Source organism: Sulfurovum xiamenensis (assembly GCF_030347995.1).
Lineage (GTDB): Bacteria > Campylobacterota > Campylobacteria > Campylobacterales > Sulfurovaceae > Sulfurovum > Sulfurovum xiamenensis.
In genome coordinates this window covers 1-57671 of the sequence record NZ_JAQIBC010000007.1, presented here as the reverse complement: position 1 = coordinate 57671, position 57671 = coordinate 1, and the positions used below count along the sequence as shown (strand labels likewise).

60 protein-coding genes (1 of these 60 running past the window's edge) are annotated in these 57671 nt (G+C 38.4%); 43 read left to right on the top strand and 17 right to left on the bottom strand.

The window, feature by feature from the left end; all coding sequences use genetic code 11:
- From PF327_RS09250 to PF327_RS09235, 4 genes are all read right to left on the bottom strand, one after another.
- On the bottom strand, positions 1 to 371 hold the 5' end (the start) of the coding sequence (locus PF327_RS09250) for a WecB/TagA/CpsF family glycosyltransferase (RefSeq protein WP_289402284.1). The gene continues 385 nt to the left of window position 1, outside the view; only the first 371 of its 756 coding nucleotides appear in the window; it begins with the start codon at positions 369 to 371; its stop codon lies off the left edge, out of view.
- 100 nt (positions 372 to 471) lie between these two features.
- Positions 472 to 2883 (bottom strand): GumC family protein, encoded by a 2412-nt coding sequence (locus PF327_RS09245; protein WP_289402282.1) that lies wholly within the window; start codon positions 2881 to 2883, stop codon positions 472 to 474.
- Between the two features lie 26 nt (positions 2884 to 2909).
- A complete protein-coding gene (locus PF327_RS09240; RefSeq protein ID WP_289402281.1) occupies positions 2910 to 3665 on the bottom strand; it encodes a polysaccharide biosynthesis/export family protein in 756 nt (251 codons plus the stop codon).
- Positions 3666 to 3753: 88 nt separating this feature from the next.
- Positions 3754 to 4539 (bottom strand): TrmH family RNA methyltransferase, encoded by a 786-nt coding sequence (locus tag PF327_RS09235; RefSeq protein WP_289402280.1) that lies wholly within the window; start codon positions 4537 to 4539, stop codon positions 3754 to 3756.
- Positions 4540 to 4641: 102 nt separating this feature from the next.
- Between PF327_RS09235 and PF327_RS09230 the strand changes: the two genes are divergently transcribed.
- The 4 genes from PF327_RS09230 to PF327_RS09215 all read left to right on the top strand — a co-directional run bounded on the left by PF327_RS09230 (position 4642) and on the right by PF327_RS09215 (position 8239).
- On the top strand, positions 4642 to 5037 hold the full coding sequence (locus tag PF327_RS09230; protein WP_289402278.1) for a rhodanese-like domain-containing protein: 396 nt from the start codon (positions 4642 to 4644) through the stop codon (positions 5035 to 5037).
- Between the two features lie 82 nt (positions 5038 to 5119).
- Positions 5120 to 5977, top strand: coding sequence for a DnaJ C-terminal domain-containing protein (locus PF327_RS09225; protein WP_289402277.1), 858 nt, complete (start codon positions 5120 to 5122; stop codon positions 5975 to 5977).
- 10 nt (positions 5978 to 5987) lie between these two features.
- Complete coding sequence (locus PF327_RS09220; RefSeq protein WP_008243496.1) at positions 5988 to 6359, top strand: heat shock protein transcriptional repressor HspR; 372 nt, start codon at positions 5988 to 5990, stop codon at positions 6357 to 6359.
- Positions 6360 to 6433: 74 nt separating this feature from the next.
- Positions 6434 to 8239 (top strand): putative bifunctional diguanylate cyclase/phosphodiesterase, encoded by a 1806-nt coding sequence (locus tag PF327_RS09215; protein WP_289402275.1) that lies wholly within the window; start codon positions 6434 to 6436, stop codon positions 8237 to 8239.
- Here the strand turns inward: PF327_RS09215 and PF327_RS09210 are convergent.
- The gene (locus PF327_RS09210; protein WP_289402274.1) at positions 8232 to 9218 is read right to left on the bottom strand and encodes a lytic murein transglycosylase; all 987 of its coding nucleotides are present in this window, start codon (positions 9216 to 9218) and stop codon (positions 8232 to 8234) included. The genes PF327_RS09215 and PF327_RS09210 overlap by 8 nt on opposite strands.
- A 9-nt stretch (positions 9219 to 9227) precedes the next feature.
- Positions 9228 to 10124 (bottom strand): HpcH/HpaI aldolase/citrate lyase family protein, encoded by an 897-nt coding sequence (locus PF327_RS09205; RefSeq protein ID WP_289402273.1) that lies wholly within the window; start codon positions 10122 to 10124, stop codon positions 9228 to 9230.
- Between the two features lie 45 nt (positions 10125 to 10169).
- Here PF327_RS09205 and PF327_RS09200 point away from each other — a divergent pair, with 45 nt between their 5' ends.
- From PF327_RS09200 to PF327_RS09190, 3 genes are all read left to right on the top strand, one after another.
- Positions 10170 to 10670 (top strand): YgjP-like metallopeptidase domain-containing protein, encoded by a 501-nt coding sequence (locus PF327_RS09200; protein WP_289402271.1) that lies wholly within the window; start codon positions 10170 to 10172, stop codon positions 10668 to 10670.
- Between the two features lie 74 nt (positions 10671 to 10744).
- Entirely contained in the window at positions 10745 to 11734 is a 990-nt protein-coding gene (locus tag PF327_RS09195) for a ribonuclease T2 family protein (RefSeq protein WP_289402270.1), read from the top strand.
- Positions 11731 to 13017, top strand: coding sequence for an ATP-dependent DNA helicase (locus PF327_RS09190; RefSeq protein WP_289402269.1), 1287 nt, complete (start codon positions 11731 to 11733; stop codon positions 13015 to 13017). The genes PF327_RS09195 and PF327_RS09190 overlap by 4 nt, the downstream gene beginning before the upstream one ends.
- On the opposite strand, the gene PF327_RS09185 is transcribed toward PF327_RS09190, so the two are convergent.
- On the bottom strand, positions 13007 to 13687 hold the full coding sequence (locus tag PF327_RS09185) for a diacylglycerol kinase family protein (RefSeq protein WP_289402267.1): 681 nt from the start codon (positions 13685 to 13687) through the stop codon (positions 13007 to 13009). The genes PF327_RS09190 and PF327_RS09185 overlap by 11 nt on opposite strands.
- Positions 13688 to 13722: 35 nt before the next feature.
- Here PF327_RS09185 and PF327_RS09180 point away from each other — a divergent pair, with 35 nt between their 5' ends.
- The 12 genes from PF327_RS09180 to PF327_RS09125 all read left to right on the top strand — a co-directional run bounded on the left by PF327_RS09180 (position 13723) and on the right by PF327_RS09125 (position 26769).
- Positions 13723 to 14367, top strand: a complete 645-nt coding sequence (locus PF327_RS09180) for a paraquat-inducible protein A (RefSeq protein WP_289402266.1) — start codon at positions 13723 to 13725, stop codon at positions 14365 to 14367.
- Complete coding sequence (locus tag PF327_RS09175) at positions 14364 to 14963, top strand: paraquat-inducible protein A (RefSeq protein ID WP_289402264.1); 600 nt, start codon at positions 14364 to 14366, stop codon at positions 14961 to 14963. The genes PF327_RS09180 and PF327_RS09175 overlap by 4 nt, the downstream gene beginning before the upstream one ends.
- Positions 14964 to 16556, top strand: coding sequence for a PqiB family protein (locus tag PF327_RS09170; protein WP_289402262.1), 1593 nt, complete (start codon positions 14964 to 14966; stop codon positions 16554 to 16556).
- Entirely contained in the window at positions 16556 to 17119 is a 564-nt protein-coding gene (locus PF327_RS09165) for a PqiC family protein (protein WP_008243473.1), read from the top strand. Before PF327_RS09170 ends, PF327_RS09165 begins: the two co-directional genes overlap by 1 nt.
- Positions 17120 to 17219: 100 nt before the next feature.
- A complete protein-coding gene (locus PF327_RS09160; protein ID WP_289402261.1) occupies positions 17220 to 18377 on the top strand; it encodes an MFS transporter in 1158 nt (385 codons plus the stop codon).
- Positions 18367 to 19014: a phosphatase PAP2 family protein gene (locus PF327_RS09155; RefSeq protein WP_289402260.1), complete on the top strand. Its 648-nt coding sequence runs from the start codon at positions 18367 to 18369 to the stop codon at positions 19012 to 19014. Before PF327_RS09160 ends, PF327_RS09155 begins: the two co-directional genes overlap by 11 nt.
- A 136-nt stretch (positions 19015 to 19150) precedes the next feature.
- Entirely contained in the window at positions 19151 to 19732 is a 582-nt protein-coding gene (locus tag PF327_RS09150; protein ID WP_289402259.1) for a TetR/AcrR family transcriptional regulator, read from the top strand.
- 12 nt (positions 19733 to 19744) lie between these two features.
- Positions 19745 to 20992: a TolC family protein gene (locus PF327_RS09145; protein WP_289402258.1), complete on the top strand. Its 1248-nt coding sequence runs from the start codon at positions 19745 to 19747 to the stop codon at positions 20990 to 20992.
- On the top strand, positions 20989 to 21687 hold the full coding sequence (locus PF327_RS09140) for an efflux RND transporter periplasmic adaptor subunit (protein ID WP_289402257.1): 699 nt from the start codon (positions 20989 to 20991) through the stop codon (positions 21685 to 21687). The genes PF327_RS09145 and PF327_RS09140 overlap by 4 nt, the downstream gene beginning before the upstream one ends.
- Before the next feature lie 6 nt (positions 21688 to 21693).
- Positions 21694 to 24720, top strand: a complete 3027-nt coding sequence (locus PF327_RS09135; protein ID WP_289402256.1) for an efflux RND transporter permease subunit — start codon at positions 21694 to 21696, stop codon at positions 24718 to 24720.
- 135 nt (positions 24721 to 24855) lie between these two features.
- Positions 24856 to 25893: a hypothetical protein gene (locus PF327_RS09130; RefSeq protein WP_289402255.1), complete on the top strand. Its 1038-nt coding sequence runs from the start codon at positions 24856 to 24858 to the stop codon at positions 25891 to 25893.
- Between the two features lie 6 nt (positions 25894 to 25899).
- On the top strand, positions 25900 to 26769 hold the full coding sequence (locus PF327_RS09125; protein WP_289402254.1) for a radical SAM/SPASM domain-containing protein: 870 nt from the start codon (positions 25900 to 25902) through the stop codon (positions 26767 to 26769).
- On the opposite strand, the gene PF327_RS09120 is transcribed toward PF327_RS09125, so the two are convergent.
- Positions 26766 to 27317 carry a lipid-binding SYLF domain-containing protein gene (locus PF327_RS09120; protein ID WP_289402253.1) on the bottom strand — a complete coding sequence of 184 codons (552 nt, stop codon included), beginning with the start codon at positions 27315 to 27317 and terminating at the stop codon, positions 26766 to 26768. The genes PF327_RS09125 and PF327_RS09120 overlap by 4 nt on opposite strands.
- 66 nt (positions 27318 to 27383) lie before the next feature.
- On the opposite strand from PF327_RS09120, the gene PF327_RS09115 reads away from it, so the two are divergent.
- Together PF327_RS09115 and PF327_RS09110 are read left to right on the top strand one after the other, a co-directional pair.
- A complete protein-coding gene (locus PF327_RS09115; protein WP_289402252.1) occupies positions 27384 to 27668 on the top strand; it encodes a hypothetical protein in 285 nt (94 codons plus the stop codon).
- Positions 27669 to 27675: 7 nt separating this feature from the next.
- Positions 27676 to 28599 (top strand): histone deacetylase family protein, encoded by a 924-nt coding sequence (locus PF327_RS09110; protein WP_289402250.1) that lies wholly within the window; start codon positions 27676 to 27678, stop codon positions 28597 to 28599.
- A gap of 15 nt (positions 28600 to 28614) precedes the next feature.
- Here the strand turns inward: PF327_RS09110 and PF327_RS09105 are convergent, their stop codons facing one another.
- The 3 genes from PF327_RS09105 to aspS all read right to left on the bottom strand — a co-directional run bounded on the left by PF327_RS09105 (position 28615) and on the right by aspS (position 32387).
- Complete coding sequence (locus tag PF327_RS09105; RefSeq protein ID WP_289402249.1) at positions 28615 to 29805, bottom strand: OmpP1/FadL family transporter; 1191 nt, start codon at positions 29803 to 29805, stop codon at positions 28615 to 28617.
- Between the two features lie 216 nt (positions 29806 to 30021).
- Positions 30022 to 30615, bottom strand: a complete 594-nt coding sequence (locus PF327_RS09100; protein ID WP_008243447.1) for an adenylate kinase — start codon at positions 30613 to 30615, stop codon at positions 30022 to 30024.
- A gap of 20 nt (positions 30616 to 30635) precedes the next feature.
- Positions 30636 to 32387, bottom strand: coding sequence for an aspartate--tRNA ligase (gene aspS / locus PF327_RS09095; protein WP_289402248.1), 1752 nt, complete (start codon positions 32385 to 32387; stop codon positions 30636 to 30638).
- A gap of 152 nt (positions 32388 to 32539) precedes the next feature.
- Between aspS and PF327_RS09090 the strand changes: the two genes are divergently transcribed.
- A complete protein-coding gene (locus PF327_RS09090) occupies positions 32540 to 33412 on the top strand; it encodes an NAD(+)/NADH kinase (RefSeq protein WP_008243445.1) in 873 nt (290 codons plus the stop codon).
- Positions 33409 to 34938 (top strand): DNA repair protein RecN, encoded by a 1530-nt coding sequence (locus PF327_RS09085; RefSeq protein ID WP_289402247.1) that lies wholly within the window; start codon positions 33409 to 33411, stop codon positions 34936 to 34938. Before PF327_RS09090 ends, PF327_RS09085 begins: the two co-directional genes overlap by 4 nt.
- Here the strand turns inward: PF327_RS09085 and PF327_RS09080 are convergent.
- Complete coding sequence (locus PF327_RS09080; RefSeq protein ID WP_289402246.1) at positions 34935 to 35585, bottom strand: Hpt domain-containing protein; 651 nt, start codon at positions 35583 to 35585, stop codon at positions 34935 to 34937. The two genes, PF327_RS09085 and PF327_RS09080, sit on opposite strands and share 4 nt — an antisense overlap.
- 121 nt (positions 35586 to 35706) lie before the next feature.
- Between PF327_RS09080 and PF327_RS09075 the strand changes: the two genes are divergently transcribed.
- The 12 genes from PF327_RS09075 to mrdA all read left to right on the top strand — a co-directional run bounded on the left by PF327_RS09075 (position 35707) and on the right by mrdA (position 45849).
- Complete coding sequence (locus PF327_RS09075; RefSeq protein ID WP_289402245.1) at positions 35707 to 36477, top strand: TatD family hydrolase; 771 nt, start codon at positions 35707 to 35709, stop codon at positions 36475 to 36477.
- Positions 36478 to 36590: 113 nt separating this feature from the next.
- A complete protein-coding gene (locus tag PF327_RS09070) occupies positions 36591 to 37586 on the top strand; it encodes a lytic transglycosylase domain-containing protein (protein WP_289402244.1) in 996 nt (331 codons plus the stop codon).
- A gap of 40 nt (positions 37587 to 37626) precedes the next feature.
- A complete protein-coding gene (locus PF327_RS09065) occupies positions 37627 to 39498 on the top strand; it encodes an ATP-binding protein (RefSeq protein ID WP_289402242.1) in 1872 nt (623 codons plus the stop codon).
- 71 nt (positions 39499 to 39569) lie between these two features.
- Entirely contained in the window at positions 39570 to 40352 is a 783-nt protein-coding gene (locus tag PF327_RS09060; protein WP_289402241.1) for a septal ring lytic transglycosylase RlpA family protein, read from the top strand.
- Between the two features lie 17 nt (positions 40353 to 40369).
- Positions 40370 to 40942 carry an imidazoleglycerol-phosphate dehydratase HisB gene (gene hisB / locus PF327_RS09055; RefSeq protein WP_289402240.1) on the top strand — a complete coding sequence of 191 codons (573 nt, stop codon included), beginning with the start codon at positions 40370 to 40372 and terminating at the stop codon, positions 40940 to 40942.
- Positions 40939 to 41436: a KdsC family phosphatase gene (locus PF327_RS09050; protein ID WP_289402239.1), complete on the top strand. Its 498-nt coding sequence runs from the start codon at positions 40939 to 40941 to the stop codon at positions 41434 to 41436. Before hisB ends, PF327_RS09050 begins: the two co-directional genes overlap by 4 nt.
- Positions 41427 to 41939: an LPS export ABC transporter periplasmic protein LptC gene (lptC, locus tag PF327_RS09045; protein ID WP_289402238.1), complete on the top strand. Its 513-nt coding sequence runs from the start codon at positions 41427 to 41429 to the stop codon at positions 41937 to 41939. Before PF327_RS09050 ends, lptC begins: the two co-directional genes overlap by 10 nt.
- A 40-nt stretch (positions 41940 to 41979) precedes the next feature.
- Positions 41980 to 42441, top strand: a complete 462-nt coding sequence (gene lptA / locus PF327_RS09040) for a lipopolysaccharide transport periplasmic protein LptA (RefSeq protein ID WP_289402237.1) — start codon at positions 41980 to 41982, stop codon at positions 42439 to 42441.
- Positions 42441 to 43097 (top strand): ribosome biogenesis GTP-binding protein YihA/YsxC, encoded by a 657-nt coding sequence (yihA, locus tag PF327_RS09035; RefSeq protein WP_289402236.1) that lies wholly within the window; start codon positions 42441 to 42443, stop codon positions 43095 to 43097. Before lptA ends, yihA begins: the two co-directional genes overlap by 1 nt.
- Positions 43094 to 43558 carry an N-acetyltransferase gene (locus PF327_RS09030; RefSeq protein WP_008243422.1) on the top strand — a complete coding sequence of 155 codons (465 nt, stop codon included), beginning with the start codon at positions 43094 to 43096 and terminating at the stop codon, positions 43556 to 43558. Before yihA ends, PF327_RS09030 begins: the two co-directional genes overlap by 4 nt.
- Positions 43559 to 43570: 12 nt before the next feature.
- The gene (locus PF327_RS09025) at positions 43571 to 44026 is read left to right on the top strand and encodes a hypothetical protein (protein WP_289402235.1); all 456 of its coding nucleotides are present in this window, start codon (positions 43571 to 43573) and stop codon (positions 44024 to 44026) included.
- Entirely contained in the window at positions 44023 to 45849 is a 1827-nt protein-coding gene (mrdA, locus tag PF327_RS09020; RefSeq protein WP_008243418.1) for a penicillin-binding protein 2, read from the top strand. The genes PF327_RS09025 and mrdA overlap by 4 nt, the downstream gene beginning before the upstream one ends.
- Positions 45850 to 45853: 4 nt before the next feature.
- On the opposite strand, the gene PF327_RS09015 is transcribed toward mrdA, so the two are convergent.
- Entirely contained in the window at positions 45854 to 46786 is a 933-nt protein-coding gene (locus tag PF327_RS09015) for a calcium/sodium antiporter (RefSeq protein WP_008243415.1), read from the bottom strand.
- A 1-nt stretch (position 46787) separates the two neighbouring features.
- The gene (gene ybeY / locus PF327_RS09010; protein WP_289402232.1) at positions 46788 to 47228 is read right to left on the bottom strand and encodes an rRNA maturation RNase YbeY; all 441 of its coding nucleotides are present in this window, start codon (positions 47226 to 47228) and stop codon (positions 46788 to 46790) included.
- A 158-nt stretch (positions 47229 to 47386) separates the two neighbouring features.
- Here ybeY and queC point away from each other — a divergent pair, with 158 nt between their 5' ends.
- Positions 47387 to 48049 (top strand): 7-cyano-7-deazaguanine synthase QueC, encoded by a 663-nt coding sequence (gene queC, locus PF327_RS09005; protein ID WP_289402231.1) that lies wholly within the window; start codon positions 47387 to 47389, stop codon positions 48047 to 48049.
- A gap of 7 nt (positions 48050 to 48056) precedes the next feature.
- On the opposite strand, the gene PF327_RS09000 is transcribed toward queC, so the two are convergent.
- Complete coding sequence (locus tag PF327_RS09000; protein ID WP_008243411.1) at positions 48057 to 48461, bottom strand: hypothetical protein; 405 nt, start codon at positions 48459 to 48461, stop codon at positions 48057 to 48059.
- Between the two features lie 88 nt (positions 48462 to 48549).
- On the opposite strand from PF327_RS09000, the gene PF327_RS08995 reads away from it, so the two are divergent.
- A complete protein-coding gene (locus PF327_RS08995; RefSeq protein ID WP_289402230.1) occupies positions 48550 to 49596 on the top strand; it encodes a coproporphyrinogen III oxidase in 1047 nt (348 codons plus the stop codon).
- Positions 49597 to 49605: 9 nt separating this feature from the next.
- Here PF327_RS08995 and PF327_RS08990 read toward each other — a convergent pair whose 3' ends face one another.
- Together PF327_RS08990 and PF327_RS08985 are read right to left on the bottom strand one after the other, a co-directional pair.
- Positions 49606 to 50730, bottom strand: a complete 1125-nt coding sequence (locus PF327_RS08990) for a S1C family serine protease (protein ID WP_289402229.1) — start codon at positions 50728 to 50730, stop codon at positions 49606 to 49608.
- A 72-nt stretch (positions 50731 to 50802) separates the two neighbouring features.
- Entirely contained in the window at positions 50803 to 51294 is a 492-nt protein-coding gene (locus tag PF327_RS08985) for an asparaginase domain-containing protein (protein WP_289402228.1), read from the bottom strand.
- 86 nt (positions 51295 to 51380) lie between these two features.
- Between PF327_RS08985 and fabI the strand changes: the two genes are divergently transcribed.
- From fabI to PF327_RS08955, 6 genes are all read left to right on the top strand, one after another.
- On the top strand, positions 51381 to 52205 hold the full coding sequence (gene fabI / locus PF327_RS08980) for an enoyl-ACP reductase FabI (RefSeq protein ID WP_008243407.1): 825 nt from the start codon (positions 51381 to 51383) through the stop codon (positions 52203 to 52205).
- Positions 52206 to 52961: a 23S rRNA (guanosine(2251)-2'-O)-methyltransferase RlmB gene (rlmB, locus tag PF327_RS08975; protein ID WP_289402227.1), complete on the top strand. Its 756-nt coding sequence runs from the start codon at positions 52206 to 52208 to the stop codon at positions 52959 to 52961. It begins immediately after the preceding gene.
- Between the two features lie 100 nt (positions 52962 to 53061).
- Positions 53062 to 54375 carry a DUF2130 domain-containing protein gene (locus tag PF327_RS08970; protein ID WP_289402226.1) on the top strand — a complete coding sequence of 438 codons (1314 nt, stop codon included), beginning with the start codon at positions 53062 to 53064 and terminating at the stop codon, positions 54373 to 54375.
- Between the two features lie 608 nt (positions 54376 to 54983).
- Positions 54984 to 56114 (top strand): hypothetical protein, encoded by a 1131-nt coding sequence (locus PF327_RS08965; protein ID WP_289402225.1) that lies wholly within the window; start codon positions 54984 to 54986, stop codon positions 56112 to 56114.
- A gap of 3 nt (positions 56115 to 56117) precedes the next feature.
- Positions 56118 to 56573: a hypothetical protein gene (locus tag PF327_RS08960; RefSeq protein WP_289402224.1), complete on the top strand. Its 456-nt coding sequence runs from the start codon at positions 56118 to 56120 to the stop codon at positions 56571 to 56573.
- A gap of 201 nt (positions 56574 to 56774) precedes the next feature.
- Positions 56775 to 57566: a hypothetical protein gene (locus tag PF327_RS08955; RefSeq protein WP_289402223.1), complete on the top strand. Its 792-nt coding sequence runs from the start codon at positions 56775 to 56777 to the stop codon at positions 57564 to 57566.
- Positions 57567 to 57671: the final 105 nt, after the last annotated feature.

The window sequence follows — 57671 nt, the reverse complement described above, 5'->3', positions numbered from 1 at the left end:
TCATTCTTGGCCTTTGATACAATAGCCTTTAATACTTCATCGGTTGAACCGTATAAGAAAATTGATAAACCTTTTTCTTCAGAAATATGCATAAGATCAGGCATTAAGTCCATACCTGCAACTCTATCCTGATCTACACTGTAAAGCATCTTCATGGCTTTAGCTAGGGGCATACCATCGGGTGTTGCGATATCAGAACTATTCACAATGTTACAAAAAGTTTTATCCAAATATGCTTCGATCGCCATATGTACATTTGAAATGCAAACATAACTAGAACGACTGTTTTTAGAAAGATCTAAAATATTACCAATGAGTTCTTCGTAGCTACCGGTATTAATCAAAGTGTTAATAACTTTTCTTTTTTTCATTCATAATTTCCTTATAAATAGAGGGATACACTCTGTATTTTTCATAACCTGCATAAGTAAGACATAGCGTAATTTAAATTCAGAATTTAAAATTTTAGGGCTACAATTTCAATTTTCTTCTAACAAACTCCATAATTTTATTTTTTTTCTGGTTTTTATCACTTGTACCATAGCCGTAACCATAGCCGTAACCATATCCATATGAACTTGAGGATGCATCTACAGAATTGATCACTAAACCTATATGTTTAAGATCATGTTTCTCGACTAAACTGTTTAAGTCTGTAACAAATGATTTCTTGGCATAATTCTCACGAAAAACAATGAGATTTAGATCAGCATATTGCATAAGATGCATCGTATCTGTTACCAGACCCAGTGGAGCACTGTCTATAAAGATATAGTCATAAACTTCTTTTAATGTATCTATCAATTCATCCAATTTATCTGATAGAATAAGTTCTGAGGGGTTTGGTGGAATAGGCCCAGAAGCAATAATATCCAGGTCTTGATATTCTGTTGACTGAATAATATCTCCAACCTTATGTTTTCCACTTAAATAAGTACTTATTCCAACACTATTAGATGCATTAAAATAATGATGAAGCGTAGGTTTTCTCAAATCTAGATTGATGACTATGGATTTATAATTTGCCATTTGAAAAACAGCACCTAAATTCGCTACAGTAGTACTTTTCCCTTCACCTGCAACAGTTGAAGTGACTAATATAACATTTGCTTGGTTTACTTTTTGTGTAAATTGTAAGTTTGTTCGTAAACTTCTATAACTCTCTGAAAAAGGTGATTTGGGATCTTTAAAGACTTCAAGTTTAATTACATTTTGCTTTAATGCAGGAAGGATACCATAGATTGGCAATGTAGTTAGATCTTCGATATCTTGTTTGTTTTGTATTTTATCATTCATGAAGTGACGTACCAGAGCTTGTACAATACCTAAAATAAGACCAAGCATAAGAGAAATAATAAGTATCATAGAAGGTTTCAAACCAATAGGTATAGGGCTGTGATATGCATTGTCAATGACTCTATAATCTGAAAGGATTGCTACTTTGATCATTTCATTTTCAGATTTTTTTCTAAGAAGAAATTTATAGGTTTCTGCATTTACTTCGTAGTTTCTTTGTAGATTAATGAGAATTCTCTCTTGTGTGGGGAGTGATTCAATGTTTTTATCATAGGATTTTTTTAATTTTACAAGATTTGCATTCCTATGTATCAAACTTGACTTTAAATTTTGAACATTTAATATAAGTTTCTTTATAATATATCGGATTTGCTTTCGTACGGCAATCAAACCGGGATGTTTAGAGGAGTACTCTGCCTGTAATCCTTCTTCTTGAATCTGAGCTTCTTGCAGCTTGGTGATAAGGGCCAGTGTAGAAGGATCATTCAATTCTATTAACAATGGTGCCATTGCATCAAGATTTTCCCCCTTGTCTATAAAGGCAAGAAGGTTTTTCATTAACATCTCTTTGAGTTCATTCTGTGAGAGTTCAATATCAATTTTACTTAATTCCTCAATATATGTTGCCCCCTGTAATTTTGGATCAATAGCTTTATTCTCTATTCTGTAGTTTTCTAATTTTTTTTCAGAATCATCTAGTTTTCTTTTTATCTCTTTGAGTTGTTGATCGATAAAGTTTATGATTCTGTCATTACCTTTAGTCTTCTCAGCTACACTTTGGAGTATGAAACTTTCAGCAATTTCATTAACAAAAGCATCTGCTCTTTGGGGGATGTTATCTTTATAGGTAATATTGATAAGTGGTGCATCTAAGGTGACTTGTGTAATCTCGAGATTACCTTTTAAGTTTTCAAATATTCGTCTGTTATTTGTAAATAAGATAAAATAAACTGGTTCTGTTATTGTACTCTTTGTTTCAACGGTTAATTCAAGATAGGAATTTTTAAGAGGTTCGCCATAATGATAGATTTGTGTATCATCAAATTCTATCAATTCTTTACCAAACAGTACATGCGATATTTTGCTTATAACTGTATTGTCCACTTGAAGATGGAAACCATCTTCTACAGGAATAAGTTTAATTTTTCTACCTGTGATCTTTCTATTTAATACAGTAACATCTTTAATTGTGACTGGTGAATTATTATAGAGTTCAACTTGTTTAAATCCACTATCTATGTAATAGCGTGTATGAAAATTTATTTTATTAAGTACTAGATTATTAACATGAAAAGTTTTTAAGATTTCTATATCTTTATCTACATTCGAACTTCCAAACCCAGAGAATGCTCCTTCTAAAAAGTCAGCTTGGGTCATACCTCCTGTTTTTCCACCATCAACAGATTTGACTTCAATCGTAGCAGAGGAACTGTAAATGTCTGTTTTAAAATACAGAAAAAAAGACGCTATTATTAATGCAATGAACGTAATGAATAAAATCGACCATTTGTATTGCAAGACCGTCTGAATAAGTTCTTTGACCTCAATTTCATCATTATTCAATGTACGATCATTGCTTTTTAACATCGTCTTATTTCTCTACATCTCTTTCATTAATCACCTAAGTATTTAACCTGAACTGCTGGTTGTATAATATTTCCTATGAGTTGTAGTCCCGGATTAGTTTCACTGATTCCAACATTGATAGATTTTATATCATTTGGAGCTACATAAACTATGTCGTTAGGATAGATCATTAGGTTGGCTAATTTGATCGAGTTTGGACCTGTTAGGTCAACAGTCTCAGTATAGACTTTATTGTATCTGTTTTTTAAAACAACGATGGCATGTCTGTTCGCAGAATCTGTCAGATCACCTGCTTGAGCCAACAATTGTAAAAGTGTAGCTTTCTCGTTAAAGAGTCTTACTTCACCAGGTTTTTTTACTTCACCTAGAATGTACGCTCTCTTGTTTAGCACTTCCAAATAGAGTTCCGCATCTTCAAGAAAGGCAGAATATGCTTTCTCTATCTTTTGTTGTGCCGCTCTTTGAGAAAGTCCGGCAACATGTACATTTTTCACAAGTGGTAGTCTAACATATCCATTTGCATCAACTAATACACCTCTTGTATCTTCTCTTTGGCTTGCAGTACTTGTTGTACCAAGTTCAGGATGATTATACATCGTAATAGATATTCTATCATGTGGTTGGATCTTATATTCATATTTGGCAACACTGGTTAAGTCAATCACCTGTTTCCCCGCATTCGGTTGACTTATATTTGTATCATGGAATAAAACAAAGTCCTCTTTAGTTGTACACCCTGCCATTGCAAGAGCCGCTATTATAAACATCGCTACACGTTTCATGATATTCTCCCTGATAAATTAATATGTTTTGAGTATATCACAAATATAATTAACAAGCAACAGTATTTTCTAAGTTTATTTAGAATTATTATTTTTTAATATTGTGTTTAAACTGATACATCATGATGGAAGCTGCAACCCCTACATTAAAACTCTTCACCCCTTCTGTCATCTCTATGGTGACTACTTCATCACAGAGATGCAATATTTCATCTGACAAGCCTAAACCTTCATGCCCCATGAGCAGTACCCATTTGTCTACGACTTTGACAGAGGAGAGAGGTATAGAGTCAGCAGTGACTTCTGCTGCATAGATACGGTATCCATTTTCTTTGAGGGTTAGGATAGTTTTTTTTATATCATCATAGAGATGTGTTTTGAGCATACTTACATGTCCCATGGAGACTCTAAGTGCCCGTCTGGAGTAGGGGTGTGGTCCCTGTGAAGGCAGTAAGTATGAGTTTATCCCTATAGCCGCAGCAGAGCGTGCGATGGAGCCTATGTTTTGTGTAGAACTGATCTCATCTAACATAATGATCTGATCATCAAGGTCACACAGTGGTGTTTGTTCCGGGCGTGTGCCATGCATCATGACATTATGGTGTATCTTGTGTCCTACGATATTTTGCATAAGGGCTTTACTTGCAACAAAGAGTTGAGGAATGTTTTTTTCTTTGATGAGATGTGCATAGGTATCATAATACTCTTGTGTTGCCAGAATACTTTTAACTGTGATATCTGTTTTGAGAAGCAGGTTCACTACTTTGGGGCTGTCTGCTATAAAACTGTTGTCAGAGGTAAAAGCATTGTCTCTGAGCTGATGATAAATGCTGAGTTCTGGTAAGTTTATGTCGTTCACTGGTGTAAGATTCATACTGTATTGTACTCTAAGGGTGTGAAATCCACGATTATTTTACGTAGTTTTGTTATACTATTTATAGTATAACTCGTATTATTATTCATATAAGGAATAGAGATGAAGAAAATTGTGATAGGTTTATGTCTTATGACAGTATCATTGATGGCAGAGTTGTATCAAGTGTGGGCGACGCCTGAATTTACTGAAAAAAATATCAAGATCATCGATATTCGTACCCCAGCAGAATGGAAGGAGACAGGGATCGTAAAAGGTTCCTATACGATCATGTTTTTTGATGAACAAGGGAATTTCAATGTTCCGAATTTTTTGGAACAGTTAGACAGGGTTGTTAAAAAAGATGAGCCCTTTGCACTCATATGTAGAGTGGGTAGCCGTACGGGTATCGTTTCGGAATTTTTATCAGACAGGATGGGCTACAAGGTCACTAATTTGAAAGGTGGCATTATGAAGATGATACTTGAAGGGTATAAAACAGTACCGTATCAACCATAAATCCTCTTTAACTTGATTGACATTGACTAAACTTTTTTGATATAATTTTTTAAAATAAAAAAACCATTATTTTAGGAATACTATGTCAAAAAGTTTATATGAAACACTCGGTGTAAGTGAAAATGCTTCTGCCGATGAAATTAAAAAATCTTATAGAAAACTCGCAAGAAAATACCACCCTGACATTAACAAAGATGAGAGTGCTGTAGATAAGTTCAAAGAGATCAATGCAGCCTATGAAGTCCTCTCTGACCCTGAGAAGAAAGCACAATATGATCAATTTGGTGATCAAATGTTCGGCGGCCAGAATTTCCATGATTTCGCACAGAGACAAGGTGGAGGTGTTGACCTCGATGAGATACTCAGACAAATGTTCGGTGGAGGCGCTGGCGGTTTCAGTGGCGGTTTTGGTGGTGCACAAGGCGGTTTTGGCGGTTTTGGTGCGCCTGACCTGGACCTTCAGGCACGTATCACCGTACCGTTCATGGTAGCGATCAATGGTGGTAAACATAATGTTTCTGCCAATGGACAGAATTTTGACATCAAGATCCCGGCAGGGATCAAAAGTGGTGAAACCATGCGTGTGCGCGGTAAAGGTAAACAGTACCAGGGACATGTAGGAGACCTTCTTATACAAGTGGAAGTCGCCGCTTCCAATGAATATGAAAGAAAAGGTGACAACCTCTATAAAACATTTGATGTGCCTCTGAAAGATGCACTCTTTGGAGGTAAGATCGCTATAGATACACCAGAAAAAGAGGTGTCACTCAAAGTACCTAAAAATACGAAGAATGGTCAGAAATTTAGACTAAAAGGTAAAGGTGTCGCTGACAGAAAAACAGCATTGAAAGGTGACTTGTACCTTGTAGCCAATGTGGTTTTACCTGATGTAGATACGTTGGATGACGAACTTAAAGCGATGATCGAAGAAAAACTCTAAAGGATATTCAATGCACAGTTATGATGAACCCGTATACCTAATCTCTGTAGTGGCTAGCATGCTAGACATACACCCCCAGACATTGAGACAGTATGAACGTGAAGGCTTGGTTGAACCTTCACGTACTCAGGGACGTATGCGTCTTTATTCACAACGTGACATTGAACGTATGAAACTCATTTTACGCTTAACGCGTCAAATGGGTGTGAACCTTGCAGGAGTTGACATCGTGCTGCAGCTTAAAGAACAGATCGATGAAATGCAAAAAGAGATAGACCAATTGCGTGAAGAACTAAGCAAAGTAAATCGTCATGGCTCTGTCCATTCAAGTAAGGCCTTGGTGACAAAAAGCTCCTATGATATTATTATCTTCGAGGATTAAGATCAAAATTATTGTATAATAGATGTATGAAGCATCAAAAATATTATACATTTCTGCAAAAACAAATTCTTCTAATGTCTGGGCTCTCCCTTTTACCTGGACTTGTTTATGTCATTGTTGGTTGGAACTTTCATATTTTGATGCCCGCATTGGTATGGTATGGTATATTGTTATGCATTTCATACTATGGATGGACGTTATATAAAGAATTTGCTACCTATAGAATGGATGAAAATCATTTAAAAAAATGGTATGGAAAACTTACATGGTTCATGTATATCATTTTTTCTGCCTGGTCATTGATATTTGTGATGTATGTCGGATATGATCAATACCATATACATTATATAGCAATTTTTACACAGCTGGGTGCGGCTGTTGTAGCATCGACACTGCTTGTCTCTGATAAAAAACTGTTTGTTCCTATTTTAGTTACTCTGATGTTACCACTGATCGTCTATTTTGCATTTGTTGATGCATGGTATGGGTATGTGTTGTCGATCTTTTCTCTGATATTTTTATTTGTGTTATTATATGCATCTTTTAATACTAACAGATTGTTACAGAAGAATTATTCCCAAGCCCAACATGACATCTTGACGGGGCTTTATAACAGACGCTATTTTATGGAGTATATGGAATCTTTGCATGAAAGATTGGCTGTGAATCATAAAACCGCATGTTTGTTTCTGATAGATCTGGATCATTTTAAAACCATTAATGATTCTTTGGGGCATGAGATCGGGGATAAGTTATTGATAGAGGTTTCCGAGCGTCTTAAAGAGTATGCAGAAGATACACATATCGTGGCGCGTTTAGGAGGTGATGAGTTTATCCTTATAAGTAAAGAGTTAAATGAAGACGTGTCTAAAATGGATCCTGCATATAGTTTTTCGGAGGGATTGCTCTATGTCATTCGCAAGCCTTATAGTATTGATGGTCATCATCTTCATATCAGTGCAAGCATTGGTGTACATCAAATCGATCCATCATTCCTCTATAGTAAAAATTTTATTAGAGAAGCAGATATAGCGATGTATGAAGCAAAGGTTCAAGGGCGAGATGGTGTGATCATCTTTAATCAAGACCTTGCACAGAGGGTTGAAAGACACCTTCTTATAGAGCAGAAACTCCATTATGCATTGAAAGAAAATATCATAGAGGTCTTCTACCAACCGCAGTTTGATAAAGATGAACAAGTGATAGGCTGTGAGTCCCTTATCAGATGGAATGATGATCAGTTGGGCGAAGTGGAGCCTGAAGAGTTCATCCCCATCATAGAAAACACAGGATTGATCTTAGAAGTCGGAAGCTATGTGCTAAAAGAGACATTTGAAAGTATCAATAGATGGAACGCTAAAGGTAAGAAATTAGAATCTATTTCAGTGAATGTCAGTATGAGACAGCTCTTATGTGAGACATTTGTCAATGAAGTGGAACGTTTGATCAAAATCTATTTTCCTAAAAAAGAGAGTGAACAAAAAATTGTGTTTGAGATCACAGAGCATGTTTTTTCAGAAGATATGAAAAAAGTGGTCAGTATGATGAATAGATTAAAAAATATAGGTATTTCATTTTCCATTGATGACTTTGGTACAGGGTATTCTTCACTCAATTATTTAAAAGTGTTGCCGATAGACGAAGTAAAAATAGATAGAACATTCGTAGCACGCCTAGATGATAGTAAAGATGATAAGAAGATGATCAGTACGATCATCTCTATAGCTAAGAATTTGGATCTAAACATTGTGGCGGAGGGAGTGGAAACATTTCAACAGCTTATATTCCTGACCAAGATAGAATGTGATGTGTTTCAAGGATTTTATTTCGAGGAGGCACTCTCTAAAAAGGCGTTCGAGGAGAAATATATTTTTACTTGACCGCCTGGGCAATAAGATGTATGGTCATACCATAGCTTGTTGAATTATTGTAACGTGTCAGTACACGGAAGTTTTTGGCACCCAGCCAGATGTCATCATGCGTAAGGTTACGGTTTTTCAGCAGATAGGCTTTAGGCTCCTTAAAGTGCTTTAAAGGCGTGATACCATGCTTTAGTATCGTCTTTAATGGCAGGGTTCGTCTGTGACTTGTTTTGAGTGCTGTATAGCGTTTCCCTTTAAATTTTGTCGGCACTGCGACCTGGGCTCCTTTTTCCCAACCGTTCTTCTTCATAAATTTTGCAATGATCCCAATGGCATCCTCTAGGTCCCACGGGTCCTTTTCCCCGTCACGGTTATAGTCCATACCAAACTTTCTGAAGACCGAAGGCATTTGTTGTACCATGCCCATAGCTCCGGCAAAAGAACCCTGCAGTGTCGTGATATCATAGTTCTGTTCTCTGGCCATTAAAAAGAGATGTTCCAACTCGGACTTGAAAAATTTCTTCATACGGTTTTTATGAAAGGCAAGGGTGGTTAAAGCATCTAATACATTGTAGTCTCCGCTATATTCTCCAAATTTGCTTTCCACTCCGATAAAGCCCACAATGTACTCCATGTCAACTTGATACTCTTGACTTGCTTTTAGTAGTGTTTTATAGTATCTTTTTTTAAAGGCTTTGGCTTTGTCCAGAGTGACAGGATCCAGTACATGCGCCTTGTACCGTTCCCAAGGGCCATTTGTGCTGCCTACTTTGTATTTTCCTGTATATCGTGCCAGTGTGTCACGGTCAAGTTTTGCACTTTTGAGTACAGAGATCATAGAGCTGCGTGTGAAATGATGTTTTTTGACCATCCTGTCGATGAAGGTTTTGACCTCTTTTTTGGCTAGAAAATTATATGGAACAGGTGGACGGTCATCATTTGCACTCAGGAAATAGGGTAAAAGTATGGTAAATAATAAGAGTGTAACAGATCTCAACTTCTCACCTTAGCTAAGATTGAGAACCAATAGGCTGTCGCGGTAGATAGGTTCGTCAATAAACCCGTATTTCTCATCCATAAATCCGTTGATTCCTTGTGCGGAATGGGTTTCAAAAGCCTCTTTAATATGCAAAGCCCTTTCTATCTCATCACGATTTGTATGAAATATTTCATTGGCGATCTGCACTTGTTTGGGACCCATGCATGCCTTGGTCTCAAAGCCCATCATCTTTTCTCTTTCACACCAGGCTTTGAACATTTCTGTGTTATTGTACTCCTGGAACATAAATGAGATAGGGTGTATACCGGCTGTTTTTGCATCGACCAAAAACTTGGAGAGAATGTAGTCTATAGTAGGGTTATTCAGCGTTACTAATGACTGAGGCAATCCAAGAGAGGTGAACAGGTCCAAAATACCCAGGTTCGCTGTAGTAAGACGTTCATCTATACGCAGTGTACTTAAGCTCTTAAAGGCTTCTTTTGTCTCCAGTGAAATATGCAACTCTTTATCTGCACTGAGAAGTGTAAGTGCCTGAGCTATCTCAGTCTGGTTTTTTACTTTTGCGACACGTACCGCATCAAAGCCAAAATCATTTAAAAAGGTTATCTCTTCTGCCCCACCTTCATCTAGAGGGTTGGTACGTACAATGATGAAAGAGTTAGAGTGTTCCATATGTGAGAGGAAGAGAGCGATGTTATGCAGGGCTTCTTTTTTTCGTGATGGAGCAATGGCATCTTCAAGATTGAGGGTTATCATATCTGCAGGATGATTGTCTATACGGTTTAAATGCTTGAGATTCAGTGGATTAAGCATCATGTTGGAACGGTAGGTACGTTTTACGGCAGAGGTTTTTCTTTTATTTCCAAAGGTTGTAGGAAGTGTCTCTAAATCATCAAATATCATACTGTTATAGTATCTAAAATTAACTCAAAAGAGATATAATTCTCCATGTTAAAATACCTTAATGGTTACGATAGCCAGTTAAAAGCCCAGGTGCAAACCCTCATAGATCAGGATAAACTCGGCGAGTATCTTCTCTCAAAGTATCCCACAATACATGAATATACTACAGATAAAAGTCTTTACAGCTATGTACAGACACTTAAAAACACCCATATGCGCAATGCTGTACCTATCTCCAAAGTACTTTATGATACGAAGATACGCGATATTCATACTGCACTTGGAACACATACCTTTGTGTCACGTGTACAAGGCGGAAAGCTCAAGGCCAAAAACGAGATACGTATCTCACATATTTTCAAAAAAGTCCCTGAGCCTTTTTTGCGGATGATCGTGGTCCACGAATTGGCACATATCAAAGAGAAAGAACATACTAAAGCGTTCTATAAACTTTGTACCCATATAGAACCGGCATACCATCAGCTTGAATTTGATCTTAGGCTTTATCTGACTTACCGTGATATTTTTGGAGTATTGTATGTTTGATGGGAGATCAGGTGATTGAAAGCGGCAAAAGTTTGTTACAGTATAATACTTTAAAAAATTCAGGGTAGCATAGCATGAACCAACTCATCCTTATATTGATGCTTTTCAGTGTTTCGCTTCTTGCAAGAGAAGAGATGTTTCCTACTCAGGAATGCCCTGCATTTAATAACATGAAACATACGCAAAATACCCATGGCGTACATTTGGATAAAGAGAAAAAATATACGATACTCAGACACTATAAAGGACAAAATCTCATAGTGGTGAAAGGTGAGCAGCCTGCACAGAGATGGGTAGATGACAGTTGTTTTCACAAATATTCAGACTCTACCAACCCTCTCAATGTTAGAAGAGCAGGTAGTAAGGTTCTTGATATCGATGATGGGCTTGATCAAACTCAAAAATATGATAATAGTAACATCTCAAAACAAAACATTTTGACTCTCTCCTGGCATAATGCTTTTTGTGAAACGCATAGAGTGAAAAAAGAGTGTCAAAGAAGCCTGTTTGCTTTTGGCAGATTTAAGTATCGTGAAAAACATTTTGTACTGCATGGGTTGTGGCCACAGCCTAAACATAACATCTATTGTGGAGTGGAGAGTCACACCGTGATGTTGGACAAACATAAGCAATGGAACAGACTTCCAGATATCGCTTTAAATGATGAGATAAAAGGAGGTCTACAAAAAGTGATGCCGGGAGTTGCTTCAAGTTTGCATAAACATGAATGGATCAAACACGGTACCTGTTACGGTACAGATGCTAACAGATATTATAAAGATGCTATACAGATGGTAGAACAGGTCAATGCTTCCAGGGTAGGCGATTTTTTCAAAAAACAGATAGGCAAACGTGTGACACTTCAACAAGTACGTGCAGTGTTTGACAGAAGCTTTGGATTGGGTGCTGGAAAACGCGTAGAGCTGAAATGTAATAAGGGACTTATCATGGAACTTTGGTTGCATATAGGAGCGGGAAGTGATGATCTAGGTGTACTTTTAACGCAAGGAAAACAAACACGAAGCCATTGTCAGGGTGGATTTGTAGATAAGGCTGGGTTTTGAGTGATAAAGTCGATGTATTAGAAGCACTGAAACATTCCAATGTTTTTTTGACAGGTGGTGCAGGGGTAGGAAAGAGCTATATTACCAATGAGGTGATCTCTGACTACCGAAAAAGAGGGAAACAAGTCGTCTCTTTGGGCTCAACAGGTGTGAGTGCAGTGAATATTGGTGGTTTTACGGTACATAGCTTTTTTGTTTTCGGTATCGCAAATAACTTTGAAGAATTGGCTGCAGGAGACAAACGTGCTAAAAGCCGGCTTTCGGACCTGAAGAAAGTACTCAAAGCTACAGATCTTATCATCATCGATGAAATTTCCATGGTGAGTACGGACCTAATGGATATGATAGCCTACAGACTGAACCACTACGGATATCTTGGAAAAGTACTGTTTGTAGGAGATTTCTTTCAATTGCCACCGGTACAAAAACAGCAGAATAGAGCTGATGTCTTTGGAGAAAAGCTCTATGCATTTGAGAGTCTGGCTTGGGAACGTTTCGATCTGACAGTGATTGAACTGATCGAAATGAAACGTACTAGAGATGCAGAGTTCACACATATCCTATCCAAGGTCCGCAAAGGACAATGCGATGAGGAAGTGATCCATTATATGACAAAACTCTGGAACAATGAAGGGTTGGAGAAAGACCCGACCTATCTTTTTGGTCGTAACCTAGAAGTGGAACAGACCAATCGAGCAAAGATCAATGAACTTGATACCGAAGAGACCATACTCTTTGCAAACATAGAGATGTTCGGATCAGTCCATGAAAAAAAACTGACAGGCTGGAAAAATATGCTGCCTATCTCCGAACATTTAACCCTCAAAGAGGGGGTTCCCATCCTTTTTACCGTGAACAAATGGGGAAAGTTCGTCAATGGAGAGAGAGGGATCCTCAGAAAGATAGAAGAGGACCATCTCATCGTAGAGAAAGAAGATGAATTCGTACGTGTCGAGAGACATGATTTTGATCTGGTTGATATGCTGGTGAAAGATGATGGTAGCGTTGAGACCATGTCACTTGCCACACTTTCACAATTTCCTCTGAAGCTGGCCTATGCCGTGACGATACACAAAAGCCAGGGGATGAGTATAGACAACCTTGTCTGTAACGTGGACAATATCTTCGCACCCAGTCAATTCTATGTGGCTATATCACGTGCGATCAACCCTAAACATCTGAAAATAGATTTTAACAGAGGAGATCTGACACAGTATCTGAAACGTGTGATTAATGTGGATAGACGTGTTGTAGAGTATTATGAGAATCTTGTTACTTCGTAAGTATGTTTATATATCCTGCCGGCTTGATATGTAAAAGATTATCTTCTATTGTGACAATGTCACCATCAAGTTCTATATGATTATAGGTATCTTCTAGTTCGATCGTCATCTCTTTGACCTCTCCGTAAAAACTACCGAATTTTTTGATGAACGATGCAGGGGTGAAGATGAAAAAACGGTTCGAACTCATTAGCATAAAGGGTGTCATGATGAGGTGTAGGGGTAGTAAGAAAAGAAAAGCAAGCAGATATTTCCCCATGTTGTTTTTAATCAGCCCAAAACGCAGTGTTTCAGCAAGGAAGATATGCTGAAGGTCACCCATATTTCCTGCAGAGAAAAGAAAGATTTCCTCATTGAGAGTAAAGTAAGGGTGTTTTTGTGTTGGGAGGGTCTCATTATTGCCCAAAGCATCGAGCAAGGTTTGGAGCTTTGGTACTTTGTGCAGTTTTGCAACCACATTAAATGAGCCTATAGGATTGAGTATGAAATGTGCCGAGTATGTCATCGTATGAAGTTGTTTGATGACACGCCTGATCGTACCATCACCACCAGAGATGATGATATAGTCAAATGCTTCTATATCTGGCAGTGTATGTAAGGATACCCCTTCTATAGATACTATATCGAGTTTGTCATGTTGTAGTGTTTTACCTATAGAGAGAATACGCATTATGGTCCTTAGTTATATCAGCTATAATTATAGCTATGAAACTTGAAAATGAAGATGCACTTGATAACCTTATCCTCTGTGAGCAATGTTTTACACTGCATGAAGCGTTACCTCTGAAAGATGGTACGAAGGCATGCTGTTCATCATGCGGGGCAGTACTCTACAGATATGACAGTAAACTGATTGATCATGGTCTGGCATTGAGTATCACGGGCCTTGTGTTTTTTTTATTGGCCAATGTCTTTCCTTTGGTACAGATAGAGATACTGGGGCATGGACAGTTCATTACGGTCCCTAAAACGATTTTTTCTTTGTTTGAATATGGGTTTTATTTTGTAGGGGTCCTTTGTACCTTTCTTATTTTTATTTTTCCTTTCATGGTCTTTACGATCAATATGCTGCTTTTTACGCTTTTAAAGATGAAACGGGGTAAGAAGCTAACCAAAGAACTTCTTGTTTTGCTTGCACATATCAAGCCTTGGAGTATGACCGATATATTTCTGATCAGTATACTCGTCGCACTGGTAAAATTGATCGGGTATGCACAAATTCATATAGGTATTGCATTTTGGGCACTCATGGTTTTTGTACTGATCGACCTTTATATTGTCAAACGTATGCATCTCTTTGACCTATGGATGTTGAGAAAAAGAATCGTATGGGATGAGGATACAAAGTGATAGAGATAGACGAAGACAAACTTATAAGATGCCCGATATGCGGGGCTGTGAATATAGATAAGGGGAAAGAGAACCGGTGTCGCCGTTGTGATTCTGCTATCTATCATCACAAACGTTTTAGTACAGAAAGATCCTGGGCATACCTTATCACTGCTATGATCGCCTATATACCTGCCAATATCTATCCTATGCTCATCACGAAACAGTTTGGTAGTGAGGAGGGCAATACACTCTTGGGCGGTGTTGTCATGCTATGGGAACATGGTTCCTACCCTATCGCTATGATCATCTTTGTTGCATCCATCCTGATACCTGTACTCAAGTTTCTTGTTTTGATTTATTTGTTGATTAGTGTAAAATACCCTATAGGGAAAGATAAGAAAGTCAATAAGCATAAACTGTATTATATGACAGAGGTCATAGGTCCATGGTCTATGATTGATGTTTTTGTGGTTGCTATACTTGCAGCACTCATTCATCTTGCCAACATCGAGATCATTGCGGGAATGGCAGCAACTGCTTTTGCACTCTCAGTATTTTTTACACTTTTAGCAGCACATGCTTTTAATGAACGTCTAATTAAGGGATATCAATAAATGTCAACACAGCGACCTACAATAGAAGAATCAAGTAAATTCAACCTTATTACCTCCATATGGATCGTGCCATTTATCGCATTTATTATAGCTGGATGGTTGGCCTACCAGTATTTTGCTGAACTCGGACCTGAAATAGAAATTGTTTTTCCAGAAAATGCAGGATTGCATGCAGGACAGAGTCAAATTAAATACAGAAATGTACCTATAGGTACAGTAAAAAAGATCGTATTGCAAGAAGAGGGTGAAGGTGTGACGGTGATCGCAAGAATGGAAAAATCTGCTACCCCGTATCTTAATACCCATGCAAAATTCTGGATCGTTAAGCCTGTAGTAGGTATATCCGGTGTTTCAGGTCTGGAGACATTGATATCCGGAACCTATATCGATATGTATTCTGCCAAAGGCGGAGAAACCAAAAATTTTTTTCATGGTTTGACACAGGCGTATAGGTATACAGAAGATGGTATGTATTTTCAACTTAGTGCACCCTCAAGCTACAATGTCAAAGCAGGTACACCTGTCTATTTTAAAAATATTGAAGCGGGTCAGGTAGAACATGTCAATATCTCTTTGGATGGACAGGGTGTTGAGTTTGTAGTGTTCATCAACAAACTTTATGTACCTTATGTGCACAGAAGTTCCAAGTTCTGGGTCACGAGCGCTGTCGAGATGAGTCTGGCTCACGGTAGGCTTGATGTTAATGTAGCACCTGTGACGCATTTAGTACAAGGAGGTATCGAATTCTCTTCTACGGGAGAAGATGCTTCTAACACGGTACCTGAAAAATTTGTTTTCCGTCTTTACAAAAATGCTAATCTGGCAGAAGGACAGGTGATAGGAAAAGGTGGAGATTTTATCAATACCTTTGAAATTTTGACTGAGGATTCCATCGCTAAACTCAAAAAAGGTGCATTGGTACAGTATGAAGGGTATGAAGTAGGACGTGTAAAAGATATTAGACTTTCCTATAATATGCAGTCACATAAGATACTGGGGCAGATCCTTGTTGATATAGATCTCTCCTCATTTGCTTCAAAGCATGATGATGTAACAAGTTGCCAACAAAAATTCTATCAAGCTTTAGAAGAGGGTTTAAGTGCAAAAATATCTTCTGCAGACCCTTTTACAGGTACACTTTTTGTTGACTTGGTCTTTGATACGAACACTACGAAAAGAAGTATTATACATGGAGAGCATTTTGTACGTCTTCCTTCTGTCCCTAATGATACAAGAGGCATAATCGATGGAGTTGAAAAACTGGTTGCTTCTTTAAATAAAGTGGTTGATGAGAGTGCAGAGCCTTTACAGATAATAGTAGCAGACCTACAAAAGACTGTGAACAATCTCCATGCAATGACAGAGGCAAAAAACTTTAAAACGATGCCAGATGAGATGAATAAAGCCATGAAAGAGTTGACAACAACACTCCGTACAGCTAAAAAAGTACTCAAAGGGTATGACAGTAATTCTCTCTTAACACATCAAATTTCTCAAACACTTAAAGAGGTGACAGAAACATCTCAAGAGATGGAGGAGTTCCTTAAACTGATGAACCGTAAACCAAATTCACTTATTTTTGGAGATAAATAATGATCAAAATTAAACTATTATTAACAGTGTGGGCTCTATTGATAGTAAGTGGCTGTGCCTTGAATAACTATTATGTCCTTTCAACAGCTTCACAACCTAAAGAGAGTTATCCTTACAAGTCTCAAATAATAGGGGTTGAGAAAGTGAAGGTACCCAAGTATCTTTTTAAAAGAGAGATCGCTGTTGCCAAATCATCAAACCATGTTATATTTTTAGGGGGCTCAGCATGGGCCGAAGATATGGATGCCGGATTGACAAGCAGACTGATCTCCTTTTTGCAAAAAAAGTTCAAACAACCCGGTGTGTACCCATATCCTTGGGGTGTTGATGGTCAGCCCGACATCAAAATAAACGTGCAAGTATCACGTTTTATTGCCCAAGAAGGTACGGTTTATCTTGATGCAAGCTGGGAAGCAAGAGATATGAAAACAGACAAAAGGGTACTTAAATTATTTAGTACAACTTTCCCAACAAGTATGGATGCTGGCAGTATAGTAGATGCTATGGACAGAGCATTTGCACAGCTGGAAGAAGATGTAGCTAGAGGAGTCAGGGAACTTTAGTATGTTTTACTGACTGCTTTACTGGATACACAGACCAATATTCTAAAGCGAGGGAAACGATCATGACAGATCTGAATACGCGTGAGATATAAACAAGACTATGAAACGTATCAATAAAAATGTCATTATGCTGGGTTGGGTAAGTTTTTTTACCGATATGGCTTCTGCGATGATTATGCCCATTTTACCTATCTTTGTTGTAGTGGTCTTGGAGGAGGGGATGGACAAACTGGGTATTATCGTAGCGATATCTACTTTTGCCTCTTATGCGCTTCGTTTAGTATCGGGTTATATTTCCGACAGATATGGTATTGTCAAACCCTTGGTCGTGGCAGGATATGCTTTTTCTGCGTTGAGCAAGCCTCTGATAGGATTGACACAAGGGTATAAAACAGTAGCAGGTTTACAGGTAGCTGAGAGATTGGGGAAAGGGCTGCGTTCTGCGCCTAAAGATGTGATGATCGTTCAGTATAGTACAGCACGTGCATCGGGTAAAACCTTTGGTTTTCATAAGATGATGGATATCGCAGGAGAGTTGAGCGGTGCACTACTACTCTTTGTACTGCTTTGGTACTTTGGTCAGAGTGAAACGGTCATGCGTAATATCTTTTATGCTACTTTTCTCCCCGGTATCATAGGACTTGTGATCGTAGCATTTTTTGTACGTGATGTCCCTAAGCCGATCAGCCACCGCGAACAATCGTTTACATTGACACAGAATGACAAAAAAACGATCGGTGCACTGTTTTTTTATTTTTTATTTTTGCTTTTTGTTTTTAGTCCTTCTTTTTTTACGATGCAAGCTAAAGCGGTGGGCATTGCCACAGCTGTCATCCCTCTGCTCTTTGTTGTCTCTTCTGGAGTACAGACAATGAGCAGTTATCTTTTTGGTATACTCATTGATCGATTTGGTGTGAAACGTGTCTTGGCATTCTCTTATGCTTGTGGTGTAGCTTCTCAAGGATTTTTAATGCTTAAGAGTCCTTTTTTTACTTGGATCGCCTATGCTTTTCTGGGACTTTTCACCGTGGCTTCACTAAATGCAAACCGTGCGTTTATAGCACAGAGTGCAACCAATAAAGGCTCAGTCTATGGCGTTTTTTATGCAGGAGTAGCACTCTTTGGGGCATTAGGTGCATACATCGCAGGACTCATATGGGAACATTGGAATATGCAGAATGCATTGATATACTCTTTGGTGGGGACTTTAGTCATGACACTGTTGTTTTTTTTGATGAAGGTTCGTCATGAAAACTAAAGTATTCACATTTTTTTTTACAAACAAAGCAGTGATCATAATGAATATTCTAGGTTTTTATCTGTTTGCAAAAATTACAGAAGATGTGGTAGAAAAAGAGTATATCCTTGTGATAGATCGATGGATAGAGACCCATATCAATGCTATACAAACTCCATTATTGACTAAGTTTATGGTTACGCTGACCCATTTCAACGGTGCGATAGGTATTTTTGTTTTTTCACTATTGATGATGCTTTTTTTGGTCTATAAGAGATGGTATAACGATCTTTTGTTCTATTTCTTTGCTGTATTAGGTGCAAATATAGCCTATATTTTTATCAAAATGATCGTGCAACGTGTAAGACCGAGTTCAGATATACTTTCGATAGCAACCCACTCTTTCCCCTCAGGGCATGCAACAATGGCAACTGCCATGGCATTGGCTCTTTATTTTATACTTGCTCAAAGAGTCTCTTCTCTGGGTTTACGATCAGTCATAGTGATGGCTTGTATCGTTTGGCCAATTATCATTGCTTTTTCTAGAGTTTATCTGGATGTACATTGGTTGAGTGATGTGCTTGCAGGCATAGGGCTGGGAGTGTTTTGGGTAACGTTGATAGAATTGATAAACAGGCTTAAGAAGATAGTGGGTTAAACTGTATACTCAAAATAGAATGCTTAAAAATTACAAAATGGTCAGTAGATCTATATAAGAGATCCAAAATGTAATTATAAATAAAATATGCTATACTTCTTTCATTGACCGACGGTCAGTCATATAAAGGAATACTATGGCAATTATCGTAAATAAGGAAGAAAAGCGTAGGAATATAGCACTTTCATGTAGAGAATTACTCTTGGAACAGGGGATAAATTCACTTACCATATCACAGATCGCAAAAACAGCAGGTGTGGGAAAAGGAACGATCTATGAGTATTTTGAAAACAAGGAAGATATTGTTTTTGAAATCATTACAACTTTTATTTCCGATCATGAAAAAGAGTTATTGGCATTAGTGGACACACCCATCACTACAAGAGAGAAACTGTTTCATTTCCTCTATTTCTTGTTTGAAAATGAGATAGCAGGGAAGCATCTTAATGTGTATCAGGAATTTCTTGCTATTTCACTCTCTAGTGAACCAGAAGCAATGCTGGTTTTCAGTGAAGAGTGCAGAAAGAAATTTACCATGATACTCGATCTGATTTTAGAAGCGGGCAAAGCTTCAGGAGAAATTGAGAAGACTATGCCTATTTCTTCCAGTTCTTTAACTTTGTTTGCTACAGGTTTGGTCGTGGACTCCCGTTTAGAGTCATGTGATATCAAAAAAGAGATAGATCTGTTTTTGGACATGATCTTGCCATCTAAATAAGAAGGATAGTAGATGAGAATTTTTTTAGGTTTGTTATTACCTTTATGTATATTTGCTCAAAGTTATGGTTTGAGAACGTTGGTAGAAAATGCCAATAAAGAGAACGGATTGATCACAGCAAAAGAGATACGTATCAAAGCAAAACAAGAAGAGATGGAGGCAGCCAAAAGTGCTTACTGGCCAACTGTGGATATCGGAGCAAGCCATAGCTATGTCTCTCCAACAAATATAGTGAACCCGGGACAAACTTCAAGTGCATTTGCTACGGTGAACTTTGAGATTTATGACGGTGGCAGAAAAAGTGCCTTACTTGATGCTAAGCGATTTGAACATGAAGCAGCTCTTTTTGAAAAAAGTGCGTTTGAAAAAAGTATCACGCTTGAGATCGTACATCATTATTACGGATTGCAGAAGCTCAAGGCAACACTGCAAGCCCTGGAAGAACGTTCTGTTGAGTTGAGTGCACAGATCAAGCGTATCAAAAAGTTTAAGAGTGCAGGCCTCTCTACACAAGAAGAAGTAGATAAACTTCAGGCGGAATTTGACAGTAATAACTATACGATGGCGAATACGCGTTTGGAACTGATACGAAGTGAAAAAAATCTACAGCTTCTAAGCGGTCTGCCTGTTTCACAGTTACAAAGTGACTCTTTTAAAGAACCTGAAAATGTAAGGTTTGAAACTTTTGAAAATATTAAAATACTTGAAGCCAATGCCAATGCCATCGGTGAACAGTCCAATGCCATCGATGCAGGATACAAACCCCAGATAAGCATATCTGATACCTATAATAAATCACGTTTTGATGATACCGTTTCTATGGGTGATCTTAGTGGAGATGGCTTACTATTGGATCATCAAAACAAATTAATGATCTCGGTGAACATGAGACTTTTTGACAACGGAAAAATGGCAAAAGAGAGTGAAGCAGTAAAGTATCAGAAGTTGGCATTGCTCTCAGAGATCAATCATGCAAAAAAAGAACAGCAAATAAATTATGATCTGTCACAAAAAAGTTTAGAAACAATACGTACAAGACTTAAAAGTGCCAAAAGTGCTTTGCGTGCTGCAAAAAGTACGTATGATGTGCTTAAAAAGAAATTTGAGGTTGGGTTGATCGACAATATTGCTTTTCTTGATGCATTGACCCAAAAGACAGTTGCGCAGTCACGATACAAAGAGACACTTTATGATTATGAGATCGGAAAATCGATCTATTACTATTATGCAGGGAAAGACCCAAAGGAGTTTATTAAATGAAAAAAATGATCGTTTTACTATTTGCAGTATTGCATTTGAATGCAGAGGAGATCTATGCGACATTTGATGTCAAAGCGGAAAAGAGTGCCTCTTTGGCATTCAGCAGCAGCGGAATTGTTGGAGAGATGAAGGTGGACATCGGTTCAGTTGTGAAAAAAGATGAACTGCTCGCTGAGCTACTCAATGATGATATTGAAGCGATGGTTGAAGTTTCAAAAGTGGCTTTGAAATATGCGCAAAGTGATTATGAACGACAAAAAAAGGTGCAGCAGCATATTAATGTCTCTTTGTTTGAGAGTTATGCCTATAAATATGATAATGCAAAAGTCCAACTTAAGTATCAGGATGCACTTTTAGAGAAAACCTATCTGCGTGCCCCTTTTGACGGAATTATCACTGCAAAGCATATTGAAGTCGGAGATGTGGTCAGCGGTCAAATGATCACAGAAGTATACGATATACAAAGTCTCAAGGCACGCAAGCTTATTTTAAAATTCGATCAGAAATATCATAAGAAAGTAAAGGTCGGTGACAGTTTTAAATACAAAGTAGACGGGGATGATACTCTCTATACCGGAACGATTTACAAAATCTATCCAACCATCGATTCCAGATCAAGAAAGATGTTGGCAGAGGTCAAAGCTGAGCGTTTCCCTGTGGGACTCTTTGGTGATGGATACATTACAGTAAAGTAGGAATGCATGTATAAATTTTCCATAAACAGACCTATCACAACATTGATGGGGGTATTGTCCTTTATAGTATTTGGATTAATGTCCTATAACACGATGCCTGTCAATCTTTTTCCCAATGTCGATTTCCCCGTTGTAACCATTCAAACGACTTACGATGGTGCTGATGCCAGTACCGTGGAAACCAAAGTGACAGATAAACTGGAAGAGGCGGTCAGCGGGATCGATGGGATCGATAAACTGATGTCAACCTCTTATGAAGGATTCAGTACTGTCACCATACAGTTTGAGCTTTTTAAAGATATCGATGAAGCGACCAATGATGTACGTGACAAGATCGGTTCTGTACTGCTTCCTAATGAAGTGGAGAAACCGATCGTAAAAAAACTGGGTGCAAGTGGCGTGGTGATCAACCTCTTCATTGCTACTAAAACAGGTGATGTGACTGCACTGATGCGAATGGCAGATGAGAAGATCAAACCTAAACTACAACGGATCAAAGGTGTAGGTGAAGTCAATATCATTGGGTATCAGGATAGAGAAGTACGGATTTTTGTTGACCCTTTTAAACTCAATAAATATGATCTTACACCTCTTGATGTTCAAAATATCGTTGCTGCTCAGAACATTAACCAAGGGGCAGGTAAGCTTATCAGTGATCAAAAAGAGACCGTGATCAAGGTGAAAGCGGATGCCATCAGTGTGGAGGATCTTCGAGAGTTGATCATTAAACCGGGAATCAAACTGAAAGATGTTGCACGTGTTATAGATGGATTGAGTGACAGCAGCAGTTATTCCTCATACAATGGGAATCAAGGTGTGATGCTTGAGGTGAAAAAGATCTCCGGTGAAAATGTATTGGATATCATTCACGGGGTAAAAGAGGTAATGCCTCGCCTTAAAACAATTGCAGGTGAAGACTACACTCTGCAATTGCTTCAGGACCAGAGCGACAAGATCATGGTCAATATAGACAATGTGACCTTTGACCTTATCTATGGATCCATACTGGCGATCATCATTGTATTCTTCTTTCTTAGAAATGTGACTGCAACGATCGTTTCTGCATTGGCCATTCCTACATCGATCATTGGGACATTTGCCATTATTGACTGGTTGGGGTATGATCTGAATAAATTGACACTGATAGGACTTACACTGGCTATCGGTATCTTTATTGATGATGCGATCGTTGTGATTGAAAACATTACTAAAAAGATGGAAGCAGGAATGGAGCCATTTAAAGCATCTCTTGAAGGGATCAAAGAGGTGTCATTTTCCATCTTGGCGATCTCTTCAGTGTTGTTAGCAGTATTTGTACCTGTGGCTTTTATGGATGGTATCGTGGGTATGTTCTTTAATTCTTTTGCGATGACCGTAGCTGCAGGGGTTGTGATCTCTTATCTGGTTGCAGTAATGTTCATCCCGACGGTCGGAGCAAGGGTATTAAGTGCCAAGGAGAGTAAATTTTTTCATTTGACAGAGCCACTTTTTGTCAAACTAGACAGAGCGTATGTAGCGCTACTCAAACCATTGATCCGTTTTAAATGGATCACTATTCTGGTCACGATCGGTGTATTGGTTTCCTCAACCAAACTCTCTACAGGAATGGATTTCGTGCCGATGCAGGACAACAGTGAGTTTCAGGTATTTACCAAGGCACCGGTAGGAATAAGCTTGGAAGAGATGAAGAAAAAAATGAAGCCTCTACTTGAGAAAATGGAGAGTGATGAGAATATAGAGTATTCTGTATTGTCCATTGGTTATAACAGTGCCAAGGAGATACATAAAGCAAAGATCTATGCAAAGCTCAAACCTGTAGCGCAGAGGTCTGTTTCTCAAGAAGATGTTGTACAGCAGTATACCAATGAATTCAAGACGATCAAAGATATGGTCGTGACGGTTGAAGAGGTTGCACCGTTTGATACGGGTAGCAGTAATGCACCCATACAGATCGTTGTAACCGGAGATGATCTTGAGGTACTGAATAAAACGACACAGAAATTGATGGATCTACTCAAAGAGACTAAAGGTGCAGTAGGTATCGATAGAGACTATGAGAGTGGAAAACCAGAAATAAAAATCGATATTTTAAGAGAAAATGCACAGCGCTCTGGCGTAAGTGCCGATGAGATCGCAGGTATCTTGTCAAGTGCCTATTCAAGTGACAGAGCAATATCCTACTACGAAGAGAATGGCCGTGAGTTTGATATTACCTTGCGTTTTGAAGATCAATATCGAAGCACGATCGATGATATTAAAAAACTCCAGGTCAAAAACAGTGACGGTGAATTTGTTTCGCTTGAAGGATTGATCACTTTTGAAGAGCATACCGGTACAGCATCCATCAACCGTTACGACCGTGAGCGTAAAGTGATGGTGACATCAGGTATGTATGAGACCAGTTTAGATGTTATTATGAAAGTAGTGGATGATAAAATCGGTGAAATACTGCCTGTAGGATATAATTACCGTTATACGGGAGATATTGAAAATATGGCGGATACGAATGCTGCGTTTGGTGCTGCAGTACTCTTGGCAGTCATTTTGATCTATCTGATCCTTGCTGCACTGTATGAGTCTATCATTCAGCCATTCATTATTATGGTAGCCATGCCACTTTCCTTTACAGGGGTTATCGTGGCACTCTATTTGACAGGAAACAATTTCTCTCTCTTTGTCATGATCGGGATCATTCTCCTGCTTGGAATGGTAGGAAAGAATGCAATTTTGGTGGTCGACTTTGCGAATCAGGCGATCAAAGAAGGTAAAGAGGTGAATGAAGCCATACTGGAAGCGGGGGAAAAAAGACTTCGTCCTATCTTAATGACCACTTTTGCTATGATAGGTGCGATGCTTCCTCTGGCATTTGGAGGCGGAGCAGGGCATGAGAGTAATGCACCAATGGCATTGGCGATCATCGGAGGACTGATGAGTTCCACTATTTTGACCCTTTTGGTGGTTCCGGCTATTTACCGTATTATGTACCCGATGGATGCATGGCTCAGGAAATGGTATGAAAAAGGAAAAATATGATCCTTGTGCTGTTTTTAGGATGGCATGACTTTAGCAATATGGTGTATAGATATCTTTTATAGTTTATAATTATGTTACAATACATTCATTAAATCATATTGACCGGCAAGGATGTTTATGTCTATAGGACATTATATGAAAACAATTTTATTCATTGGTATGGCAACACTTTTGCATGCAGAAGCGTTCAAGCATCCCTTTGAAGTAGAGTCAGGTATGGTTCTGTATAAGATCAGTGGGGGTACACAACTGACACCTGAAACAAATCTCAGTATAAATGGTAAGACAAAATTACATTTTAAGGACTGGGGTGAAGTGAAGTTGGAGGAAGAGAACGGAGTCATAGTGACTACGGGTGCCATAAAACATAAACAGTATATAAAGAAGTCTGAAAAACATACAAAAGATACAGTCATTACGGTTGATTATGCAAATGAACAACTCCTGGAACGTAAAAAAAGCTCACATGATATCAGTGGTATTGATCAAACAGCATCTTTAACTAAAATAGGTGAAGAAACGGTTGCCGGTGTGCCTTGTGAGATGTGGGAAGGTGCAGGTGTGAAAAAATGCATTTATAAAAATATTGTTCTCAGGTTAGAGTCCAATCTATTGGATGTTGTGTATGTAAAAGAAGCAACGAAAGTTATTTTTGATAGTAATGCTTCTACTGAGGTGTATACTCTGCCGGATTTCCCTGTACAAGAGTTTGCACTTTTTAAAGATAAAATTAAAACGAAGAACAGATATAAAGCAGAAAATTTTTATAACATATTAAAAGAGGCTGCTTTGGATGTCAGTGATATAAATACAACTGAGAGTATCACGGATCTAAGAGATGAAGAGAGGATACAGTTTATTAATCATATTTCTAAAGATATTTATAAAAGACAAAAGAAATTTTTACCCAAGCTTTTAAGATCTATGAAGAAAACACGTGAATGTTTACAGACAGTAGAAGACCCTGCTGCAGCCAACCAGTGTATGGAATATTGTAATCAAATGAAGGCACAAATGGGAAGTAAGAAGGATAAAGAGATCATACTCTGGGATGAGAAACAAAAAAATAGTTTACTCGATAAAATAGAAGATGAACTCATAGATCTGCAATCTCGTATACCCTGTGTGAACCGTGCCAAAAATATTACTGATCTTTCTAGCTGTATGAAATAAGTATCCATGAATTTTTACCGTATTTACATAGAACTGACAAATGTATGTGGACTCTCTTGCAGCTTTTGTCCGACAAAGGCTTTACCTACGAAAGAGATGGACCTCGATTTTTTTGAATCCATTTTGAAACAAGCCAAAGTCTATACCAAGGAGATTGCTTGTCATGTTGTCGGGGACCCTCTGACCCTGTCCAACCTGGATGCGTATTTAAATATTATCCACAAGCATGGGCTTAAAGCAATGCTCACGACCAGCGGATACTTTTTAAAGAAACACTCTTATGATACACTTTTTCATCCTTGTGTAAAACAGATCAACATATCACTCAACAGTTTCAATAAAAATGATACTTCTATCACCTTTGAACAATATATGAACCCCGTACTTGCGTTATGTGAAGCCAAGCTAGAGAGAGGAGAAGATATCTTTATTAATTTACGTGTATGGAATTTAGATGAAATGATGAGTGAACGAAGGTTCAATGAAACACTCTTTGAAAAACTCTCGTCTGCATTTGGTACCAAACTTGATCTTAAAACTATTTATGAAGAGAAACCAAAGTCACTGCGTTTAGCTTCTAAAATACTTGTACATTTTGACAACTATTTTGAATGGCCTTCTTTAAACAATAGAAACTATGGGCATGGTACATGCCAAGGCCTACAGTCGCATGTGGCTATCTTGGCCAGCGGGAAAGTGGTCCCTTGCTGTTTGGATTGTGATGGGATCATAGAACTTGGAGATTTGCATGAAAATACGCTGGATGAGATCCTAACTGCAAAGCGTGCTGTAGATATGGTAGAGGGATTTAAAGAGGGCAAAGCGGTGGAAGAACTTTGCCAGAAGTGTTCTTATAAGGATCGTTTTAACGATTAATTAGGTATGATCCTTTGGAATTTTGTACCTTCTATACTGACACCTAACATTAATCCTTCTGCACCATAGATAAAGGCCACAATAGGTTTTTCATAACTGATAGAGGTGATATCTTTATTTTTCCCCCAGTCCGCTACCGTAATAGAACCATCTACACCGGCTTCCCATCCATTACTTCGAATAAAATTGTTTAATGAGGCTTCTGAAAGAAAGGCGATCAGCACAGAATGCTCTTGAACACCGGCTTGGTACCCTATAGAAGCGGATGTCATACTGTAAAAGTGTTTTGTTGTACCATTGATACGTAGGGCACCTTCACCATATTCACCTCCAACGATAAATCCACCCTTGATGACAGAAGGAAATACAAGATATCCTTTTACTTTTGAAAGAAATTCCGGTCCTCCTACCACTTCTTTTTCAAATTTTTTGATAGCTATATCAACATCTGCATTAAGTTGGACAGCTGGTTTTGCAAATGAAAATTGAGTAAAGACTAGAGAGATGAGTATCAATAGCATCATTGGGTTGAATTTTTTACTGTACATGTTGTAATCCTTATGAAATTTGTCATATTATATCTTAGAAAAATAAATAAATTGTGTAGGATCACCATGGAAAAATTAACTATTAAAGCATACGCCGTAAAACATAAATTGAGTATGTTCGATGTAGTGAAAATGACCAAATCAGGTCAAGTACCAACAGAAACAGTCGTAGAAAACGGTAAAGATGTAGTCTATATCTTACTGGATGGCACGGTTGAGAAAACAGTCCAAAAGTCTACTGTAAAAGAAGAAAACAAAGAACCTTATAGCTTACGAAAAGAGAATGCAAGACTGAAAAAAGAGATAGAGAAATTAAAAAAAGAGATCGAAATACTGAAAAATAGAGTATAATGATGTCATGAAAGTAGCGTATATAACGGATGATATCTATCTACAGCATCATACCGGAGCAATGCATCCAGAGTCTCCAGATCGCTTGACGGCAATTAATAAAGCCATTGAAGTACTGCATCCATCTTTGACATTTAAATCTCCTATAAGTGCTTCAGAGCGTATCATAGAGCTTGTACACTCTCCTGAACATATTGAGAGCGTTAAAAACGTTTGTGCATATGGTGGCCGCATAGATTCCGATACGGTTTGCAGTGTAGATTCTTTTGATGCAGCAAGAATGGCTGTGGGGGCGGGAGTAGTGGCATTGGATGGTATAAAGTCTGAAGAATTTGAACGGGTTTTTTGTGCTGTAAGACCACCTGGACATCATGCCAGACCTGCACAAGCTATGGGGTTCTGTCTTTTCAATAATATCGCTATAGCTGCACGGTATGCACAGAGTATAGGGTACAAAAAAGTGATGATCGTCGATTTTGATGTGCATCACGGTAATGGTACACAAGATACTTTTTATGCTGATGACTCTGTATTTTATTTTTCATCACATCAGGCGTATATATTTCCCGGTACAGGTGCCGCATCAGAGAAAGGTGAGGGTAAAGGCATTGGCTACACTGCAAACTTTCCAGTGATGGCTGGAACTACAGATAGTGAATTACTTGACATCTATGAAAATGATCTGCCTTCACTCGTCAAGGACTTTAACCCTGATATCATCTTGGTCTCTGCAGGGTATGATCTGCATGAAAGTGACCCTTTGGCACAACTCAACATCACTACGGAAGGTATAAGAGATATAGTGAGGTGTATACTGGATAGTGCAGATGTGCCTTTTGTGTTTTTTTTAGAAGGGGGTTATAATGTCAATGCTCTGGGAGAGAATGCGAAAGTGACACTGGAAGAGATGCTGAAAAGCACCTCTTCCTAAAAGTTTTAACAGGGATTAAAACGTATAGGCTAATTGGAAAGAAACACTGTCTTCCGCGTGATCAGTAGTAATAGTACTACCTAGAGGAGCTATACTAAATGTTTCAGTATTTGTAGGAGCATAAACATAAGCTAAGTCAAGAGAGAAAGCTCTTGTAAATTCATAACTTGCACCTACTGTATAGTGATCTTCTTGGGTTGCAGGGAAACCTAATAGATTTAACATATTAAATAGTGGATCTGCTGTTTCTACTACTGCAGACTCTGCATGATTGTATCCTAGTCTTACGGTCCATTCGTTTTCTGTATATTGGTAACCAATGGCGTAGACATCAGAGTCATCCCAACCATAATCACCATAGCCTTGGGCATCAGACCATTTTATTTTTTTGTAGTCAAAAGCAAAAGTATGTTGACCCATAGTATAAGCAAGACCTAGACCATACTCTTCCGGTTGTTCAAGTTTGTCACTAAAATTAGATCGACCAAATCCTGCCATAGCCGTGCTTATTTGAGGATTATAGTCCATCTCTATAGCGGATCTATACATAGCTCCAAATGTAAGACCATCGATACCATTTGCGGTGAAGTCATAGGCAAGACCTAAATTATAACCAAACCCAAAGTCTTGTGCTAATCCAGCACCATTTGGACCTCCATTTTGCATTCCCGTAGAATCATAGTTAATATCCAAATTACCATACTGGAGAATAGGGGTGACGGCAAGACTCAAGCCACCTGTTTTATAGGCAATAGGTACTCCAAATTGCATAAGTTGCAAGTTTGTAACCATTTGAAAGTTTCCTGGTACCTCACTGTAATCTGTACCCATACCAGCAGTTCCCCACATACCTACACCAATATACCAATTTTCATCTATCTTATGTGCAATAGATACTTCTGGAATTACATTTGTATCTGCATCACTAGTATACTTAGGTCCCATACCGGCTATTTCTGTTTTAATATCTGGCATAAATAGCGTACCACCAAACCCGATTTCAGTACCTTCCACACTGGTGATGAGTGCACCATTGCTTAAAGCAGATTCTGCACCATGACTCATAGCGATTCCAGCACCACCCATACCTCTCGCTTTTGCACCCATTGCGATAAGGTTATCTCCGTTTGTTGCATGGATCATCGTTGAAGTGATAAGTGAAAGTGCGATTAATTTCCCTAAGGTTCTTGTTGTCTTTACGTTCATTCCCTTGTCCTTATAGTAAATGTAAACCTATAGTAGCTAAAATATATTAAATATTAAAGGAAATTTAGCAATATATTCTATGTTTTATATTAATTGAGTAGGATTTGTTTTTGTAATAAAATATAGATTAAATGAGATTATGAGTTGAATAAGAGAATAAAAATTATGAAGTAAAAAAAGTGTAGTATTACCCACTATAAAAGTGGGTAGAGGGTTTTAGATCTTGCTTTTAACGAATGCTTCCATATCAGCAACAACTTCTTCAAGCGTTCTCTCACCAGAAATCACTTCTAAAAGGTTTTTCTCTGTATAAAATGCTTGAATTTCAGCCAATGGATCTGTATAGATCTTCATTCTATCGTTGAATACCTCTTCACTGTCATCACTTCTCTCTTCACCTGGGGCTGCTTCTGCACGACGGCCTAAAATTCTCTCTCTAGCTACTTGCTCGCTTACTCTTACTTCTATGACTGATGCAAGTTCAATATCATCTTCTTTAGATACCAGTTCATCAAAAGCAGTCATTTGCTCTGTACTTCTTGGATACCCATCGATAAGTACATTGTCTACAGGTGCATTTTTAATAGCAGATACGATCGTGTCTACGATGATGTTCAGTGGTACCAGTGCACCTTTAGAGATATAGCTTTCTATCGTTTGTCCCAATTCGCTTCCGCTTGCTACTTCTTCTCTTAGCATATCTCCAGTAGAGTAGTGTACGATAGTGTCACTGTTTTTCTCAGCGATGATACTTGCATCTGTTGTTTTTCCTGAACCTGGTGCGCCAATGATTAAAAATAGTTTTTTCATAGTTTTTTCTTTCCTTTGTTTTATGCTGTTGGTGTTTGTCTGATTCTAAGGCTTAGGTCTTTAAGCTGTTCTGCATCTACAACACTTGGTGCTTGTGTAAGAAGACACTGTGCTTTTTGTGTTTTAGGGAATGCAATAACTTCACGGATACTTGAAGCACCTGTCATAAGCATGATAAGTCTGTCAAGACCTAAGGCAAAACCACCATGTGGCGGTGCACCGAATTTGAGTGCATCAAGTAAGAATCCGAATTTGTCTTGTGCTTCCTCTTCATCGATACCAAGGAGCTTAAAGATCTCTGCCTGCACAGCTTCTTTATGGATACGGATAGATCCACCACCTAGTTCTGTACCATTAAGTACGATATCATAAGCGATAGACTCAATATCTTCGATATCTTCATAATCGAGTGATTTTGGTTGTGTAAATGGATGGTGAAGCGCTTTGACCTTGCCGTCTTCTACTTCGAACATAGGGAAGTCCATGACCCATAAGAACTCAAAAGTATCTTTAGGGATGATATCCATCGTTTCTGCAAGATAGATACGGAAACGACCCATATAATCCCATACCAGTTTTTTCTCACCGGCACCAAAGAAGACAGCATCACCTACCTCAAGTTCACATCTTTCGATGATAGCCTGAATATCTTCTTCTGTGAAGAATTTGGTAAGTGGACCTTTAAGACCATCTTCTTTCATCTGGAAGTAACCCAGACCAGATGCACCGAATTTACGTACATAGTCTTCAAAACCTTTCATTTGACGTTTTGAGAAGATCTCATCACCTTTTGGTACTTTCAGTGCTTTGATACGATTTTTCTTAGGTGCTTTTGCGATATTTGAGAAGATCTCATTGTCACATCTTTCAAAAATGTCGATCACATCTACCATTGCCAGGTCATAACGCATGTCTGGTTTGTCTGAACCGTATTTCTCCATCGCTTCAGCGTGAGGCATACGTTTGAACGTAGTAGGAATATCAAAACCACATGCAGAGAATACATCGTGGATGAGTTTTTCTGCAACTGCTATCACGTCTTCCTGATCACAGAAAGACATCTCAACATCTATTTGTGTAAATTCAGGTTGTCTGTCTGCTCTCAAGTCTTCATCTCTGAAACATTTTGCGATCTGGAAGTAACGGTCGAAACCACCAACCATAAGCAATTGTTTGAAAAGCTGTGGAGACTGTGGCAGTGCATAAAATTCACCAGGATGTACACGAGAAGGTACTAGGTAATCTCTTGCACCTTCCGGAGTAGATTTGGTAATGATAGGTGTTTCAACTTCAAGGAAATTGAGTGCATCAAGTGAGTTACGTGCAGCGATCGTTGCTTTTGAACGAAGCTTAAAGATATCGTAAGATTTTTGTGTACGCAGTTCCAAGTAACGGTGCTTCAGTTTGATCTCTTCATTTACCTTATCATCATTGAGATCAAAAGGCATAGGTTTAGAACGGTTCTCTATGTTAAGATCATCCACTACAATCTCGATCTTTCCGGTTTTAAGTTTAGGATTTTCCAGTCCTTCACCTCTAGCACGTACTTTACCTTTAGCTATCAAAACAAATTGGTCTCTTACTTCTTCAGCTAGTTTATGTGCATCCGCATTGTCTGCCGGATCACACACAAGCTGTACTACTTCATCTTTGTCTCTAAGGTCGATGAATATAAGTCCACCATGATCTCTACGTGAAGAGACCCAACCCGCAACGGTAACTTCTTGTCCAATATGTTCTTCGTTTACTTCTGCACAATAATGTGTTCTCATGACTATCCTATCTGTTTATAATGGCGCGATTATATCAAAAAGTAGTTTAGGGTTAAATTCACACTTTAAAATATGGCAATATGAAATATTTTCAAATACTAACAGTACATTTATGCTACTCTAACAATTATATTTCTTAAATCAGGAAAAAGATGAGTAGTGAAAAATTAGCACAGATAAAAACTGCAGGGTTTATCTTAAAACCCAACGACCCAGAGATAAAGTCACTTTATGAAAGGATAAAGGCACAGTTCGAGTCTAAAGGTATTTCTGTGATCTTGGCAGAACGTTCAGCACAGAGGGTAGGTCTAAAAGGTATGGCCTTTGAAACAATGTGTGAAAAATCGGACTTTTTAGTCTCTTTGGGTGGAGATGGTACGTTGCTTTCATTGGTGCGTCGTTCTCATGGACACGATAAACCTGTTGTGGGTATCAATGCCGGGAATTTAGGATTTTTGGCCGATGTGACCATAGATGATGTAGAGTCATTTTTAGATCAACTGATCAGAGATGAATATCGTATTGATGAACGTATGATGATAGAAGGGTATCTACAAAGAAAAAATGGTCAAAAAGAGCCATTTTTTGCGTTTAACGATGTAGTGATCACACGTCCTGTAGTCTCCAAGATTGCAACCATATACGCATCTATTGATGGAGAAAGATTTAATACTTATAAAGGGGACGGTCTAATCATTGCGACACCTACAGGATCGACTGCCTATAATCTTGCAGCCGGTGGTCCTGTCATGTATCCACTGACGCAGGCACTTATTATGACACCGATACTGGCACACTCTTTGACACAGCGCCCTCTCGTGGTACCTGCTGATTTTACGATCGAACTCTCTTCTCCTGAAGAACGTGTCATTGCAGTGATAGATGGACAAGATGATTATGAGATGGTTCCGGAAGATGTACTGGTGATCAGGGGTGCAAAACGTGGGGCAAAACTTCTGCATAGAAAAGAGCGTAATTACTTCTCAGTATTGAGAGAAAAACTTTCATGGGGTGCCGGGAATTGATAGAACGTTTATATTTACGCGATCTTGTTACTTTTGATGAAGTAGAATTAGAGTTTGAAAATGGATTGGTGGTTTTAACCGGACCCAGCGGGGCAGGAAAATCCGTACTAATGTCTGCGATACTTTCCAGTTTCGGATATAGTACACAAGGTGCTGCAGCACTCTGCGAAGTGAACTTGCAAAAGCCTGAGCAGTTAAAAAGTGATGCCTATGAACTTGAGAATGATCTGACGGTAAAGACACTTAAAAAAGAGAAGCTTCGTTATTTTATCGATGGCCAAAATATCTCAAAAAAGGCTTTGAGTGACATGTTTTTGCCGTATGTTAAGTACCTCTCTGTGCGTGACAAAGGCGGTTTTGAATCTGATACACTTTTAGAGATGATTGACGGTCAGCTTCTCAGCGAAGACAAGACCTTTAAGCAGTTACTCAAAGAGTACAGAAAACGTTATAGAAATTATAAAGAAAAAGCTTCACAGCTCTCAAAGATAAAAGAAGATGAAGCAAAGCTTGCTGAACTTATAGAATATGCTACGTATGAAGTAGAAAAAATAGCTTCTATCAACCCGCAGATAGGGGAAGAAGAGGAGTTGCTCAAGGTCAAACAGCAACTTTCCCGTATCGATAAGATAAAAGATGCCCTTTCCACAGCAGCAGACATTTTTACATTAGAAGCGAGTGTGGAAGAGGTCTATCGACTTTTAGATAAGGATGGATCAGTATTTAATGATGCAATGAACCAGCTTCGTGCTGATTTTGAAGAGACGGAAAACCTTGCAGATGAACTTGAAGAGGTCAATGTGGAAGAGGTACTGGATCGTCTGGCTGATCTTACAACACTGAAGAACCGTTATGGAAGTATAGAAGAGGCATTAGCTTATAAAGAGTCCAAAGAGAAAGAGCTTTCCGGATATCAGAATATAGAAAAAGACAAGAGTATGTTGGAGTCATTTTTGGCTTTAGAGTTTTCAGAGTTACAGATCATTGCTTCAAAACTCTCTCAGGCACGTAAAAAAGAGGCAAAGATACTAGAAAAATCTTTAGCTGAGTATCTGACCACACTTAAACTTCCTCCCCTTACTTTTGTATTCTCTTCTGATAGTTTAGGAGAAGGGGGAATGGATTGTGTTGAGGTGATGCTTGGGTCTTCAAAAACCGCGACACTCAGTGGAGGCGAATTTAACCGTGTACGTTTGGCTCTGATGGCAACGACCATACCTGCAGATAAGAGTAAACAAGGTGTGCTTATACTCGATGAGATAGATGCCAATGTGAGTGGCGATGAATCCATCGCTATAGCAGAGATGATACATAAGCTCTCCTCTGTGTACCAGGTTTTTGCGATCTCACATCAGCCGCATCTTACCGCAAAAGCGGGACAACATATTGTTGTAACAAAAGCAGGACAAAAGAGTAAGGTGCAAGTATTAAATGATGTGAGCCGTGTTTCTGAGATTGCAAGGATCATTGCAGGAGAAAATCCTACGGATGAAGCATTGGAGTTTGCTAAAAAGTTAAGGGCTTAAGTATATTGTGCTTTGAGTTCACTGGTATAGTGTACAAGATGTTCAAGATAGGCTTTGGCTATGTCAACATCTGTCCCCGTTTTTACATAGGTGTTGTAATCAGTTAAAAGATCTGAGACGCCACCTGTACCCAGATTTGTCGCGGAACCTTTGATCCCATGTGTCAACTTTTCTACTTTATGAAAATCTCTTTCTTCTATGGCCGCTTCGATGCGAGGGATCTCTGTTTCTATTTGTGGGATCAGTTCAGCTACGAATTCTTTTGCTTCTTCGTCTGAAAGCCCCATTTCCACTAGACGGACATGCGTGAACTGAGGATAATTCGCCTGAGGTAGTTCTTTTGTCTCCTGTATGGTTTCTGTTTTAGGTTCGGGTTCGAGTTCTATTGTAGGCTCAGGTTTTGGTTCTTGCTTTGCTTCCACTACAGGTTCAATTTCTGTTTTAGGTTGAGGTTTTGGTTCGGGTTTCGGTTCAGGCTTTGGAGCAGTTCTCTTTTGTTCTTTTGAAGGTGCAGTTTTTGTATCAGGAGCGGTTTTTGTTTGTTTTTTGCGTCTTCCTTCCTGATACTTTTTCTCATTTCTGTATTCAAGAAAGATAAGTAAAAGTACAAGAAAAACAAAGATAGATATGATGATTGATGCAGACATAGCAGCCCTTCGAAATTATAATTTATGCTTAACTATAACTTATTGAAGGTTAGATTAGCATGTTTGAAGAGATGAATATAGAAGAAATTTGCTATAATGTATAAAAAAGGACATTATATAGATGTTAATAGATACACATTGTCATTTGGATGATGAACGGTATGATGATGATATAGAACAGGTTTTGGAAAATGCCACAGAAAAAGGTGTAGAAAAATTCATTATACCAGGGGCAGATCCTAAAACATTGCAGAGAGCAGTGGATTTGGCTGAACGGTATGAGAATATTTATTTTGCAGTAGGTGTGCACCCTTATGATGCGGGTGAGTATGACAGAACATTTTTAGAACCCTATGTAACTCATCCTAAATGTGTCGCGATAGGCGAATGCGGCTTGGATTATTTTAGACTACCAGAATCAGAAGAAGAAATCGAAAAAGAGAAGAAACTTCAAAAAGAAGTTTTTATAGATCAGATACTTTGGGCTAAAGAGCTGCAAAAGCCACTGATAGTCCATGTAAGAGAATCAACTCCGGATTGTCTCGCTTTACTTGATGAATATGCAGGGGAAGAGGGAGGTGTACTACATTGTTATAACGCAGATGAATCTTTACTCAAACTTGCGAAAAAGAATTTTTATTATGGTATAGGTGGCGTATTGACATTTAAAAATGCAAGAAAACTGATTAATGTCTATTCTAAAATTCCTCAAGATAAATTAGTAATAGAGACAGATGCACCGTACCTTACGCCTCATCCCCATCGTGGTGAGAGAAATGAGCCAAGTTATACTACATTTGTAGCAGATAAAATGGCTGAACTCTCGTCACTCAGTAGAGAAGCGATCGAAACGTTAAGTACTCAAAATGCCCAAAGACTTTTTAGGTTCTGATAGAAATGTATAGAGGGATAAGATATGTTAAACGTATTTTATTTTTTTACTTACTATGTGTAGGTTTTGTTTATGGAACATCATTAGCCCATAAGTATCCCAGCTATTCCTATGTGTTTCATGAATTTGATGTGGATGAATCTTATCTCTATAATGAAGCGTTCATCTCTTTTGTCTTAAAACATGAAAAAAAGTTACGATCATTTTATAGACGTTCTTTACTTCGAGGTAAAGAGATATTGCCAACGATCCAGGGACTTCTTGTAGAAGATGGTGTAAGTGATCTGTTTATCTATCTCTCTATGGTCGAATCTGGTTTTTCCACAGATGCAATTTCTCCCAAAAAAGCAGTAGGTCTATGGCAGTTCATGCCCACTACGGCAAAAGATTATAACCTGACTGTATGCCATAGCTATGATGAACGGTGTGATACGGTCAGTGCTACCTCTGCAGCGATCAATTATCTCAATAAACTGCATAAGCAGTTTGGTAAATGGTATTTATCAGCCATTGCCTACAATTGTGGAGAGGGGTGTGTAAGTAGGGCTATCAAACGTGCTGGAACAGATGAATTAAGTGTTTTGATCGATGGAAATTTGAAATATCTGCCCCGTGAAACACGTCAGTATATGAAAAAGATCCTTCTTCTTGCTATGATAGGTGAAAATGATACTTTAGATTTTGACAATGAGACGGATGAGAAGTTGGAAAATAGGCTGATACAAGTTGACGTGCTTTCCGGGACACCACTCAAAGAGATTGCAAGATTGTTAAAAATGAAAGAAGAAAAACTTTTAAGTTTGAACAAAAGTTTAAAAGAGGAAATTATACCTCAAGAGAGACCTACTTACAAGATCACTATTCCTATTGATAAGGTGTATGCCTTTTATTTACGATACCCGTTACCAGATAAAAAGAGGGTATTCAAGTCACATATGATATCACACACAGTTGCTCTAGGAGAAACCGTAGAGAGCATTGCTAAATTATATGATGTAGATGCAGAGGAGATCATCACTTCTAACCATTTAAAAAATGATTTTCTTGTCTTGGATAGTCTGCTAGTGATTCCCGTAAACAAGAAAATATTTGATAAAATATCAAAATAAGAATTTATTATATTTTATCATATGTTGTAAAAGGGAAAATGTGAAAAAAAATCTTCTGGATATATCTGTCCGTATGGCTCCTCTTGTTGTATTGTTGTTCCTTAGTAGTTATTGGAGTTATAGAGAATGGGAAAGGATGGATCCTGCTAATACAGGGCTTTTTGTCTCTTTGTTAATGATTGTAGTGTTGAGTCTCTTGTCCTTGGGATATATATGGTTTGATTATCGTAAAGAAACAAGAGAAAACAGAGCACTTGTATCTGTATTAGATAGTATTGAACATTTGGTAGATAATGAAGAGAGGATCCATACACAGCAAAGAGAAGCAGCATATAAATATATTGCGGATCTTTTTTCCCTTTTAGTGGAAAAGGGAAAAAAGATTAGAGAGGAGGCAGAGGCAAAAAGTCAATTTTTATCGACCATGTCTCACGAAATCCGTACACCGCTCAATGGTATTTTAGGTTTTACTAAACTTCTAAAAGAAATGGATACAACAGAAGATCAAGAAGAGTTCATCTCCTTGATCGAAAATTCATCAAACAATCTTATTGCTATAGTGAATGATGTTTTGGATCTTTCTAAAATGAATGCGGAAAAAATGGAGATCGAATCTATCCCTTTCAATTTATTTGAGACCATCGATCTGACGGTAGCATCCTTTGCACAAATGGCGGATCAAAAGGACATTGAGTTTGGGGTATTGGTCGATCCGACTCTATCTCCTTATATGATCGGTGATCCTACAAAACTTTCTCAAATATTGACAAATCTTATAGGGAATGCCATTAAATTCACGGATGCCTACGGTAAGATCAATCTTTTTGTTGAAGGGGTAAGTAGTGACAAAGATCACACAGGGTTAAAGTTTTCTGTGAGTGACAACGGTATCGGACTGAGTGAAGCACAGCAAAAGACTATTTTTGAAGCCTATGGACAGGCAACAGCAGGTACAAGCCGAAAATATGGAGGTACGGGACTCGGACTGACTATATCACGGAAAATGGTTCAGTTGATGGGTGGAGAACTTGAAGTCAAAAGTAAAGAGAATGAAGGAACGACTTTCTTCTTTACTTTACCATTAGAAAAAAACAAAGATCATGAACCTAGTGTCTATATTGACTTTTCTGATCTCTCTGTTGGTCTTGCGCTTCCTGTAAAGAGTATCAATCGTCAGTTGGATACCAATCTTCAAACGTATATAGAACACTTGGGTGCAACATTTTCATTCTACTATTATGAAGATCTTTTTGAGTCTGAGACACCTGTAAGCTTACCTGATATTATGATATTTGATCATCACTATGCGAGATTGCCAGGAGAGTTGGAACAGTGTGCTGCTCTGGAGTGTAAATCTGTACTTTTGACCAATGGTAGTTTAAGGGCGCGTGTCAATCCACAACAACATCATTTTACCGATGTGGTCCTCACACCTGTCAGTCTGGCAAAAACGATCAGGATCTTAACCAATGCAAGTGAGCATAAGAAAGAGAAGATACTTACCTCTGATACAGTAGAAGATACCGAACAGTATCAAGGCATACATGCACTCGTGGCGGATGACAACCAGATCAACTGCAAACTCATAAAGATCATTTTGGAGAACCTTGGTCTGGAAGTGACTGTGGTCAATGATGGAAAAGAGGCAGTTGCGATGTCTACAAAAAATGTCTATGACATTATATTTATGGATATTGAAATGCCTGTGATGGATGGTGTGGAAGCCTGCAAGCAAATTATACAACATGAAACAGAACATCATTTGAAACATGTTCCTATCATCGCACTCACTGCGAATACTTCTTCCGGAGAGAAAGAGAAGTATATGTCTAAAGGCATGGATGATTATGCTGTAAAGCCACTAGATATAGAAGCGTTAAAAATGATTATCTCAGAGCACTGTAACTCTTAGTTTATCAAGCAAAAACAAAGTCAAATAAAGCGATAATACCTACCTAAATATAAATGCATCCCCGAGGTATTATGAAGAGACTTGTATCCCCAATATTATTGATCACTATTTTGGGGGTAAGTACTCTTTTTACAGGGTGTGGACCGGAACCTAGGGATCCTAAAGCCACAAAATATACAAGTGCAGCCAGACATAAAGCTACTATGCGTTCCTATAAGGTCTTAGGCAAACGTTACAACCCAACGTATGTAGAGGTAGGACAGGTCATGTATGGGATCTCAAGCTGGTATGGACCTAATTTTCATGGTAAACAGACAAGTAATGGTGAAGTCTATAATATGCATGCAAGAACCGCAGCACATAAAACATGGCCCATGGATACGATGGTAAAAGTCAATAACTTGGTCAATGGTAAAAGTACGATCGTCCGTATTAATGACAGAGGGCCTTTTGTGAGAGGCCGGATCATTGACTGCAGTTATACAGCCGGAAAAGAGATAGGACTTGACAAAATGGGGATCGCTAAAGTTTCGATAGAGGTGGTCGGATTTGCAGGAAAAGTTGAGTCCGATGCAGCGATAGCAAGACAGAAAAGAGAACATACGCAAAAACGTATAGTACTCTCCAATTTCGGTGTACAAGTAGGGGCATTCAGACGTTATGAAGGTGCCAAAGTCTATCAAAGAAAATATAGCGGCATGTATAAACGCTATAATACCATCATAAGACGTTTTGATGATATCGATGGGGCACCGCTGTACCGTGTATGGCTCATGGGGTTCAGGTCTGAAGAAGAAGCGAGGGACTTTAAGGCGCATAATTACCTAGAAGGTGCATTTATCGTAAGAAATTAATCAAAGTAGGAAGAAAGATGATAGAAGTAACAAGAGAAACCAAAGAGACACAAATTTCAGTCAAGCTCAACCTGTATGGTTCAGGAAAAGCCAAGATAAACACCGGTGTAGGATTTTATGATCATATGCTTGAAGCCTTCACTAAACATGCGCATATCGACATGGAAGTGACGTGTACAGGAGATACACATATTGATGATCACCATACGGTTGAGGATGTGGGTATCGTCATAGGTCAGGCACTTAAACAAGCTATCTATCCTGTACAGAGCATAGAACGTTTCGGTAATGCAACTGTCGTTATGGATGAAGCCAGTGTGACCTGTGATATCGATCTGTCAAATAGAGGGTATCTTGTATTTGAACTTCCTATCGGTGGTAAAGTAGGGAACTTTGATGTGGAGCTTGTAGAAGAGTTCTTTAAAGCCTTTGCCTTCAATCTTCCTTTGACACTTCACCTTATCTATAACCGTGGTAAAAACAAACACCACATCATAGAGGCTGCATTTAAAGCACTGGCTGTAGCGCTTCGCAGAGCGGTAACCGTGAATGAAAATGCCGGTATACCAAGTACAAAGGGTGTACTGTGAGTATTGAACTGGTTGTACTTGATGTAGACGGTACTATGACAGACAGTCATATCACGTATAGTGAACATGGTGATGAGATCAAGTCTTTTAACGTAAAAGATGGTTTGGCTATTGCTTCATGGAGAAGACTGGGAAAACAGGTGGCTATCATCACGGGAAGAACTTCAAGCATTGTTGCACGTCGTGCAAAAGAGCTGCATATAGAACATTTTTATCAGGGCATAGACAATAAAAAAGAAGTGTTGGAATCACTCTTGGAAAAGCTTGACCTCACTATGGACAATGTCGCAGCCATAGGAGATGACCTTAATGACCTACCCATGCTAAAAGCGGCTAAAATTTCATTCGTACCACGAGACGCAAGTGCTTATGTAGATAAGATCGCTAATGTAGTACTTTCCAAAAGAGGCGGAGATGGTGCAGTACGTGAAATGATAGAATACCTCATTGTTAAAGAAGGGCTTGAAAAGAAGTATCTGGAGCTATGGGAATAAAATTAGAATACATATTGACCATTATGATCATCGGGATCATATCCGGTGCTCTCATGTTAAAGTTACAAGATGCTCATGCACCAAGTAAAGCATTTACCAAAGAGCTTGAATTCATGGATACCACTTTGACGGAAGTAGATACGGAAACTATGAATAGTCGTATATATGGTACATATGGGGTGAGGGACAAGGGTGTATTGAAGGTAGAGAACATACGATATCTTGATGATCAGATAGAGTCACTTTCTGCGGACAAAGGTAAACTTGAGAATGACATACTTCAATTAGACGGTCATGTGGTCATGCAGGAGAAAGGTGGCTATAGGTATGAAACAGAACATGCTATCTATAATAAAAAGAGTGAAATATTACATATCACAGCACCTTTTACCGGTACCAGAGGAGAAAATATTATCAAAGGACAAAGTATGGAGTATGATACACGCCAAAAAAAGGCTACCGGTAAGACAGTGGATACAGTATTTTATACCCCTGACAAGTAATATCGTGCTACAATATTCAACCAGGTCACAAAGGGACACTATGCATTTTGTAAAAATAATACTTTTAGTGATGCTCACACAGACACTTTTTGCAGAAAGGGTAGAGATCACTTCTACATCTATGGAAGCAGAAGAGCTCAAGAAAGAAGTACACTTCATAGGTAATGCCAAAATAAAAAAAGGGGATGACTGGTTACATGCCGATAGAGTCATCGTCTACTTTGATGACAATAATGAAACAAAAAAATATGAAGCTATGGGATCAGTGAAATTTGAGTTTAAAAAGGATGAAAAACATTTTAAAGGAAGTGCAGATAAAGTGGAGTACAATACGGTTCAATCACTTTATGTATTGATCGGTAAAGCAATTTTGGATGATCTGGTCAAGAAAAGTCATCTCAATGGTGATAAGATCATTTTGGATATGTCTACCGGGAGTGTAGATGTGAAAGGTAACCGTAAAAAGCCTGCGAAGTTTATTTTTGATATGAAGGACGAATAGTGAGTACACCTCGAGTTGTAGAAGCAGCATTTATCAAGTCAGCACAGAGCATTGCAGACTCTTTACCTGAAGATATGAGTGAAGTGGTTTTTTTAGGACGTTCCAATGTAGGGAAAAGTTCTACACTGAATTCATTGACACAAAGAAAGAACCTGGCTAAAAGTTCAGCTACACCAGGGAAAACACAACTGATCAATTTTTTTGAAACGAGATATCTCTACAATGAAGAGAGTTACCCTGTACGTTTTGTAGATCTACCGGGATTTGGGTATGCAAAGGTTTCTAAGTCATTGAAAGAAGTGTGGCAGAAGAACCTTGTGGAATTTATTCAGCATCGTGTCTCTATTCGTCTTTTTATCCATCTTCGTGATGCCCGCCATCCACATGCCAAGATAGATGATGACGTAGAAGCGTATATCTCTGAATTTATTCGTCCTGATCAGAAGTACCTGACAGTGTTTACGAAGATCGATAAACTCAATCAAAAAGAAAGAGCAAAGCTCAAAAAAGACTTCCCCGGTTCTATCACACTTTCAAACCTGAAGAAGAATGGTCATGACAGAGTACATCAAATGATACTGGAAACGATTTTCGGTGTAGAGGATGGAACTAAAAGCAAAAGTGACAGCGTAGAAGAGAATGAGGAAAAAGAGTGATTGAACTTGTAAAAGCAAAACTGAGTGATATCCCTGCTATGCAGGCTTTAGTTGCCCCTGAAGTAAAAGATGGGATCATCCTGAATCGCACAGAAGATGAAGTCGCAACCAATATACGCTCCTATGTTTTGGCAAAAGACGGTGAGAAACTTGTGGGGTATACAGCCTTGCATATACACTCAAGAAGACTGGCTGAGATCAGAAGTCTTATCGTAGATGAAGCCTACCGTGGACAGAATGTAGGTCAGAGAATGGTACAGTTCACACTGGAAGAAGCGAAGAATATAGGTGTGGAAGAGGACGTACTTGTCTTAACGTACCTTCCTCAGTTCTTTCTAAAATTGAATTTTAAAGAAATCGATAAAGAGGTGATACCTGAACATAAGATCTGGGCGGATTGTATCAAGTGTATTCATTTCCCTATTTGTAACGAAGTAGCCTTGGTCTACAAATTAGCGTAATCTGGGTTTTTGATGGATCATGTAACAAAAGCGCAACATGGCCTTTTCTTTTGGGTATTTGCCGGTACATTCATCTTTTTTTATCCCATGCTTATCTCTATTTATGTTTTTTTACCCCTCTTGATAGGGGCCATGGGTTATATGTTGGTGCAGGGATCAGAGAGAGCAAAAGCACCCTTTATTTTACTTGCTATTGTCTATATGGTCAATTTGGAAGTCAATCTCTCTTTGCCGATCTTTCTTTCCGTGATCTCTTCATTATTGTTTTATTTACTTCTCTATCCCTCTTTAAAACATTTCCGAAGATGTATCATATGCAGAGCGCTGTTAAGTGTAGTTTTTTTAGATCTTATGTATTTGGGATGCCTGTTTGCTTATGATTTTATCTTTCAGACCCAGAGTATTATCCTGGATGAGATCCTGCTTTATACCCTTATCGTAGATATGTTAGTTGTGGTGATCCTATGAGATACAAGTTTATCGTATTGGTCTTCCTTATTTTTTGGGCTGTCATGATCACAAGACTCTATCATGTTAGTATCAAATCCAATTTTTACTATGAGGGATTGGCAAAAGAGAATATAGAACGAAAACAGTTTATTAAACCCGTAAGAGGTGAGATAACAGATGCTCGTGGAAACCTGTTGGCCATGAACCAGATCGGTTTTTCACTCTCTATTGCACCACACTTGAAAGTAAAGAACCATCAGTTGGAAAATGTCATTGAAAAACTAATTGAAACATTTCCCGATCTCAATAAAACAGTGATGTTGAAAGTCTATAAAAAGCACAATTCACCTTACAATCACAAATATATAAAGGTTGTAGATTTTATACATTACGCAGATATGATGGGGGCTTATCCAAAATTAAGTCTCATAGAGAACATTAAAATCGAAGCGGAGACAAAACGTTATTATCCTTATGGAAAGTATGCTGCACATATCGTCGGATACACTGGAAGGTCCAATAAAAAAGAAAATGAAAAAGACCCTGTTGTCAATGAGGTTGGTAAAACAGGAAAAAGTGGTCTGGAGCGCTATTATAATAAAGTTCTGGAAGGTGAACTGGGTTATGAGATCAGTAAGGTCACGGCAACGAATAAAGCCATAGAGGTACTTGAAAAAGAACTTCCTAAAGACAATAAAAATATACAACTCAATATAGATATAGAGCTCCAGAAGATGATCTATGAGCGTTTTGGAGAGGATACAGGAGTGGCAGTTGTCATGCGTACCAATGGTGAGGTCTTAGCAGCAGTGAGTTACCCTTCTTATGATCCTAATCTTTTTGTTGGAGGCATCAGCTCTAAGGAGTGGAAAGCCCTGCAGGATAATATTGATCATCCTTTTACCAACAAATTTATCCATGGAACCTATCCTCCGGGCTCAACGATAAAAATGGGTATGGCCTTGGCATTCTCTAAAGCATTGCCTAATTCTCTTGGGGCACCCGAGTATTGTAATGGGCATATCACACTGGGTAGCAGTAAACATAAGTTCAGATGTTGGTCACGGTGGGGACATGGAAAGGTTGATCTTAGAAAAGCGATACGAGAGAGTTGTGATGTCTACTTTTACAACAAAAGTTTAAAAGTTGGTATCGATGCGATGGCAGAAAACCTTCGTACTTTTGGTCTGGGTGTACAAACAGGCGTGGATCTGCCACGTGAATATGCAGGTGTGATGCCAGATAAGGCATGGAAGATGAAACGTTATAAACAGCCATGGTATATGGGTGAGACAGTCATCGCAGCGATAGGTCAAGGATATGACCTCGTCACACCTTTACAAGTAGCACGTTATACTGGCTTGATCGCTACTGCATCCCTAGCTAAGCCATTGATTGCAAGGGAAGTGGATGGGAAGAAAATTGAGCCTGAAATAAAGCCTTTGAGTTTTAATACGTATTATTTGAATGAGATTAGAAAAGGGATGTATGATGTATGTAATGTAAGAAGCGGAACGGCATATAGAACCATGAGTAAACTGCCTATTGTTGTTGCCGGTAAAACTGGTACTTCACAAGTCACTTCTATCCCTCAATCCACGCAAGTACGTTTAAAAGAGGAAGAGCTGGCCTATTATCACCGTTCCCATGCCTGGATCACTACGTATGCTCCGTATGAAGATCCTAAATACATTGTCACAGTACTGGTTGAACATGGAGGTCATGGTGGTAGTACGGCTGGTCCTATCACCGCAGATATCTATAAATGGCTCTACAGAGAAGGCTACTTCTCTGCTGCCGAAGGACCTAACGGAGATGTAGATAACAACAGCTTAAGATAATTTGTTACATATTTTGTAGCGTATTATTTAAAAAGAGTCCTAAGATAATGATGAGGCTGATGCCTGCTGATTTGTTGTAGAGTTTGTTGGCTGTAATAAATACAAGAAGTAGTGTTGCGACGATCATAGTAGAAATATCAAAGATATAGGCAGGTGCATTGATACCCATAGGTTTTGTCAAGGCTGCTGCACCAAGAACCACGGTCGTATTTGCCATATTTGAACCGATGATATTTCCTATAGCCATATCCACTTTACCTTTCACCGCTGCAGAGATACTTACAACCAATTCCGGTAGTGATGTCCCCAGTGAAACCATAATGATACCTATGATCCACTCTGAGATCCCAAAGCTTTTAGCGATGTCTGAAGCACTTTCTACGGTAAAATGTGCACCAATGATCACAAGTACAAATCCGCCAAAGAGTATACTTATACTCTTTGGCCAGGAGAACGAAACTATATCAAGATCATCTAAATCCTCTTCAGGAATATTTTTGGCATCTTGAAGCAAAAAGACAAGGTATGCACCCATTAAAAGTAACAAAAGTGACGCATCAAACCTTGTGATCACACCATCCAGTATCATCAATATAAAGACCAGTACCGGTACCAGTGCCCAGGTGCTGTCTTTGGCAAAAAAGTCTCTGCTTGGGTTGATCTTTGTGGCTATAAGAAAAACAGCTGCGAGTACAAGGGTGATATTCAGTACATTACTTCCTATGACATTGGCTATGGCTATATCCGGTTTATTACTTACACTGGCAGCGATACTCGCTGCCATCTCAGGTAAAGAAGTACCAAGGGCAATGAGCGTTGCACCGATAATAAATTCTGGAATGTTGAACTTTAAAGCGATACGTTCACTTTGGTTTATAATGAGGTCAGCACCCCAGATCAATACACCCATGGCAATAACAAAAATTACAAAACTCAACTTAAGACTCCTCTGTTCTTACGATTAGACTGTTAGGCAGATCAAATTCCTCTATGATCTCTTTCTCTCTTATCCTCATTTCACCTTCATCCTTTTCATGGTCAAAGCCCAGAAGATGCAGCATGCCATGAATGAACAAAAGTGAGAGTTCATCTTGAACTGTATGTCCGAATTCTACAGCCTTTTCTTTTACAAAAGACTCTGCAATAATGATAGAGCCTAAGGGCATTCCAAAGATTGATTGCTCTGTAAAAGGTGTCTCCATAGGAAATGAGAGTACATCTGTTACCTTGTTCTTACCTCTATGCTCTGCATTGAGTTCCTGCATGGTCTTATCATCAGTAATGATCAGCTCTACTTCTTTGGTAGAAAGCGTATCTGCAATCTTCTCTAAAGCTTCCAGATCCACTGCCAGTGATGTTTGATTATCTAAGTCTATCATGCAGGAAGTTTACCCAAATCTTGGTAAAATGGCAGTAAATCTTAAAATAGTTATAAATATTTTTGAGCCAATGGCTATGCTCTTTAGTGAAAGGCACCAAGGGTATTCCCTTAGGTCAATTTTCACGGGGCTTAGCTCTGTGAAAAGGAGACATGTTTATGAAAAAAGCAGTATGTATTATTTCCGGAGGTATGGACAGTACATTGAGTGCTAAAATAGCGCAAAATGAAGGGTATGAAATTATCGCTTTGCATTTTAACTACGGACAGCGTACACAGGATAAAGAACTTGAATGTTTCCGGAAGATCGCATCGGCAGTTGATGCCTCTGAAACGTATGAGATCGATCTGCCTTTTTTTGAGCAGATCGGTGCATCTGCCTTGACAGATCAAAGCATTGATGTACCGACGGGAGGGTTAGAAAAGGGTGTACCGGTGACCTATGTGCCTTTTCGAAATGGTATCTTTCTCTCCATTGCTGCTGCAGTGGCTGAGAAACATGGTGCGCAGGCACTTTTTATCGGTGTGGTAGAAGAAGACAGTTCAGGATACCCTGACTGTCGTGAGAGTTATATCAAACAGATGCAAAAAGCGATCAACCTGGGTACAAAAGATGAAACAGATCTGGAGATACGAATGCCATTGGTGGATTTGAAAAAAAGCGAGATCGTTCAAAAGTCTTTAGAGCTTCATGTCCCATTGAAAGATACATGGAGTTGTTATAAATCAGAAGAGAAGGCTTGCGGTGTGTGTGACAGCTGTCGATTGAGATTAAAAGGATTTGAAGAAGCGGGAAGTGTAGACCCGATTCTTTATGCGTAGCAGAGGTTTATTCAAAGGTAAACCCTCTGACAATAAAATTCAGTTCATATCCATGGTCCGGATATCTTTTTAGTCCCTCTGCAATAAATTGATGTCTAGTGATCTGTCTATCCCATAGACGGTAGGTCAATTTTTTAAACCACTCTTTTTTTTCATTTGTATTGAGCGAAAGTCGCTTATAATTAGGATCATCTTGGATACCTGAGGCTATTTTTCTCATGGTGTTTTCATACGCCTCTTTCTTTTCAGGAGTGGGCTCTTCATAATCATACTGTGTCTTTGGTGTTTGAATCTGTTGTGTCGGTTGGGTTGTTTGAGTTGGTTTCTTTGGTTCTATGAGATGACCTATAGAACTTGTACACCCAGAGAATCCAAATGCAGCCAATATCGTTAATAAAAAATGTCGTTTCATTGTGCCCTTTCTTGTAAATTATTATGTGGGTATTGTAACGAAATGAAATAAAAATTACTATGATATAATGCCATAAAAAATAAAGGAAATGACCATGATAATCCGTGCAAAATCACCTCAAGCAAAAGAAGCATACAGTCTTGTAGACGGATTGCAGGCTTATTTCGTCTCAAAATTGAACGCTGTTGCGTTACAGTTTGGAAAAGGCAGGTCATGTGAAGCTGTCACATGGGAACGTGACGGCGGAGAACACGGTGGCGGTGTAAGATATGAAGCCAGAGACACCGTTGTCTATGACAGAGGTTCGGTCAATATTTCCCAAGTACATTATGATGACGATGAGAGTAAAAAGTTAGGTTCAGCCACTGCTATCTCTACGATCATTCACCCGCGTAATCCCCATGCCCCTTCTATGCATATGCATATCTCTTGGACACAGATGAAAGATGGAGAAGGGTATTGGCGTGTCATGGCGGATCTCAACCCTTCGCTTCTAGGTGAATCGGATGCAGATAAAAAGCATTTTTCCCAAACACTTAAAAACGTTATAGGTGCATTGTATGAAGAGGGTGCCGCACAGGGTGACAGATATTTTTATATCCCGGTACTGGGACGACATCGCGGTGTAAGCCATTTTTATCTTGAAGGTTACAATAGCGGAAACTTTGAAGAAGACAAAGCGTTTGTCCTGAAAGTAGGTGAAAGAGTGATAGAGACATATATTGACATTATTTCGAAAAAACTCATGGAGTATCCTACATTTACAGAGGAAGAGAAAGAAGAACAACTGGCGTATCATACACTCTATCTTTTCCAGGTACTTACACTGGATAGAGGCACCACATCTGGTCTGTTGGTACATGATCAGAATGATGTAGGTATCATGGGTTCCATCCCTTCTCATGTGAACAGGGATCTCTTGGCTTCATGGGTACAAAAAATGCCTCAGCCTCAAGATCTCTTGGTTCAAGCATTACTGAAAGCTTTACCTGATGAGATGCCGACACCTGTAGAAGAAAACACCAAAAAAGCATTAGCATATGCTGTACGACAGCACTACAGAAAATATCCCGAAGCACTCAGTATGCAGGCCAGTGGAGATATCATTCCTCCAACCGTGGATAACCATCGTTAAGGAAAACAGTTATTCCAATGTAAGAGATACTTCTCTTACTTGACCCTTTCTAAAAATTTTTACCTGTACTGTATCACCGATATCATATCTCTCCAGTGTAGAGAGAAGCATTTGGGTAGTCTCTATCTGATGTTGGTCTATCCCGACGATTATATCTCCAGAGATGAGTGTATTATTTTGTATAGTAACCCCTCTAAGGCCTGATCTCTTTGCCGCTGAATTTGGCTGAACTTCTATGACTGCAACACCAGAAATGTCCAGCTCTTTGGTGATCTTTTTATTCAGGTTTTCATTTATGGTGATGCCCAGTTTTGGTCTTTGGTAGTGACCCTCTTTAATGATCCGTGGTACGATACGGTTCACGGTATCCACAGGTACGGCAAAACCAATACCTGAATAGGTGCCTGAAGGACTGTAGAGCGCCGTATTGATACCGATCAATCTACCGGCACTATCCAGTAGAGGTCCGCCGGAATTTCCCGGATTAATAGCTGCATCTGTTTGAATCAGTCCCTCAATGGTCGAACCATTGTTATTGACCAGAGTGCGATTGAGTGCAGAGACTACACCAGTGGTGAGTGTATGATCAAGACCAAATGGATTCCCTATAGCATACGTCATCTGTCCGACCTGCAGGTCATGACTTGTACCGATAGAAAGAGGGTTTGGCATATTGGGTATCATAGGTATACGTAAAACCGCCAGATCATGTTCCGGACTTGCTCCGATGAGCGTGGCATTAAAGGTACGCTGGTCACTGAGCCGTATTTTTACCGCGGAAGCACCTTGCAAGGCATGATAATTGGTAATGATGTGTCCCTGCCTGTCCCATATAAAACCTGATCCTGTACCTCGAGGTATACGGGTAATGTCACGCGTCCAAAGATTGAGCGTATCTTCAAGTGTTGTGATGTAAACCACGGAAGGACTGCTTTGTTGAAAGATCTCTATATTGGTTTTTTCGCTAGCTGAAAGTGATCCTCTAGCGGTGATGGATCTTGGTTCTGACTGTAGGGATGCCCATATATTTTCAATACTTGGCAGGAATAAAAAAAGGGCGAACAAAGTGATCAGGATCAAAAGTAAAATACGTATGCTTCGCAGGAGTGAAACACCATTAAAATCTTTTTCCATAATATTGAACCTTATGTATTTTATTTCAGCATAGCAGTTTAAATTTAACAAAGGTTAAACAGTATGCGATGGTTAAAGTGTTGTAAATTTTCCTTTGAACCTGTCTTTCTTTATCTGGTCATAGGTTCCCATCATGCCGTTCATAGCAATGAAAACACCTTCTTTATTTAAGGCATTGAGATATCCATAGGCAGAACAGAGGTTGGCAGTGGCTTCTACCGGGTCCACACTGTAGGGAACCATAGCACCTGTAAGGACGATACATTTTTCGATATCTGCATCCGCGAGATACTCAGCTGTTACATCCATGGTATCTGTACCATGTACGATCAGTATATGATGGTACTCAGATTGATTGATCGTCGCCAGAAGTTCCAGTCTGTCATGATTGGTCATGTCAAGACTGTCTTTGCCTATGAGGTTCATTATTTCAAATTCACACAGCCATTTTTTTGCGATCTCATTCAAGGCTTGTGACTCTACATCTATGATAAATTCACCCTTGATCGGGTCATAAATCTTGTTAAATGTGCCACCTGTACTCATAATAAGTATCTTTTTCATCTATTTCCTTGATTTATGATAAATATAGTTTTAGATTTTACCATTATTGCGTTAAAATTATCGCATTAATTTCTATGGAGCATTATATGATAATGAAGGGTAAAAAAGGTGTTATTTTAGGCATCGCTAACAAAAAGTCTATTGCATACGGTATTGCAAAATCTTGTCAGGAGCAGGGTGCAGAGATGGCCATTACTTTCTTGAATGAAAGATTTGAGCAAAAACTGGCTCCTATCGCAGAAGATCTAGGGTGCGGGGCAAGATTGTACCCTTGTGATGTAAGCAAACCAGAAGAGATCAAAGCACTCAAAGAGTCTCTTGAAAAAGATTTTGGTAAGATCGATTTTATCGTGCACTCAATCGCATTTGCACCTAAAGAGGGACTAAGCGGACGTTTCTATGATATCTCTAAAGAAGCTTTTGATGTGGCGATGGACATTTCTGTCTATTCACTCATCGAAATTACACGTGAGTTAAAGCCGATCCTTTCTGATAACTCTTCGGTATTGACACTCAGCTACTACGGTGGGGTTAAATACATCCCTAACTATAACCTTATGGGTGTGGCTAAAGCAGCATTGGAGATGACGACAAAGTATCTTGCAGAAGATCTTGGTAAAGATGGTATCCGTGTGAATGCCATCTCAGCAGGACCTATCAAGACCCTTGCAGCAGCAGGGATAGGTGATTTCTCATTTATGCTCAAGTGGAATCAGCACCACTCACCACTTAAACAAAATGTGACTATCGATCAGGTAGGAAACTCTGGTATGTACCTGCTTTCAGACCTCAGTTCCGGTGTCACAGGTGAGATCCATTATGTGGATGCAGGGTTTAACATCATGGGGATGCCTGCTGTTGAATTTGATACGAACGGAAAGCCTAAGATCGCTTGGGACGGAAACGCTTAATTGAAAGATTCTCCAGAATATTTGGCAAAGAAGTCTTTTTTTGACAAAGTGCTAACCATCTACGGACGTAATGCCGTGATGGAAGCACTGGAAGATGATGCTGTCACAATTCACAAACTCCACTTCTCAAAATCTAACAAAGATGCCACTGTTTTGGAACAGATGAAAGAGATCGCTCAAAGAAGAGGTATCGAAGTAGCCTATCACGATAAGCAGGCACTATCACGTATCTCTAAAAATGCCAAACAGGACCAAGGTGTAGCCCTTGATATCGTACTTGAACATTTCGGTGATGAAGAGAGCTTCCTGGATGCCCATAATACGTATCGTATCATTGCACTCGATGGCATAACAAACCCCCAGAACCTGGGCATGATCATTCGTTCTTGCGCAGCAGGTAATGTAGATGCCATCTTGCTTCCTACCAAAGGAGCGGCACAGATATCACCTTTGGTGATCAAAGCTAGTGTGGGAACACTCTTTAAAATGCCTATCATCAAAACGACCGATCTTGAAAAGACGCTTGAGTCTTTTCAAAGCAAAGGTGCATCTCTTTATACACTCTCATCGCATGCATCAAACTCTTATAAAGAGCAGAGCTACAGCAACAAGACCATCTTTGTGCTTGGTAACGAGAGTGAAGGTGTCAGCAAGCGTGTAGAAGATCTGTGTGATAAAAGCATAGCCATACCTATGCAGCGTGGTGTTGAGTCTCTTAATGTCGCAGTAACCGCTTCTCTGCTTGCATTTTTATAATTTTTTACATTGATAAAACAAAGCATGTCAATTTGACATATTTAGACTACTCTAGATACTTTTCTGATATGATTATAGGAATTAGAATTTAGGAAGTGTTATGTCTACGCAAAACAGTATAAAGTGTCCCAACTGCGGAACCAAAATTGATATTGATGAGATATTTTACCATCAGATAGAAGAGAAGTTCAAACAACAGCATTTAGCAGACCAGAAAAAGCTTCAACATGAAATCGAAGCCAAACGTAAAGAGTACAAAGCTCATCTTGATATGCTTAAATCGAAAGAAGATGCGCTTAAAGAAGAGAAAGAGAAGTTTGATGAAGAACTGCAAAAAGCAACGAAAGAACAGCTCAAAATTGAACGTACAAAGCTCATGGATGAACTTAAACGTGAACTGGTAGAGGAACAGCGTGAGTCAGTAGCACTACTGCAAAAAGAGCTTGAAGAGAAATCTAAGCAAGTCCAAGAACTCAATGCTTCAAAAGCAATGATAGAAAAACTTAAACGTGAAAAAGATGAGATCGCATCGGTGGCAAAGGTCGAGGCTCAGAAGGCTTTAAGTGAAGAATTAAAGCTTGAAAAAGAGAAGTTGGCAAAACAGGCAATGGAAATGAAAGAGCTGGCCCTCAAAGAAGCAAAAGAGGCAAGTGAGCTTGAGTTAAAAGCCAAAGATGAGAAGATAGCACAGATGGCAAAGAGTATTGAAGATGCCAAAAGAAAATCCGAGCAGGGATCGATGCAGATACAAGGAGAGGCATTGGAACTTCTTATTGAGTCCTGGCTCTCTTCCCAGTTTCCTTTTGATACGGTAGATGAGGTAAAAAAAGGCGCCTTTGGTGCAGACTGTATACAGACCATACACACCAGGGAATTGCAAAACTGTGGGACCATCTGTTATGAGAGTAAAAATACCAAAGCATGGAGTGATACTTGGGTCAGTAAGCTTAAGCAGGATATGCTCAAGGTCAATGCAGACCTGGGCGTTCTTGTGACATCGGTTTATCCTAATGGAATGGATAGGATGGGCTTTGTGGATGGTATCTGGGTGTGCAGTCTTGATGAATTTAAAGGTTCAGCATCCCTTCTGCGGGAAAGCCTGATACGTGTACATTTGAGCGTACAAAAAGAGGAGAATAAAAGTGATAAGATGACGCTCCTCTACAACTACTTGACGGGTAACGAATTTAGTATGCAACTTAAAGCTATCGTAGATGGATTTATGTCGATGCAACAAGAACTGGATAAGGAACGCCGCTCTCTTATGGCAAGCTGGAAACGCCGTCAGAAACTTATAGACGGTGTCCTTCAGAACACTACAGAGATGTATGGTTCACTACAGGGGATTGCTGGGGCCGGAGCGCTGGGAAATATTGAGGCATTGGAGTTACCTGAAGAGATTGAGAATGAATAAAAATAGTATCATTTGAGATTATGGGAGCGTTCCATACCATCAAAGAACACTATAGACAGATATTTTTGATCTCTCATGAGAGTGAGATCAAGGAGATGTTTGAGAGGCTTATGGAACTGTAAGTTCCAATTAAAAACACATAAATTCAATGAAATAAGCTACAAGTTTTTAAATTCATTTGGGTTTATGTTTTCATGATAAAACCTTNCAGATATTTTTGATCTCTCATGAGAGTGAGATCAAGGAGATGTTTGAGAGGCTTATGGAACTGTAAGTTCCAATTAAAAACACATAAATTCAATGAAATAAGCTACAAGTTTTTAAATTCATTTGGGTTTATGTTTTCATGATAAAACCTTCTATATAGAACATTTTATAAGGTTTTCTCACGAAGAGAATAGATTTATGGCTCACAAACGTCGCTATAGTGGATAACCTTATAAAATATGTTAGATTATAAGGTTTTGCCGGAGCTATATAAAATTTCACTACAAACCGCTATAAAAGCATATATAATTTGGTGATACATTTTAATTAATTTTCTATATGCAAATAATCCATTTTTCTTTTTGTTATAATTGTTCGGAGAAAAGAAGGGGAAAAATAACATGGGAATGATATTAGGGTTTTTTTTACTAATTTATATTTTAGTAGCTATAGGAATCTATAAACTCACTAAACGTTTCAGTCAAAGAAAATGGGTACACCATATAATTTTGGCTATCTTGATATTAATACCCACCTACGACATCATTATTACAAACCTTCTCGGGGCTTACTACTGCGTAAGTTCTCCGCATCCTAAAACATATATTATGGAAAAAGTGGAGTATCCAAAAAGTATTTATTGGGAGGACAATGTCTATCCAGGATTTAGTGAAGAGGATAGAAAACTGATGATAACTAATTATCTTGATGGTGTGTATTTAAAGACAATGGCTTTAAACGGGAATGATGGAAAAGTGTATGTATATGAATGTAGTAAAGATAGCAAGCTTTATGCTCAGTACATGCAAGAAAAAAAAATACAAAATGAACAAAAAAAATCACTTAAAAAAGAGCTAACTGATTTAAGTAATCAGATAAGTGACTTGGTAATAGGAGAAAAGATCTACACCTACACAAAAGAGGAGTTTGAACAATTATCAAAAGAAAGACAAGAGAAGATGCTTCATCTTTATAGTGTATGGCTAAAAAAAGAGCATAGAGATAAGCTTAAACAGATGATTTATTATAAGTACATTATAAATACACCAAAAATTCAAAGTTTAATAGATAAAAAGGAGCAATTATTACTGAGAATAAGAGACTTAGAGTCAAATAGACTCTACAATAAATACTTTCCAAACTTTACACAACAGTGTATACAAAATGAACAAATCTATCTTAAAAAAAGTATGCCGAAGATGAATTATACGGTTAGATTTAATGAGGTTAAACTTAATGCATTGGCACAGAAGTTTCTTTACTCGGATGAGACAAAAGTTATTGACAATAACATAGGAAAAATTATTGCGTATAACAGAAGGTATATGCCTTTCTTTTACAACATTGCTCCTGATCTTGCGTTGGGGAATAGATACTTTAGTTCTTGGGCTTGGGAGATATGTAAACAAAAATATGAAAATATAGCTGAAAAATCATTTCCTTACTTAAAATATCATTATTACATAACCAAAGTTCCGACCTTAAATGAAAAACTTTACAATAAATACATAAAAAAAAGGGATGGGGAATAAACTTTGAATTTTAAACTAAATGAACGTTTTTTTACTATCCTTGTTGTTTTTCTAGGAATTTGCACAGCAATTGTTATCACACCTCATAATAAGTTTTTTTTATCGAATTTTTTATATTATTGGGGGCCACAGGGAATTATTCTTTGTATATTATATTTTGTAAGAATAAATTTAGGTGTTATTATTGGATCCTCTCTCATTATGACCTTACATCTAGTTGCTTATGATATTTGGATTTCAAGACCATCTGATGCAATGGCATGGCTTGGATACTTCTTTTCAATTCCTGGTACATTAGTTGGAGCTTTGGTTTTTGGTTTGTTTATAAAAAAATATCCTTATAAATCTAGTCTATTCATCAGCCTTGGGGGTGCGTTTAGTACATTTGTAGGTATTGGAGTGATTCAATTATACTTGTGTTGTACTTTGTTATATTGTGGATTTAAGTGTTTGGGATAGTGAAGTAAACGAATTTGTCAGGGTAAAACTATCTAAATATATGACAGAATAGTGCTAAATAGAAAACCTTATAAAATATATAACTTTATAAGAACTTCTCCAACATAAAAAATTATGTTAGATTATAAGATTTTAACTTTCTGTGTAATAAATTTTTCTTTTGTTATAATCCTTCAGACTAAAAGGGGAAGGAAAGAAGATTTGATAGAAAGCAGAAATAAAAAACGGGACTATGATAAGGATCCAATAACGATAAAAGATTATGGAGCTTATTTTCAATTATCTTTACTTATGTTAATTTTTTTAGTTGTCGTAGTTTTATGGGTGATGGATATTCAAAATGGGGAACTAGAAAAAATAAACTACGGAAGTTTTGAATTTTTTCGTAAAGTAATTGTAGCTGTTCTTATGCTATGGTTTGTTTATTTTTTATATAAGCTTCCTAAATATTTTCAAAAGAAACCGAGTCATTTTAAATTTTATAATCAAAAATTTCAATATATAGAGTATTTTTATGACAAAGAAGGTATTAAAACCGAATTTGATCTCTCAACTGATTCAATAGAGCGTATCTCATTTTGCGTTATCGCTGAGTTGCAGGATAGATATGCTAGATTGCATTATCTCTCATCATGGCAACTCTATCGTAAGTCTTCTATCGGAGTACATATTGGAAAGGCAACTATTTTTATTCGTTACTTTTTAACGTATCTTATTTTTGTATTGCCATATAAAGTATTCCGTTTATACAGATCAGGTGAACCTTTTTCACTTTTAAGAAAGAATTTGTTTATTCAATTTAAAAACCGAAACTACCTTTTAATAAACATTTATTCTCAAAAAGAATTAGATGAACTTTTAGAATACTTTCAAATACACAATATTCCTGTAAATGAAAAAACTTACTTTATTCCTCACTTGCAAAATCAAGGCTGGTTTGTAGATAAAGAGGAGGTATGGACAAATGAATTTAATACTCAAAAGAGTATATAGTTATACTTCAATAAAAGGGACAGAGGATATTTTGTTCCAGTTATATTCAAAAGTAAGAAAGTAAGAAAATGGAAATTATATTAACAATTAAATATGATTTATTAG

Excerpts from the sequence above, each read along its gene's own strand:
- fabI (WP_008243407.1), top strand. The coding sequence starts at position 51,381 with ATGATAATGAAGGGTAAAAAAGGTGTTATTTTAGGCATCGCTAACAAA.
- PF327_RS08985 (WP_289402228.1), bottom strand. The coding sequence starts at position 51,294 with ATGAAAAAGATACTTATTATGAGTACAGGTGGCACATTTAACAAGATT.
- PF327_RS09105 (WP_289402249.1), bottom strand. The coding sequence starts at position 29,805 with ATGAACGTAAAGACAACAAGAACCTTAGGGAAATTAATCGCACTTTCA.
- PF327_RS09130 (WP_289402255.1), top strand. The coding sequence starts at position 24,856 with ATGAAAACAATTTTATTCATTGGTATGGCAACACTTTTGCATGCAGAA.
- ybeY (WP_289402232.1), bottom strand. The coding sequence starts at position 47,228 with ATGATAGACTTAGATAATCAAACATCACTGGCAGTGGATCTGGAAGCT.
- PF327_RS09230 (WP_289402278.1), top strand. The coding sequence starts at position 4,642 with ATGAAGAAAATTGTGATAGGTTTATGTCTTATGACAGTATCATTGATG.
- PF327_RS08970 (WP_289402226.1), top strand. The coding sequence starts at position 53,062 with ATGTCTACGCAAAACAGTATAAAGTGTCCCAACTGCGGAACCAAAATT.
- PF327_RS09170 (WP_289402262.1), top strand. The coding sequence starts at position 14,964 with ATGTCAACACAGCGACCTACAATAGAAGAATCAAGTAAATTCAACCTT.
- PF327_RS09160 (WP_289402261.1), top strand. The coding sequence starts at position 17,220 with ATGAAACGTATCAATAAAAATGTCATTATGCTGGGTTGGGTAAGTTTT.
- aspS (WP_289402248.1), bottom strand. The coding sequence starts at position 32,387 with ATGAGAACACATTATTGTGCAGAAGTAAACGAAGAACATATTGGACAA.
- PF327_RS09240 (WP_289402281.1), bottom strand. The coding sequence starts at position 3,665 with ATGAAACGTGTAGCGATGTTTATAATAGCGGCTCTTGCAATGGCAGGG.
- PF327_RS09000 (WP_008243411.1), bottom strand. The coding sequence starts at position 48,461 with ATGAAACGACATTTTTTATTAACGATATTGGCTGCATTTGGATTCTCT.
- PF327_RS09200 (WP_289402271.1), top strand. The coding sequence starts at position 10,170 with ATGTTAAAATACCTTAATGGTTACGATAGCCAGTTAAAAGCCCAGGTG.
- PF327_RS09225 (WP_289402277.1), top strand. The coding sequence starts at position 5,120 with ATGTCAAAAAGTTTATATGAAACACTCGGTGTAAGTGAAAATGCTTCT.
- PF327_RS09090 (WP_008243445.1), top strand. The coding sequence starts at position 32,540 with ATGAGTAGTGAAAAATTAGCACAGATAAAAACTGCAGGGTTTATCTTA.
- PF327_RS09220 (WP_008243496.1), top strand. The coding sequence starts at position 5,988 with ATGCACAGTTATGATGAACCCGTATACCTAATCTCTGTAGTGGCTAGC.
- PF327_RS09125 (WP_289402254.1), top strand. The coding sequence starts at position 25,900 with ATGAATTTTTACCGTATTTACATAGAACTGACAAATGTATGTGGACTC.
- PF327_RS09135 (WP_289402256.1), top strand. The coding sequence starts at position 21,694 with ATGTATAAATTTTCCATAAACAGACCTATCACAACATTGATGGGGGTA.
- PF327_RS09205 (WP_289402273.1), bottom strand. The coding sequence starts at position 10,124 with ATGATATTTGATGATTTAGAGACACTTCCTACAACCTTTGGAAATAAA.
- queC (WP_289402231.1), top strand. The coding sequence starts at position 47,387 with ATGAAAAAAGCAGTATGTATTATTTCCGGAGGTATGGACAGTACATTG.
- PF327_RS09060 (WP_289402241.1), top strand. The coding sequence starts at position 39,570 with ATGAAGAGACTTGTATCCCCAATATTATTGATCACTATTTTGGGGGTA.
- lptC (WP_289402238.1), top strand. The coding sequence starts at position 41,427 with ATGGGAATAAAATTAGAATACATATTGACCATTATGATCATCGGGATC.
- PF327_RS09245 (WP_289402282.1), bottom strand. The coding sequence starts at position 2,883 with ATGTTAAAAAGCAATGATCGTACATTGAATAATGATGAAATTGAGGTC.
- hisB (WP_289402240.1), top strand. The coding sequence starts at position 40,370 with ATGATAGAAGTAACAAGAGAAACCAAAGAGACACAAATTTCAGTCAAG.
- PF327_RS09080 (WP_289402246.1), bottom strand. The coding sequence starts at position 35,585 with ATGTCTGCATCAATCATCATATCTATCTTTGTTTTTCTTGTACTTTTA.
- PF327_RS09165 (WP_008243473.1), top strand. The coding sequence starts at position 16,556 with ATGATCAAAATTAAACTATTATTAACAGTGTGGGCTCTATTGATAGTA.
- PF327_RS09155 (WP_289402260.1), top strand. The coding sequence starts at position 18,367 with ATGAAAACTAAAGTATTCACATTTTTTTTTACAAACAAAGCAGTGATC.
- PF327_RS09195 (WP_289402270.1), top strand. The coding sequence starts at position 10,745 with ATGAACCAACTCATCCTTATATTGATGCTTTTCAGTGTTTCGCTTCTT.
- PF327_RS09140 (WP_289402257.1), top strand. The coding sequence starts at position 20,989 with ATGAAAAAAATGATCGTTTTACTATTTGCAGTATTGCATTTGAATGCA.
- mrdA (WP_008243418.1), top strand. The coding sequence starts at position 44,023 with ATGAGATACAAGTTTATCGTATTGGTCTTCCTTATTTTTTGGGCTGTC.
- PF327_RS09150 (WP_289402259.1), top strand. The coding sequence starts at position 19,151 with ATGGCAATTATCGTAAATAAGGAAGAAAAGCGTAGGAATATAGCACTT.
- PF327_RS08965 (WP_289402225.1), top strand. The coding sequence starts at position 54,984 with ATGGGAATGATATTAGGGTTTTTTTTACTAATTTATATTTTAGTAGCT.
- PF327_RS08990 (WP_289402229.1), bottom strand. The coding sequence starts at position 50,730 with ATGGAAAAAGATTTTAATGGTGTTTCACTCCTGCGAAGCATACGTATT.
- PF327_RS09215 (WP_289402275.1), top strand. The coding sequence starts at position 6,434 with ATGTCTGGGCTCTCCCTTTTACCTGGACTTGTTTATGTCATTGTTGGT.
- PF327_RS09185 (WP_289402267.1), bottom strand. The coding sequence starts at position 13,687 with ATGCGTATTCTCTCTATAGGTAAAACACTACAACATGACAAACTCGAT.
- PF327_RS09120 (WP_289402253.1), bottom strand. The coding sequence starts at position 27,317 with ATGTACAGTAAAAAATTCAACCCAATGATGCTATTGATACTCATCTCT.
- PF327_RS09075 (WP_289402245.1), top strand. The coding sequence starts at position 35,707 with ATGTTAATAGATACACATTGTCATTTGGATGATGAACGGTATGATGAT.
- PF327_RS09115 (WP_289402252.1), top strand. The coding sequence starts at position 27,384 with ATGGAAAAATTAACTATTAAAGCATACGCCGTAAAACATAAATTGAGT.
- PF327_RS09100 (WP_008243447.1), bottom strand. The coding sequence starts at position 30,615 with ATGAAAAAACTATTTTTAATCATTGGCGCACCAGGTTCAGGAAAAACA.
- PF327_RS08995 (WP_289402230.1), top strand. The coding sequence starts at position 48,550 with ATGACCATGATAATCCGTGCAAAATCACCTCAAGCAAAAGAAGCATAC.
- PF327_RS09110 (WP_289402250.1), top strand. The coding sequence starts at position 27,676 with ATGAAAGTAGCGTATATAACGGATGATATCTATCTACAGCATCATACC.
- PF327_RS09180 (WP_289402266.1), top strand. The coding sequence starts at position 13,723 with ATGAAACTTGAAAATGAAGATGCACTTGATAACCTTATCCTCTGTGAG.
- PF327_RS09145 (WP_289402258.1), top strand. The coding sequence starts at position 19,745 with ATGAGAATTTTTTTAGGTTTGTTATTACCTTTATGTATATTTGCTCAA.
- PF327_RS09025 (WP_289402235.1), top strand. The coding sequence starts at position 43,571 with ATGGATCATGTAACAAAAGCGCAACATGGCCTTTTCTTTTGGGTATTT.
- PF327_RS09235 (WP_289402280.1), bottom strand. The coding sequence starts at position 4,539 with ATGAATCTTACACCAGTGAACGACATAAACTTACCAGAACTCAGCATT.
- lptA (WP_289402237.1), top strand. The coding sequence starts at position 41,980 with ATGCATTTTGTAAAAATAATACTTTTAGTGATGCTCACACAGACACTT.